The 57,671-nt window shown below is 40.6% G+C and carries 44 protein-coding genes (2 of these 44 running past the window's edge); 15 read left to right on the forward strand and 29 right to left on the reverse strand.

The features are described 5' to 3' along the window. Positions 1 to 370: the 3' portion of an SRPBCC family protein gene (locus L2567_RS07500; RefSeq protein ID WP_235297131.1), read on the forward strand. 68 nt of this gene lie to the left of the window's left edge; the window shows 370 of its 438 coding nt (coding positions 69–438); its start codon lies beyond the left edge, outside the window; it ends in the stop codon at positions 368 to 370. On the opposite strand, the gene L2567_RS07505 is transcribed toward L2567_RS07500, so the two are convergent. From L2567_RS07505 to L2567_RS07520, 4 genes are all read right to left on the reverse strand, one after another. Then, positions 345 to 1,277, reverse strand: a complete 933-nt coding sequence (locus tag L2567_RS07505) for a hypothetical protein (RefSeq protein WP_235297132.1) — start codon at positions 1,275 to 1,277, stop codon at positions 345 to 347. The genes L2567_RS07500 and L2567_RS07505 overlap by 26 nt on opposite strands. A gap of 171 nt (positions 1,278 to 1,448) precedes the next feature. Then, a complete protein-coding gene (locus tag L2567_RS07510) occupies positions 1,449 to 1,994 on the reverse strand; it encodes a hypothetical protein (RefSeq protein WP_235297133.1) in 546 nt (181 codons plus the stop codon). Between the two features lie 41 nt (positions 1,995 to 2,035). Further along, positions 2,036 to 3,589 (reverse strand): L-serine ammonia-lyase, iron-sulfur-dependent, subunit alpha, encoded by a 1,554-nt coding sequence (locus tag L2567_RS07515; protein ID WP_235297134.1) that lies wholly within the window; start codon positions 3,587 to 3,589, stop codon positions 2,036 to 2,038. 76 nt (positions 3,590 to 3,665) lie between these two features. After that, positions 3,666 to 6,941 (reverse strand): WD40/YVTN/BNR-like repeat-containing protein, encoded by a 3,276-nt coding sequence (locus tag L2567_RS07520; protein WP_235297135.1) that lies wholly within the window; start codon positions 6,939 to 6,941, stop codon positions 3,666 to 3,668. 109 nt (positions 6,942 to 7,050) lie between these two features. Here L2567_RS07520 and L2567_RS07525 point away from each other — a divergent pair, with 109 nt between their 5' ends. After that, complete coding sequence (locus L2567_RS07525) at positions 7,051 to 8,553, forward strand: S10 family peptidase (RefSeq protein WP_235297136.1); 1,503 nt, start codon at positions 7,051 to 7,053, stop codon at positions 8,551 to 8,553. A gap of 78 nt (positions 8,554 to 8,631) precedes the next feature. Continuing rightward, a complete protein-coding gene (locus L2567_RS07530) occupies positions 8,632 to 9,663 on the forward strand; it encodes an L-type lectin-domain containing protein (protein ID WP_235297137.1) in 1,032 nt (343 codons plus the stop codon). A 92-nt stretch (positions 9,664 to 9,755) separates the two neighbouring features. Here L2567_RS07530 and L2567_RS07535 read toward each other — a convergent pair whose 3' ends face one another. Together L2567_RS07535 and L2567_RS07540 are read right to left on the reverse strand one after the other, a co-directional pair. Next, a complete protein-coding gene (locus L2567_RS07535; protein WP_235297138.1) occupies positions 9,756 to 11,936 on the reverse strand; it encodes an alpha-galactosidase in 2,181 nt (726 codons plus the stop codon). 77 nt (positions 11,937 to 12,013) lie between these two features. Then, on the reverse strand, positions 12,014 to 13,690 hold the full coding sequence (locus L2567_RS07540) for a SulP family inorganic anion transporter (protein ID WP_235297139.1): 1,677 nt from the start codon (positions 13,688 to 13,690) through the stop codon (positions 12,014 to 12,016). Between the two features lie 305 nt (positions 13,691 to 13,995). Between L2567_RS07540 and L2567_RS07545 the strand changes: the two genes are divergently transcribed. Further along, positions 13,996 to 14,823: an energy transducer TonB gene (locus L2567_RS07545; protein ID WP_235297140.1), complete on the forward strand. Its 828-nt coding sequence runs from the start codon at positions 13,996 to 13,998 to the stop codon at positions 14,821 to 14,823. A 74-nt stretch (positions 14,824 to 14,897) separates the two neighbouring features. Here the strand turns inward: L2567_RS07545 and L2567_RS07550 are convergent, their stop codons facing one another. The 15 genes from L2567_RS07550 to L2567_RS07620 all read right to left on the reverse strand — a co-directional run bounded on the left by L2567_RS07550 (position 14,898) and on the right by L2567_RS07620 (position 35,473). Continuing rightward, complete coding sequence (locus tag L2567_RS07550; protein ID WP_235297141.1) at positions 14,898 to 15,350, reverse strand: hypothetical protein; 453 nt, start codon at positions 15,348 to 15,350, stop codon at positions 14,898 to 14,900. 60 nt (positions 15,351 to 15,410) lie between these two features. After that, on the reverse strand, positions 15,411 to 16,970 hold the full coding sequence (gene pckA / locus L2567_RS07555) for a phosphoenolpyruvate carboxykinase (ATP) (RefSeq protein ID WP_235297142.1): 1,560 nt from the start codon (positions 16,968 to 16,970) through the stop codon (positions 15,411 to 15,413). Between the two features lie 36 nt (positions 16,971 to 17,006). After that, entirely contained in the window at positions 17,007 to 18,179 is a 1,173-nt protein-coding gene (locus L2567_RS07560; protein WP_235297143.1) for an aminotransferase class V-fold PLP-dependent enzyme, read from the reverse strand. Between the two features lie 29 nt (positions 18,180 to 18,208). Beyond that, positions 18,209 to 19,327, reverse strand: a complete 1,119-nt coding sequence (locus L2567_RS07565) for a hypothetical protein (RefSeq protein ID WP_235297144.1) — start codon at positions 19,325 to 19,327, stop codon at positions 18,209 to 18,211. A gap of 63 nt (positions 19,328 to 19,390) precedes the next feature. Continuing rightward, on the reverse strand, positions 19,391 to 20,554 hold the full coding sequence (locus L2567_RS07570; RefSeq protein WP_235297145.1) for an HBL/NHE enterotoxin family protein: 1,164 nt from the start codon (positions 20,552 to 20,554) through the stop codon (positions 19,391 to 19,393). Positions 20,555 to 20,579: 25 nt separating this feature from the next. Next, the gene (locus L2567_RS07575) at positions 20,580 to 21,425 is read right to left on the reverse strand and encodes a hypothetical protein (protein WP_235297146.1); all 846 of its coding nucleotides are present in this window, start codon (positions 21,423 to 21,425) and stop codon (positions 20,580 to 20,582) included. Between the two features lie 7 nt (positions 21,426 to 21,432). Beyond that, the gene (locus L2567_RS07580) at positions 21,433 to 22,305 is read right to left on the reverse strand and encodes a patatin-like phospholipase family protein (RefSeq protein WP_235297147.1); all 873 of its coding nucleotides are present in this window, start codon (positions 22,303 to 22,305) and stop codon (positions 21,433 to 21,435) included. 101 nt (positions 22,306 to 22,406) lie between these two features. Further along, positions 22,407 to 25,706, reverse strand: a complete 3,300-nt coding sequence (locus L2567_RS07585) for a methylmalonyl-CoA mutase family protein (protein WP_235297148.1) — start codon at positions 25,704 to 25,706, stop codon at positions 22,407 to 22,409. Next, positions 25,703 to 28,090 (reverse strand): thiamine pyrophosphate-dependent enzyme, encoded by a 2,388-nt coding sequence (locus L2567_RS07590; protein WP_235297149.1) that lies wholly within the window; start codon positions 28,088 to 28,090, stop codon positions 25,703 to 25,705. Before L2567_RS07590 ends, L2567_RS07585 begins: the two co-directional genes overlap by 4 nt. A gap of 78 nt (positions 28,091 to 28,168) precedes the next feature. Then, on the reverse strand, positions 28,169 to 29,710 hold the full coding sequence (locus tag L2567_RS07595) for an acyl-CoA carboxylase subunit beta (RefSeq protein WP_235297150.1): 1,542 nt from the start codon (positions 29,708 to 29,710) through the stop codon (positions 28,169 to 28,171). 15 nt (positions 29,711 to 29,725) lie between these two features. After that, positions 29,726 to 31,867 (reverse strand): methylmalonyl-CoA mutase, encoded by a 2,142-nt coding sequence (gene scpA, locus L2567_RS07600; protein ID WP_235297151.1) that lies wholly within the window; start codon positions 31,865 to 31,867, stop codon positions 29,726 to 29,728. Continuing rightward, positions 31,868 to 32,755 carry a 3-hydroxyacyl-CoA dehydrogenase family protein gene (locus L2567_RS07605; RefSeq protein ID WP_235297152.1) on the reverse strand — a complete coding sequence of 296 codons (888 nt, stop codon included), beginning with the start codon at positions 32,753 to 32,755 and terminating at the stop codon, positions 31,868 to 31,870. It lies immediately after the preceding gene. A gap of 2 nt (positions 32,756 to 32,757) precedes the next feature. Further along, positions 32,758 to 34,224: an acetyl-CoA carboxylase biotin carboxylase subunit gene (accC, locus tag L2567_RS07610; RefSeq protein ID WP_235297153.1), complete on the reverse strand. Its 1,467-nt coding sequence runs from the start codon at positions 34,222 to 34,224 to the stop codon at positions 32,758 to 32,760. Next, the gene (locus L2567_RS07615; RefSeq protein WP_235297154.1) at positions 34,221 to 35,012 is read right to left on the reverse strand and encodes a methylmalonyl-CoA mutase family protein; all 792 of its coding nucleotides are present in this window, start codon (positions 35,010 to 35,012) and stop codon (positions 34,221 to 34,223) included. Before L2567_RS07615 ends, accC begins: the two co-directional genes overlap by 4 nt. Beyond that, positions 35,012 to 35,473 (reverse strand): acetyl-CoA carboxylase biotin carboxyl carrier protein subunit, encoded by a 462-nt coding sequence (locus L2567_RS07620; protein ID WP_235297155.1) that lies wholly within the window; start codon positions 35,471 to 35,473, stop codon positions 35,012 to 35,014. Before L2567_RS07620 ends, L2567_RS07615 begins: the two co-directional genes overlap by 1 nt. A 201-nt stretch (positions 35,474 to 35,674) precedes the next feature. On the opposite strand from L2567_RS07620, the gene L2567_RS07625 reads away from it, so the two are divergent. The 3 genes from L2567_RS07625 (at position 35,675) to argE (ending at position 39,249) form a co-directional block, all read left to right on the forward strand. Beyond that, the gene (locus L2567_RS07625) at positions 35,675 to 36,316 is read left to right on the forward strand and encodes a TetR/AcrR family transcriptional regulator (RefSeq protein ID WP_235297156.1); all 642 of its coding nucleotides are present in this window, start codon (positions 35,675 to 35,677) and stop codon (positions 36,314 to 36,316) included. A gap of 364 nt (positions 36,317 to 36,680) precedes the next feature. Continuing rightward, positions 36,681 to 38,063 carry a YfcC family protein gene (locus L2567_RS07630; protein WP_235297157.1) on the forward strand — a complete coding sequence of 461 codons (1,383 nt, stop codon included), beginning with the start codon at positions 36,681 to 36,683 and terminating at the stop codon, positions 38,061 to 38,063. Positions 38,064 to 38,082: 19 nt separating this feature from the next. Then, positions 38,083 to 39,249 (forward strand): acetylornithine deacetylase, encoded by a 1,167-nt coding sequence (argE, locus tag L2567_RS07635; RefSeq protein WP_235297158.1) that lies wholly within the window; start codon positions 38,083 to 38,085, stop codon positions 39,247 to 39,249. A 119-nt stretch (positions 39,250 to 39,368) separates the two neighbouring features. Here the strand turns inward: argE and L2567_RS07640 are convergent, their stop codons facing one another. From L2567_RS07640 to L2567_RS07650, 3 genes are all read right to left on the reverse strand, one after another. Then, positions 39,369 to 40,574 (reverse strand): PorV/PorQ family protein, encoded by a 1,206-nt coding sequence (locus L2567_RS07640; RefSeq protein ID WP_235297159.1) that lies wholly within the window; start codon positions 40,572 to 40,574, stop codon positions 39,369 to 39,371. Positions 40,575 to 40,637: 63 nt separating this feature from the next. Next, positions 40,638 to 41,576 carry a class I SAM-dependent methyltransferase gene (locus L2567_RS07645; RefSeq protein ID WP_235297160.1) on the reverse strand — a complete coding sequence of 313 codons (939 nt, stop codon included), beginning with the start codon at positions 41,574 to 41,576 and terminating at the stop codon, positions 40,638 to 40,640. A 47-nt stretch (positions 41,577 to 41,623) separates the two neighbouring features. Beyond that, entirely contained in the window at positions 41,624 to 43,522 is a 1,899-nt protein-coding gene (locus tag L2567_RS07650; protein ID WP_235297161.1) for a sialate O-acetylesterase, read from the reverse strand. A 112-nt stretch (positions 43,523 to 43,634) separates the two neighbouring features. Here L2567_RS07650 and L2567_RS07655 point away from each other — a divergent pair, with 112 nt between their 5' ends. The 3 genes from L2567_RS07655 (at position 43,635) to L2567_RS07665 (ending at position 46,961) form a co-directional block, all read left to right on the forward strand. Then, complete coding sequence (locus tag L2567_RS07655; RefSeq protein WP_235297162.1) at positions 43,635 to 44,477, forward strand: 1-acyl-sn-glycerol-3-phosphate acyltransferase; 843 nt, start codon at positions 43,635 to 43,637, stop codon at positions 44,475 to 44,477. After that, positions 44,474 to 45,514 carry a GNAT family N-acyltransferase gene (locus L2567_RS07660; RefSeq protein ID WP_235297163.1) on the forward strand — a complete coding sequence of 347 codons (1,041 nt, stop codon included), beginning with the start codon at positions 44,474 to 44,476 and terminating at the stop codon, positions 45,512 to 45,514. The genes L2567_RS07655 and L2567_RS07660 overlap by 4 nt, the downstream gene beginning before the upstream one ends. A gap of 409 nt (positions 45,515 to 45,923) precedes the next feature. Next, positions 45,924 to 46,961 (forward strand): bestrophin family protein, encoded by a 1,038-nt coding sequence (locus L2567_RS07665; RefSeq protein WP_235297164.1) that lies wholly within the window; start codon positions 45,924 to 45,926, stop codon positions 46,959 to 46,961. Between the two features lie 23 nt (positions 46,962 to 46,984). Here L2567_RS07665 and L2567_RS07670 read toward each other — a convergent pair whose 3' ends face one another. Further along, positions 46,985 to 47,320, reverse strand: a complete 336-nt coding sequence (locus L2567_RS07670; protein WP_235297165.1) for a DUF2752 domain-containing protein — start codon at positions 47,318 to 47,320, stop codon at positions 46,985 to 46,987. 50 nt (positions 47,321 to 47,370) lie between these two features. Here L2567_RS07670 and L2567_RS07675 point away from each other — a divergent pair, with 50 nt between their 5' ends. Further along, entirely contained in the window at positions 47,371 to 47,511 is a 141-nt protein-coding gene (locus L2567_RS07675; protein WP_235297166.1) for a hypothetical protein, read from the forward strand. 13 nt (positions 47,512 to 47,524) lie between these two features. Here L2567_RS07675 and L2567_RS07680 read toward each other — a convergent pair whose 3' ends face one another. Then, the gene (locus L2567_RS07680) at positions 47,525 to 47,968 is read right to left on the reverse strand and encodes a YqaE/Pmp3 family membrane protein (protein ID WP_235297167.1); all 444 of its coding nucleotides are present in this window, start codon (positions 47,966 to 47,968) and stop codon (positions 47,525 to 47,527) included. 300 nt (positions 47,969 to 48,268) lie between these two features. Here L2567_RS07680 and L2567_RS07685 point away from each other — a divergent pair, with 300 nt between their 5' ends. Then, positions 48,269 to 49,798 carry a SulP family inorganic anion transporter gene (locus L2567_RS07685; protein WP_235297168.1) on the forward strand — a complete coding sequence of 510 codons (1,530 nt, stop codon included), beginning with the start codon at positions 48,269 to 48,271 and terminating at the stop codon, positions 49,796 to 49,798. On the opposite strand, the gene L2567_RS07690 is transcribed toward L2567_RS07685, so the two are convergent. From L2567_RS07690 to L2567_RS07700, 3 genes are all read right to left on the reverse strand, one after another. Then, positions 49,795 to 50,994 carry a hypothetical protein gene (locus L2567_RS07690; RefSeq protein WP_235297169.1) on the reverse strand — a complete coding sequence of 400 codons (1,200 nt, stop codon included), beginning with the start codon at positions 50,992 to 50,994 and terminating at the stop codon, positions 49,795 to 49,797. The two genes, L2567_RS07685 and L2567_RS07690, sit on opposite strands and share 4 nt — an antisense overlap. Before the next feature lie 87 nt (positions 50,995 to 51,081). After that, positions 51,082 to 51,819, reverse strand: a complete 738-nt coding sequence (locus tag L2567_RS07695; protein WP_235297170.1) for a hypothetical protein — start codon at positions 51,817 to 51,819, stop codon at positions 51,082 to 51,084. 6 nt (positions 51,820 to 51,825) lie between these two features. Continuing rightward, positions 51,826 to 53,397 (reverse strand): M28 family peptidase, encoded by a 1,572-nt coding sequence (locus tag L2567_RS07700; protein WP_235297171.1) that lies wholly within the window; start codon positions 53,395 to 53,397, stop codon positions 51,826 to 51,828. Between the two features lie 81 nt (positions 53,398 to 53,478). Here L2567_RS07700 and L2567_RS07705 point away from each other — a divergent pair, with 81 nt between their 5' ends. The 3 genes from L2567_RS07705 to L2567_RS07715 form a co-directional block, all read left to right on the forward strand. Continuing rightward, positions 53,479 to 54,501, forward strand: coding sequence for a hypothetical protein (locus L2567_RS07705; protein WP_235297172.1), 1,023 nt, complete (start codon positions 53,479 to 53,481; stop codon positions 54,499 to 54,501). Positions 54,502 to 54,660: 159 nt separating this feature from the next. After that, entirely contained in the window at positions 54,661 to 57,546 is a 2,886-nt protein-coding gene (locus tag L2567_RS07710) for a PEP/pyruvate-binding domain-containing protein (RefSeq protein ID WP_235297173.1), read from the forward strand. Then, positions 57,547 to 57,671, forward strand: the start of a protein-coding gene (locus tag L2567_RS07715; RefSeq protein ID WP_235297174.1) for a serine hydrolase. Its footprint extends 1,168 nt past the window's final position; only the first 125 of its 1,293 coding nucleotides appear in the window; the start codon lies at positions 57,547 to 57,549; the stop codon falls past the right edge of the window.

A 57,671-nucleotide genomic window follows, 5' to 3' on the forward strand; every position in this document is an offset into this window, starting at 1 on the left:
TTCAATTGTAAAACCTGAAAACTTGATCAATTGGTGGCCTCAAAAATGCAATGGTGAGCCCAAACATGGAGCCATTTACCGCTTGTATTTTTCTTCACAGTACGATTGGCTCGCAGAAGTGGTCGGTTTTGAACTGAAAAAGTCTTTTTACCTTAAAATGATCAAAGCAGACACAGATTGGATGCCTACCACTTTTGGTTTTGATCTAAAGGAAGAAAATGGCAATACCTTGGTACAGTTTTTCCATAAGGGTTGGCCTAAGCTCAACCATCATTTTCGTAAAGCGAATTGGCATTGGGCTCTTTTGTTAAAAGCATTGAAGGACTATGTAGAGGAAGAAACCATCATTCCTTTTGAACACAGAGCCTAGCGAACCATTCAACAAGATTGCGTTCATCAACCAAATCCCATGAACTCTTTGTATTTCTGGGTAACTTTGACTGTACCAATATCGCTTTGTCACTGCCCAATAATCGCAATTGATTGATAAAATTTGCCATGTCATAAGCATTTCCTCCATGCTGTATACTGGTCCAATCCGTGTTTTCATCAACGTAGGCTCTGATATATAGGTCCAGAAAATAACCTGCATTTCCTCCGTTGCGAACGGTTCTGGAATAAGGAGAATAGCTCGCGTATCGAGCTTTACTATTTGAAGGGTTTCCATCTAAGTGATTAGACAAATATTGCATGGCACTAAAACTTCCTGCCCATTCATAGTCACCTAATTCTTGTGAAAATTCCTTTTCGCATTTACCATAAAATCGGCTAATATCCAGTGGAACATCAGAGATTGCTATCGCTTTGGGAATGATTGGCTCGAAGATTTTATTTTGCTTAAGGTAAATGGCTAATTTCATGGCACGGATCCCTGCGATAGAATGTCCTGCGAACAGCAAATTCTTTTTTGGAATACTAAAATTAGTACAAACCCGATCCAGATCTTGCGCCAGCATTTTAGTTTTGCTTTCTTCGAATAAAAATTCTAGTGGATTGTCTGTGGTCATAAATATCACCGCTATGCCATTACTCATAGCTGTTTTTAGCAATAAGTCCTGTTGAAGAGTATCCCTGTTTTCGTATAGGAAAACGATCATTCCATTTGTCTTTGCTCCTTTGGGAAGCCATAGTGTATAGCCTGAGGATATGGTTGGGATGTGCAGACCCGGATGAATGGAAATTTGCTTGGTAGATGATGGGTACCGTACATTAAATACTTTCTGTGCACTAAGCATCACGGAAAAAAGCAACAAAAGGACAACAACTTGAAATTTCATTACTTATCAGAAGGCAAAAAATGAGCCAGTAATTACATTGCCTTGATGCCTGGATATTATGATCTAAAGATGAAGTATTTATTAGTATTTGAGGAAGAACTCTTATTCAGTAGGACAAGCTATTGACTCAAAGACAGGATTTCCAGTGTCCTCAATTCTCATTCTCCAACATTAAACATTTGGGGAAGTCATTATTACACCTTCTGATGCATTATTAATGAATATATCACCATTTGAAACTTCTAGTTTGCTTCTTGGAATTTGAGTACCTATCCCTACTCTGCCTAAATGATCAATTTCAAAAAGGTATTTATTTAATTTAAGTGAAGACTCATAACTTCTAATTTGAAAGTAGTGTCTATAGGAAGCGAAGGAATATCCTCCGTTATTTATTCCATTACCATTGTCAATAAAGGAAGTAATGGTTACAATAGGTGAAATTCCGAAATCATTGGCTAGTTGTACATTACCCATTATAGAGAGTCCTGTCCGATTGTCTGCATTTGTACTTCCGTGTAAAGTGGGTTCGAAGTCATTATTGGTCTCCGTATTATTTCTAAACTTAATCCAAGAATTGTCTATATTTTCTAGTGAAAGCTTAAATAATTCTTCTCGCAAATCTACCTGTTGAGGTAGTACGAACTCTAACTCAGAATTTTGAGCACTTAAAGAATTAAAGATTAGAAATGAAAAAAGTAAAATCTGGAAATTATTCATTAGTTATGATTATGGTCCGAAGTTAAAAAACAAACTATACCCTAAATGGATAGTTTCTTTTTTATCGCTTGAGCCGCAGGTGTAATTGCTAGCCCTCCAAGCCCGGTGCACTTCACACATGTCGGCATATCCGCACTTACGCGCTGTATGGTTTCCAGAACTTGATCCAATGGAATCAGGTGTGCAAAGCCCGCAACAGCCATCGTCGCAGAAGATAAAGCATTCACCGCAGCGCTGGTATTTTTTCCCAGGCAAGGGGCTTCCACCCGATCAGCGATAGGATCACATACCAGGCCGATCATATTCTGAATAGCCATGGATGCTGCACCAAGTGCTTGCTTCGTCGTACCACCGAATAATTCAACGATAGCAGCCGCAGCCATTCCTGCTGAAGCTCCACACTCTACCTGGCACCCGTGCTCTTCAGCTGAAAATCCAGGACCCATGGCAAAGTATGCACCCACAAGGCCTGCAGCAAAGTATGACATTAGTTTTTCTTCTTCTGTAGCTTTCACATCTTCAGAGACAGCTTTAAGTGCTGCTCCTACCGTTGCGCATGATCCCGCAGTTGGGTTGGCCACTATGACCTCCAGAGCACTTTTCGACTCCATAATCGCTGCCACATTTTCAACGATTTTATTAATGATGGAACCTTGTAGTATTTTCTTAGAATTTTCAGCTCGCTTAATTAAGTGAGATTGCTGAGGTAAGATTCTATTATTGTAATCTGTTCCATTGAGTCCAATGGCAATGCTAGTCTCAATCAATTCTATTAAGTTGGACATTTTTAATATTAATTCATCTTCGGTTAGTCCACTGCGGTGTTGTTCATACATTAGGCCTAAAGCTCCGAGAGAAAGATTACTGTCTTCACTATACTGAATAAGGGAACTAATGGTGTCGAAGGGTAATGCTGTCTGATTACCTGAGACAATCGGCATGATAGGCTTAGCATAGCTGACCTTACGAACTGACTGATACTGCCTGATATGTTCAACTAGATTTTGAGCAATTTCACTTGAACTCTTACAAATGATTAAAAATTGACTTTCCTGCGAATGACATTGCCACGCTATTTCCTGTGGAAATACAGCACTCAAATCCTGTGAAATTGGGTCATCAGACCAAATAAATAGATGATAATAGTCTCCTTTTGTATGAATTCTGTAATCATCCACTTTTTGGATCTCAAAACTTCCTCCTCCTAAGGAGGCTGCCAGTATTTTTACTTGATCACCGGTATCATCTTTTAGAGTGACCAGCATGCTATTCGGGTGTGTATTGTCAAATTCGCTGATCGAATATTCAATTTTTACATCCTTCCGCTCAGCGATTTCCTCTGTGATTTTCATTTGGTCATCAGCCATGTCTATTTCTAACAAACCTCCATTCATTCCCAGGACCGTTCCTTGTTCCCTATAGTTCGTGGACCAGGCACCATTCTTATCGAATTCCACCAAAGCGTTGAGTAATGAACCGTTTAATAACTGTACAGCAAATTTACCCACCCGCCATGAGGCAGCAGTGTGCGAACTAGAAGGGCCGCGCATGATCGGTCCTATAACATCATTGAAAATACTGGGTAAAGATTTCATATTTAACACTTTTAAATGACGATGTGGGCTTTGAGCCAAAAAACTACCCTAAGATACGTATAAAACAGTAGTTGTTTCAATATCTTCTGCCTTTGGTAAATGGAGCACCAGCTTTATCTAATTGGTCCTCAAATTCAGATAAATCCTTTAGATAGTTCATGAGTTCGGTTAAAAAACTATTAAATTCCTGCTTCGCCATCTCTATATTTTGAATAAACACCTGCGTTGGCTCATGGGTGGTATCCCAATGCCCATATGCTACTTGTCCTACTCTGCTGCTTAAGGTGGGGGAAGTTGATTCGTTAAGCCCTCTTTTCACCGGATCTCCATACAATTTTATCCTGAGTTCAGCAAGTTGGTCACTGAGGAACTTCAAAGCTTTAAAATGCTCTTCTTTTGCTGCAGGCGTTTTTTTGATGGCTTCTCCTAAATATCGAAGACGCTCACCAGCATCCGACATCATTCCACCAGCATCAGTGATGGATGCACTGAATTCACTGGTCATCTTTTGAAATTCAGACACTTTCTTAAAATCGCTTTTTTCTTCTAGCGCCGGTATGGGTTTTACATTGAATTCCTGCGGCTCTCCTTGAGCAGTCAATGTACCATTGTTTAGAATATACAGCTGTGCAGTATATGAACCGGGTGCAGCTAGTGGACCTTGTGGAGTTCCGGCCCAGGGTGGCGTAAAGCCGGGCTTTGAAAGGTCAATGGCATTGGGAGCTGGAAGCCGCAGATCCCAATTTACCCTGTTTAATCCTTTAGAGATAGTCCCCTCAATCCATCTGACAGGTTGATCATTTTCATTGCTGATCAGCAAAAGAACTTGGGGTGAGCTTTCCAGCTTTTCTTCATTTAATTCTTCCCAGCCCGGAAAAGGTATGCTGGCCTTGTTTTTTGTCATCTCTTCCTCACGTTCTTTTCTCATATCAGATTTAGTCTGAGGAATCTCGCTTAAGAAGTAGGTCAGCGTAGCTCCAAAAGAGGGATTTTCAGCGACAAAACTTGTGGAACCTAATGTTGGCATTCCTTTGGCTTGCATTGGAACAGAGGGAATATACCACCATGCGTCGCGAATAGGAAATAAATGATTTGACTGCTCAGAAACCACTTCCTGCATTGATCGAAGAGGGGTGTAATCATCTAAAATGTAAAAGCCTCGTCCAAAAGTTGCTCCCACAATATCATGGTCTCTTTCGTGAATTTCCAAATCTCGAAATGGTATGGTCGGCACTCCACCTCCCAATTCAATCCAGTTCACTCCTTGATTATAGGAGAAGTACACCCCGTATTCAGTTCCTATGAAAAGCAGATCAGGGTCTTCATAATCTTGTTTGATGACCCATACAATGGTTTCTTTTGGTAGATCTCCCGTAATGGACTTCCAGCTATATCCTTTGTCGGAACTCATCAAAAGATAAGGCTGATAGTCACCTAATTTATGTGCGTCTATTGCAGCAAAAACCACAGACGCATCGTGCCTTGAAGCCTCAATATCATTTATAAATGATCGCTCCGGGATACCTTGAGGGAGCTTGCTTTGCCGCCAGTTCTGACCCCCATCTTCGGTCACATGAACCAACCCATCATCAGATCCGGTATAAATTAAGCCCTCTACGACAGGTGATTCATCTATCGAAGTCAGCGTTGCATACAGAGACATGGCTCCATTATCATATAGATCGTCAACACTCCATACCCGATCCATTAATTCAAGGGTATATCTATTGGTATTCGTAGTCAAATCTTCACTGATCACTTCCCATGAATTTCCTTGATCTTCACTCTTCCACAATCTTTGCGAGCCAAAATAAAGTCTGTCACTATTATGGGGACTCACTAAATTGGGACTATCCCAATTCCACCTTTCTGGCGGATCATTGGGACCAGGTTGTGGCTGAATGTTCAGCACCTCATGAGTTTTTTTATCATAGCGGTGCAATAGACCTCCTTGAATTTCCATGTAGGCGATATTGGGATCTGTAGGATCAAACTGTGAATCATATCCATCTGCTCCCAGCGGGACATACCAGTCCTGATTGCGAACACCTTCTGCATTGAGTGTACGAGATGGACCGATTAACGTACCCAAGTCCTGAGCACCACCCAGTATATTATAAAATGGGAGGTCGTTATCTATGTCCAATTTGTAAAACTGGGAAATGGGCATATTTGGAAAGTGGCGCCAGGTGAGTCCCTCGTCGAAGCTTTCATATAAACCCGCATCAGTTCCGGCTAGAAGGTGCTGATCATTTTTTGGATCTATCCAAAGTGCATGGTTATCGCTATGTTTTTCCCTGCCTGTACCCAAATAATCAAAAGATTTTCCACCGTCTCTGGAAACATGCAGAAACACATCCATTTGGTAGATCAAATCTGGATCAGTCGGGGAAATTTCTATTTCCTGATAGTAATGAGGTCCGGTCCCTCCAGAAATATAACTGCTGCCTTTTTGCCAGCTTGCCCCCTGATCATCAGAGCGGTATAAACCCTTTTCCTTGTCATTAGCTTCAATGGTAGCATAAACCAGATTGGGGTTTGCTGGCGTCACACCCAGTCCTATCTTTCCCATATTTCCCTGAGGTAGTCCTTTTGTCATAAGTGACCAGGTAGCACCGCCATTTGTGGTTTTATAGATTCCTGACTCAGGGCCTCCTGCCAGCAGTGACCAGGTATGTCTTCTTCTCTGATAGGCTGCAGCATATATCACATCAGGATTGCCCGGTGCGAATTCGATATCGGTCACCCCCGTATTTTCGTCTATTTCAAGCACCAATTCCCAGTTTTCACCCCCATTCGTACTTTTGAAAACACCTCTTTGACCACCAGCCGACCACAATGGTCCTTCTGCTGCGACATAGACCACTTCGCTGTTTCTTGGATCTATTAATATTTTTCCGATGTGTTCTGAAGATTCAAGACCCATATTTTTCCAGGACTTTCCACCATTCATTGTTTTATATACGCCATTTCCCCATCCTACATGTCGACCACTAACATTTTCTCCAGTTCCCACCCAAACAACATCCGGATGATGGGGGTCTATGGCTATATCACCTATGGAGTAAGACTTTTCGTGATCAAAAACCGGAGTCCATGTAATGCCACTGTTTGTTGTTTTCCAAAGATTACCAGACCCTGCTGATACATACCAGGTAGAAGAATGAGATGGACTGATCGCTATGTCGGAAATTCTTCCTCCCATTACCGCAGGTCCGACTTCTCTCCAATTTAGACTTTGTACAGCCTCTTTCATTTGGGTATTTAAATCTTCCTGTGCTTTAGTATGAATACACCAAAACATGACAAAAAATAGAATTCCTAATTCAATGTTGAAACTTCGCTTAAGCATTTGAATTGATTTTGTGGATCAATGGATAAATTTTAACTTGAGGCACTGAATATAATGTAATTCAGAATGTCCTAACCTTTTATAACTCATAATCTCAGAAAAAATTAAGATGAAAAGAAACGTACTCACTATTGTTATTTTGCTATTTACAGCTTTTGCATTTTGCCAGGATCAAACCAAGAAAGAGAAACTTCCTGAAGGGGAAATATTTGAGTCCACGCAAACAGTTACCATAGAGGGGCAGACCATTACCCTGGATACGGAGACTGGTACAGTCCAACTAAGAGATGAGAATGATCAACCCATCGCACTTTTTGGATTTACTTACTACAAAAGATCTAATACTCAAGGAAACAGGCCTATCGTATTCGCATTTAATGGAGGGCCACTTTCAGCCTCCTTCTGGTTACATCTGGGGGCACTGGGTCCGAAACGAATTGCCATAAATGATCCTACTTACACTAAACCAGCACCTTATGACCTGGTTAATAATGAAATCTCTATATTGGACAAAGCTGATCTGGTCATGATAGATCCGGTCGGAGTAGGATTTAGCAGGCCAATTGGAGAGGCCAAATGGGAGGATTTCTGGGGAGTAGATCAAGATATGAGAAGCATTGGATTGTTTATTGAGCAATTTTTAATTCGCGAAGGCAGGATGAATTCTGCTAAGTATTTATTGGGAGAGAGTTACGGCACTTTTAGAAATGCGGGATTGGTCAAACATCTTCAAGACAAGGGAATTGCCATGAACGGTGTTATCATGGTCTCGGCCGTATTCGAGATTCAGCATTTACTATTCGGTCCTGGCGATGATGTTGCTTATGTCATTCATTTTCCGACCTATGCAGCAACAGCTTGGTACCATGATAAGATAAATAATAAGAATGAAGACCTGGAAATGTTTTTGGAAGAGGTAAGAAATTTTACAGAGGATGAATATGCTCCTGCACTTCTAAAAGGTGATCAACTCGGTTCAGATGCAAAATTACATATCGCTCAAAAATTGGCTGACTATTCAGGTCTGAATCAGGATTTCTGGCTTAAAGCTGATCTAAGAGTGACCAATAGTGAATTTTTTCAGGAATTATTGCGAGAAGAAGGTATGACAGTAGGTCGTCTTGATTCCAGATTCATTGGAATCAATGAAGATTTATTGGCACAGACCGCATTCACAGATCCTCAAAGCGATGCCATTTCACCACCTTATATTGCAGCGTTCAAAGATTACCTGTACAATGACCTGAATGCACGAAAGGACTTGACTTATACCACCACTGCCGGATCAAGAGATAATTTCAAATGGGACTGGAAGCATGCTGGTAATATTTCGTGGAATATGCAAACAGCAACCAGTACACTACCGGACATGACTTCAGCCATGAAGCAAAACCCCAACCTGAAAATCTTGATTCTGAACGGCTATTATGACTTAGCAACTGTATTCTATGGTGTTGAACATTCCATAAATCATATGGGCCTTGAACCTGAATTAAAGGAAAATATCATTATGAAGTATTATAAAGCAGGACACATGATGTATACCCATGAGCCTTCGATGAGAAAGTGGAAAGAGGACATTGACGCCTTTATTGAGCAAACATCGGAATAGAAGTAATTGCACCAATTGAGGTTAAAGATGCATCCTATTTACTGTTGAGAATCAAGATTAATTTTATCTTCGCTGTACATGAAATTCGTATTTCTAACTTTCCTTATTGGTTTTACTTGCTCTGTTTTCTCACAAACAAAGACGTTTGACTTTGAGGACTTTTATTTATTAGGTGATGCTGTTGCTCACGAGCAAAGCAGTATTCGTTTGACAGATAATCTTCATAATCAGAAAGGTGCGATGTGGTATAAAGATGCCATTGACCTAAATAAACCCTTTCTTTTAGAATTTAAAGTGTTTTTTGGATGCTCAGATGGGGGAGCAGATGGTCTTGTTTTTGCACTACATCCTGAAATAGCTTTGGGTACCCATGACTTTGGAATAGGATTTAAGGGTTTGTCTCCCTCTTTTGGTGTAGAAATGGACACCTATCAGGATTATTATAGAGGAGATCCACATTTTGACCATGCTGCATTTATAGCTAATGGAAACACATCACATCACCTTGCATTGACTGAAGCTGTACCGCTTTATTCCTATAGAAAAAGCGTGGAGAATTGTCAATGGCACTATGTCACTTTTAAGTGGGAGCCTAAGACAAAAGTGTTCTCATTTTATGTCGATTTCGAACATCGTTTGAGTCGGGAAATTGATTTGGTCAACTTGATTTTCGAAGGTTCTTCAAACGTTTTCTGGGGTTTTACTTCTGCAACAGGAATGCACCGAAACCCTCATCATGTATTCGTCAATTTTATGCGATTCGAGGCGGAAGAAACTTTTGTAAAAAAGGATGCAGAGCTTTTGTTGGCGGGGGAATCCTATGAGTTGAAGAAAACGGAGTTTGCATTGGATTCTATGTCTTTTATGGGGGCGATCAGGCCTGAGCTCGAGAAGGTAGTTTTGTTACAAAAGTCTAATCCTGAGCAAACCATCATTATCGATGGATTTTCGGAAGCCGATAATAATGGAGAAAAGAGTCAAAAAAATGTAGAGTGGATACGCAATTACTTTATCAAAAGAGGTATTCCAGAACAGTTTGTAACTTTTTATGGCAGCGAGTCGGGAGAAAAAGAGAGAATTACCATTAGAATGAAGGTGATTAGGGCATAGATTTTCATTTAACCAAGAGAACTTTCATCATCGGGAATATTTGCATTATCGTTCCTGATTCTGGTACTTTGCATAGTTATCTGAAATTGTATTTATTTGAAAATATACCACGTATAATCATTCGCTTTTACTTCCACCTTGAGATCAATGGAGTAGTCTCTTTTCAATTGTTTTTTCATGGTATTTGATTCGGCATCTGTCACTTCCGCGGTGTGATCCAGTCCTGTGTAGTACAAGGGTACTTTAATCTTTTGTTGAATTGGATGGTCAAGAGGATTATATATCATTAACAATCCCTTTTCATCACCACCTGGATTTACATTCAGCCAGTAATCCAAACTCTTTCCATCAGCTCTTTTGAGATGGATGATGTCTCCTTCAAGTACTTCTCTATGTTTCTTAAACCAATCTATATTTTCTTTAACCATCTGCTTCGTTTCTTCGCTATCATATAATCGTGGTCCCCTGTAGCAGGCTTGAACACCGGCACCAAGATTGCTCATCATGATATTATTATAGTGAGTAAGATGGTTTTGTAGTGGCTCAATAGTTGCAGCTTCTCCGCCGCCATGATATTCAGTCAGTGGAACAAACATCCATCCCATCGAAGGAGTCTTTTGCCATGAGCCATCGTAGATATTCTGTCGGGTATGAATCAATTGTTGTTCTCTGGGTAAGCTCCAGTTAACCTCCCGGTAACCCATCCCACATTTGCTTCCTCCACTGAGGTAGTAGTAATCCGGAATATTGAGATAGATGCCCTGAGCCCTACACCAATGGTAGAAAGTAGCGATTTTTTCGTATTGATTCCATCTCGAATCCTGTAATCCGCTATGTCCGGGATGGTGGTTAGCGGCACATACATCTCCGGGATAAGAGCCATCATGTTCTAGTAATGTGAAGCCTGATTTTTCATAGAAATGATACAATTTTGAAAAGTATTCCTCCCCCCACTCACTTTCTAAACAAGGCGAATTACCAAAAGTAGGGAGCTCGTCATCAGGCATGACCACATCGTTTTCAGCATTGATGGATCTGGAAGCCAATAAAGAATAACCACCGATTTCAACGTTTTTGCTCCTGGCATATTCAGCATATGCTTTCATTTTGGATACGTACTCCTCACTGTTATCCTCTATGTTGAAGCCACTACCAAATGTTAAGATGACCATTTCAAAACCCACCTCTGACGCCTGATCTATGGCTTTCTTTACACTCTCCCAGTCAGCAAATCGAGCATGCATCATTAAGGGATTTTCAGTGATCCATGGCGCTATGTGTCGATACATTTTCTTAATGGATAGACCTTGTCTTTCTCTGTCGTAACTGTCGTAGGGTAGGAGATAGGTTCGAAAAGAGGTAAAGGTCTTTCCGGGATCAAGCGACCTGGCCGGACCTAATTCAGGTTCCACTCTGAGCAAACAAGGGGTCTGTCTCAGATAATTGACCTGAGTGGCATATTCAGGGTCAGGTAACCAGTGTACAGCATGGTGATTTGCATCATTGACATCAAAGCTGCTGAAGGCATAGTCTGTTTCTACATGAATATTGGGCTTTGGGACATTGTAATTTCGGGATTCTACTGAAGAACCATATTCTACTGCAGCCAGTATCTCACTTGTAAAATGATCAATGATCATTGCTCGATCGCCTACATTTTCTACAGTGATCCACTTAGATATAACAGGAATTTCGTCATACATTTCATAATGTACAGTTACAGAAAATTTATCTTCAGAACTATGGGATTCCGGCAAGTTATATAGCATCTGGAGATGTACACCTTTAGGTGGCCAGGCAAGATCAGATTGATGATGCCTGACTCTTTTCCATTTCATGGATGCTTTTGGCTCTTCAATTCTGAATTGAGTCAATGTCATGCTGGTCGAATCTTTTGACATTTCAGCCAGCCATTCAGGTTTAAGAAAAGCAAAATTAGGTTGACCAATCAACCCTCCTACCGTGTATTCTATATTATTGATTTTGACGATAGCTTCTGGTTTTACTCCTCTGATCAAGGATTCACCAGTGATCAAATTATCGAATGCCACTGTAGCGCCATTGGGTTTGGTCGTGAACACGCGCTGTATCAATCCATTGGACAGAATAATCTCATTTTCCTTTTGATCCTTATAAACACCAGCTACATAGCGACTACCGTCAAGGATCCAATCCTTTTCAGTATCGTAGTCGGGAAGAACAGGTAAATTGTTAGTCAGTAGCAGTTGCGTATTAGATTGACCCTTGGCTTGTGAAGAGGTTAGCCATACCATACTTATAACGAAGCAAGAAAACCAAAGCTTTTTTATCTGATTATGCGCCATAATCACTAAAATAGTATAAGTCGCGCTTATACTTTATGATTTGATGAGTTTTCCCCAAGTTTTCTTCTTACATAAACCAAACTCTCAGCTATATCCTCAAATATGGCTTCATGGGTGACCATGTCTGGAATAATATCTACAGCCTCCAACATGTCTCTGGGTTGTTCATCCAATCCTACGATAATCACTTTCACACCTTGCGCTGTCAGATCAAAAATGATTTCTTCAAGCGTGTAAAGACCGGACTGATCTATATGAGGAACCCGATCCATCCTGAAAATGACTGCTTTGACTTCATTTGGTAAAGCTTTGACCTGGTCTTTAAAATAAGAGGTAAAACCAAAGAATAATGGACCATATAAATGCTTTATAATGACTTTGTCCTTATAGTTATTAAAGAACTCAGTCTCATCTTCCCAAGGAATCGATCCATCGAAATCTGCAACCGCACCCACTTCCATACCACGTTGACTAATGTCACCTGCTCGCTTCATAAACAATAAGCATGCAAGGGCGACACCTATTCCAACTGCCTGAATCAAACTACCGAAGGTTGTAATTAAAAGTACAACAATCAGAACAGCAGAATCTGACTTTGGAACTTTACCGATGTGTTTTAAACCTTTAAAATCGATAATTTTAAAGCCAATCGGTATCAGTAGTCCTGCCAGGACACATAATGGAATGTGAGAAGCCAGCTGTCCGAGTCCTAAAAGAACGGCCAAAAGAAATAAACCGTGAATTGTTCCGGATAATCTGGTTCTACCTCCTGCATTGATATTAACCACAGTACCTTTTGTTGCTCCAGCACCCGGAATCCCACCTATTGATGCCGCAATCATGTTTCCGATTCCCTGACCGATTAATTCCCGATTACTATTATGACGCGTTTTCGTCATGTTGTCAGCAATAACAGCCGTTAATAAGGAATCTATGCTGCCTAAGACAGCTAGAACCACTGCATATTCCAGGATCAAACTGTAAGCGCTGGAATCAATTTGCAAGATACCGCCCAACTGAAATGATGGCAGACCAGAAGGAATCTCCCCAATTAGAGGGACGTCCATTTTAGCAAAATAAGCAATAAGGGTAGCTCCTATTAATGCGACCAGAGCGCTCGGAACTGCTTTCGTAATATATGGAAACAGATAATAGATGGCTACCGTAATTCCTCCCAGTAGTAAAGCCATGGGATTTGCCTCAGCAAATAATCGAGGTAGGTCCTGAATGACAGCTACAGTCGATTTGGCAGAACTGAGTCCTACAAAAGGAAATATTTGCAAGATGATGATGATCAATCCCACGCCACTCATAAAACCTGATATCACGGGATATGGGAAATACTTGACATAGTTAGCGATGTTCAAAAATCCAAAAACTACCTGCAGTAATCCTCCTAAAAAGAAGGTAGCTAAGATAATACTCATAGAATCCTCAAGGCTTCCATTGAGCTGAATGGCAGCAGCTATCAGTGCTGCAGATACCACGGTCATCGGTCCAGTAGGGCCACTGGCTTGAGTAGCAGTACCACCTAACAATGCAGCGAATATACCGATGGCAATGGCGCCATACAACCCAGCTGTCGCTCCCATTCCGGATTGAACACCAAATGCAAGTGCCAAAGGTAATGCCACTACTCCGGCTACCAATCCACCAGTAAAATCACCTTTGAAATTTTTGAAGTCGTAAAACTTTGTCGCCATAATTCGTTTTTGATTTGTTTTGATTTACCAAATTAAGGACAAACTCACACATCACATTGTTCGAGCCTCATGGTCTATGAATCAAAAATATAAGCAACAATAGCAAATAATTTTCTTCCTTCCAAAATGAAAAGTCGTTCTTACTCTCAATTTATGAGCAAACTTATAGCATATAGAATTTCTGAAAATTACCCTAAGGGTAGGGGTTCAAGTACTAACATGACAACTTTTTAATCAATGTTTACATTGATTTACATTTTTCTTTTGGAAACTGATAGCAATCGAGACTATCTTTAAAGAAAAAAATGAAGAAATTAATACTCATGTCGATCATTGTAATGTCGGCTGCATCCTTAATCGCCATTGGCTTTAATAATCAAAGTAATACTCAAGTAAAATGTAAATCTAAATCGGAAGCTTCTATTGAAAGCAATGTTGAAGCAGGTAACCTCATTTCAGGAACCCGGTTATTTGATGATCAGTTTTTAAGGGTCGTTAACTCTAAAGCCATTCCGCCTATTATCTATAATGTAGACACCAGGTACATTCATAAAATAACCAAATCAGATCTACGAGAAGCCAGAGAAGTCAAAGAGATTTTTCCGGAAAAAGTATTGGATCATATTGTGGAAATTAAAGACACCAAATTGGTGCTTTTGGATCAAGAAGAAAATCAGGAAATTAAGGGTAGCGGAGCCAAACTTACCAAACAGCAAATTGACCTGATGAGAACATTTGATTATTCTACAGATTTCTATTTAGAGGTTAACGCCATGAATTCTAGTGGTTACACCGATAGAATTGTTTATTATACCACTGTGATTCCCGAAAAGAAAGCAGAATATCAAGCAGGTTCTGATGAATTGCTGAAATATTTGAGAACGGAAAGCACTCAAGCCACCATTGGCATACATGAAGGCCAACTTAAGCCGGGGCAGATTGCATTTACAATTGATGTAGAAGGGAATGTAAGTGGAGTTAAATTGCAATCTTCTTCAGGACATGGACCGTTTGATAAAAGAATGCAGGAATTAATAGAGGAACTGCCCGATGGCTGGAATCCTGCGAAAAACGAAAAGGGTCTACCTGTGGAACAAAAACTAATTCTGTTTTTTGGCATTCAAGGTTGCTGAGGTGCCATTGACATTAAAGAAAAAGCCAGTGATCTTTACAGTTCACTGGCTTTACTATTCAATATTCTTAAATATCAGAAATAATATCTTATTCCTACTCCGCCTCCAATATCAACGGAGGTACTTTGCAGTAAATTTAGTCTTGGTGTAATCCTTCCATACACCTCAAACTTCTCAATGATCAAGCTCAAACCAGCTGTACCACTTATTCCTATGTCAACTTCATCATCTAGATCGTTCCCTCTGTCTCGCAGACCGACAAAAACTCCGGGTCCGTAGATAAAATGTAATCTTTCAGAATTTCCTATATGAGGTTGGAATAAAGCATGGCCGTTCACATAGAAAAAATCGTCCAGGTCCCAAGCTGCAATGAAATCGTACGATGGACCCGCTGCTTTGTAAAATTGCAATGACAAACCGGACGGTGAACCAGCCTGTATACCTATACCAACATCACCATTAGCTCTCTGTGCATTCATTCCTAAAGCAAATGCAAGAAAAAACACAATAACTAATAACTTTTTCATAATATTTAGTTTTGTAAACATTACTCCTTTAGCTATTTCTTTGTTCGAAAAAAAACTTTATCAGCTTGGTCCTGCTGAATGTATCTTTTTCGAGGCTTGATCTTTATATTTTTCAAAATTCTTTTGAAATCGTTCTGCCAAATTTTTAGCCTGCCGATCAAAATCTTCTTCATTCCGCCAGGTATCCCTTGGATTCAAAATGGCATTGGGAACATCAGGGCAAGATTTAGGAACGGCCAGATTGAAAATAGGCATGTCTCGATATTCCACTTGATTCAATCTGCCTGTCAAAGCGGCTTTGATCATAGCTCTGGTATAGGACAGCTCTATTCTTGAGCCTTCTCCATAAGGTCCACCAGTCCATCCGGTATTGACAAGCCAAACGTCTATTTTGCCATCTCCGGAATCTGTACCCTTGTCGATTTTGGATCCAAGCAAGTCTGCATATTTGGTGGGATGCAAAGGTAGAAAAGGTGCTCCGAAGCAAGCTGAAAAGGTTGCTTGCGGTTCTACAATGCCCTCTTCCGTTCCAGCTATCTTAGCAGTGTACCCACTGATGAAGTGATACATGGCTTGATCTTTTGTTAGCTTTGATATGGGAGGTAATACGCCGAATGCATCGCAAGTCAGGAAAAAGATGTTTTCCGGCAAATCCCCCCGAGAATTATACATGATGTTATCAATATGATAAATCGGATAGGAAACTCTCGTGTTTTGAGTGATTGATACATCTTCATAGTCGACCGTTCGACCGTCTTCTTTGAAGCCCACATTTTCAAGTAAAGCTCCAAACTTAATGGCATTCCAAATCTGAGGCTCCTTGGTAGCGGATAGATCAATGGTTTTCGCATAACATCCCCCTTCGAAATTGAAGACTGAGGAATTAGACCAACCGTGCTCGTCATCTCCGATTAGCCTACGGTCAGGATCATTAGAAAGGGTGGTTTTCCCCGTCCCAGATAAACCAAAAAACAATGCTGTGTCTCCTGTAGTGCCCACATTAGCTGAGCAATGCATGGGCAAAACATTATGTTCTACGGGAAGGATGAAATTAAGCGCAGAGAATATCCCTTTTTTAATCTCACCAGTATAGGCCGTGCCGCCAATTATGATGACCTTTTTCGAAAAATTGATGATGGAATAATTCTCCTGTCTGGTTCCATTCTTTTCCGGATCAGCGGTCACTCCTGGAAATGCATAGACATTCCAATCTGCCGTAAATCCCTGAAGATCTTTAGCACTGGGCCTCAGGAACATGTTGTACGCAAAAATGCTTTGCCATGGATATTCCGCATGTACCCTCACTTTCAATTTATAGTTTGGATTGGCACAAGCCAAAGCGTCTCTCGTATAGATGGCGTCTAACCCATCCATATATTTTACGGTTTTCGCAAAAAGCTCTTCAAAATGCTCTGGATCTATGGGAATATTAATGTTTCCCCAATCAACCATATCCCTGGTCATTTGATCTTTAACGATAAATCTGTCCTTAGGGGAGCGGCCTGTAAATTTCCCTGTATTCACTACCAAAGCTCCTGATGAGCTGAGTTTTCCCTGGTCTCTTTTGATGGTTTCTTCCACGAGCGCAGCAGGGAATAAGTTATTCTTAATCCTGGTCATAAGTTTCTCTTTTCTTTCGCCCGCAAAGGTATTTTTTTACCTTATATTCTGCAATTTATCCGCGACTCTTTCTATTTCTTCCAAAGTGTTGTAATAATGAAGGGAAAGTCGATTACTGGACGCTAAACCCTTGTTTTTCATATCAGTATATGAAGTGAATGGTTTGCAAAGCGAACTATTAATGCCATGTTTGCTGAGAAGTTCCTGGACTTTTTGTGGGCTTTGGTCCTTTAGGGTCAATGTAATGATACCACTTAATTCTTTACCGTTTCCATCATGTAATTGGACACCCTTAATTCTGCTCCATCTTTCCCTTGCGTAGCTTGCTAATTCATCAATTCGCGTCCATATATGTTCAATAGTCAATTCATTAGCATAATGTATTGCTGCTTTCAATCCCATCATAAAACCAACAGGTTTTTCAAAACATTCGAACATCTTCGATGTATAGTTTAAGTCGTAATTATCTCGTCCGTTCCATTCAGCACCCATGGCTTCAAGCATATAGGGGTCCAGCTTTTCATAAATTGAACGGCGTGCATACAGAAATCCTAAGCCACGCGGACCTCTCAAATATTTCCTACTGGTTCCATTTAGGAAATCACATTGAATTTCATCGACAAAGGTAGGGTAGTGGCCTATCGATTGGCAGGTATCAACCATATATATAATATTGTTCTGCTTTGCTATTTTACCGATTTCTTTAACCGGCGCTATGGCTCCTGAGCTGGTGGGCATGTGCGTGATTGCAATAAGTTTAGTTTTCTTATTGATCGCTTTTTTCAGTGCCTCAACGTCTACCGGACCTTCTTCATCAGTAGGAATGAGGGTCAGTTTTATCCCTTTGTCTTTTTTTAGTTTTAGATAATTAAGATAATTACTGGAGTATTCGATTTCACTGGTAATAATCTCATCTTCTGCTTTAAATGGGATAGCGTAAAGCGCTTTAGAAAAAGCAGTTGACGCATTATCTGTGATGGCGATCTCATCTTTAGAACAATGAATCAATTTCGCAATCTCAGCGTATAAGCCCATGATCTCGCTTTCATATTTACTTTCCATTTCATAACCACCTGTCATTTCTTCTTCATCCAGCCACTTTTTGATGGCATTGTTGACAAATTTAGTCGGCAGTGAGGCTCCGGCATTATTGAAATGAATGACTTCACCAGCTCCTGGAGTGTCCTTTCTTACTTGCTTAATATTCATAGCAAGCAAAATAAATAAATATTATTGAATCATGATTTTTGGATCCGATTCAATGCACTACTCCTGATGGTTTCGACGTGATATTCAACTTTTGATAAGACCTTCATATCTTCCTCAATTTTTTGCCAGTTTTGGATGGCATCTGCAATTAAAGCTTTTAAATCGGCGACATTGTTAAAGTGATCAAGTATTCCTTCAAGCTCTTCCTTTAAGGTATTCAGTTTCACGATTCTAGCATCCCAAAAGTCTAATGTCTGCTGAGATTCTTGCACTATTTTATCGGAAGCCGTAACTATTTTCTTAAACTGATTTTCTACATGATTTAAAATACCAATTGTTGTAGTTTCTATGCCTATTTCAGCAGTTACGTTAGTCATTTCCTGTTGTAAATCATCAATGGTTATTTTGAGGTTCGGTTCATTATTTTCTGAGACAAAAGAAGTAAAGACCGCGCCACCGACTCCTACTATTCCACCTATAATGATTCCTGCAGGGCCTGTGAAGGCGATAGCAAGGGCAATCCCTACTCCAGCGAGAAAAACAGGGAGTATGGCATTTCCGAACTTATCAAGCGTCACCAATTGATTTCTGGCATCAATATTTTGTTGTAGGTTTTGATTAACGGCATCTAATTTATCAACTTGAGCCTGATCATAATCTACTGCATTTTTGATCTCTGAAATGAGCGCTGATATTTTCTCGGCATCAGGTTGGATGGTGTTTTTATAATTGGTGATATTTTGATGAATATCTTCGAATACCTGATAGATTTTTTGTTCTTCAATTAAAAGTTGTGACACTGCTGCCTTGATCGAATTAATTACATCTTGATTTCCAGGACTTTTTGCAAGAAGGTCTATTTCATCTGACAACGCTGATAATTGTTTTTGTACCAGACCATTGATATCTACAATTGATTTAGGAGCTTGGGTGATATCAGGGATGACCTCACTGATCCAGATGTTGGTATCTAACTTTGCTTCAGCAAACTCATTTACGAAGTCGCCATAATGTAAGGGTGGCATCCCCAGATCAGGCATTTCCATGATGTTAATGGTATGGGCATATCTAAAAACATCATTGGATGCATTGATGTAGTCGATATATTTTTGGGTTACGGATGAGCTGTTGATTTGAAGTGCTTTCATTTTGAAGGATTATGAGGATGAATAGCTTCCGGAATCAATAAGTTTCCGGAAGCTGTTAGGTAATTAAGAAGCTTTCGATACGGTAACATTTCCATTGTCAGGTGTTGGATTTGTCTCACCGTACGTATGCCAATTTCCGTCTTTATCTTGCCACTTATAAGTGATGCCCGCTAGTGCATCCGCAAATGCTACGACCTGATTCCAGTTGTCTTCAGCAGTTTTAAAATCGTTAAGGGCTTTTTGATAGTCGGGCTTTGCAACATCTGAAGTGACGGTCGTAAGCTCATCACTTACCAGCTTGATGGTGTTCTCTAAATTTTCCCACATGGCTTTGATAGATGTCAGGGCTTTTGCTGCTGCTTGATTGGCACTATACAGGGCATTAAATTGTGAGCTAATGGCCTTTAAGACAATGATATCCTGATTCAGCCCGGAAATCTGTTTTTGATCTGAGGAAATTTCCTTGGTCATGGCTTTGATTCGTTCTTTTTCTATTACCGTGCCGGCAATACTCGCTGCTTCACCAGCTACAGCACCCACAATAATGGCTACTCCTAACGCCTGTCCCCCTGGTATAAAAGCGATAACGGCACCAACCAGTCCAACAAAAAGCGATAATCCCATACCTATTTCCGAAACCGTTAATAGTGTTTGTGCGGTTTGAATTGATTGCTGCAGACTCTCAATATCTTCATTCAATTTAGTAATTTTAGTCTGATCATCACCTGCATCTGCAAGTGCATCTGCGGCAATAGCGGCCAAGGTTTTCGCATCTGCTGCAATATTGGTCGCAAAATCAGTTAATGAGCTTTCAATACTGTCGATGCTGGACTTTTGTGCTTGTATGACGGATACAATTGATGCCAGCGCCTTTTTTAGGCCATCCAAAGATTTTTGATCGGTGGGGTCTGAAATGAGGTTGTTAAGATAAGCTTCGATGAAAGTTTCTTCCATGCTAAACAGGTTGGCAGCCTGTGTTTTGATGGTGTTTGGTAGCTGGATCATAGAAACAAATATGTTCTGAGACCAATTCAATGCGTGTTGCTTTGCCGGGGCAAATTCTTCTGTAAATTTTCCATAATTATCAGGTGGATAGTTTAAAACAGGTAATTGTTGATTGGTGATCGCATAAGCATAGTTGTTGACCAATCCTACGGCATTTGCATAATCCGCCAATTGTTGCTTACTAGGTTGAAACGCTACGAGTTTTGCTGTTTTTGTTGACATCTTTGTTTATTTGTGGTTATAAAATTTATTTAATGGTTTGATCGATTTCTTGGTATTCTTCTTTGATCTGCTCCCATGTGGATTTACTCTGATCTAAATCCGCTTTCATCACATCAGCAGGTTGGGTTGAAATCGTTTTAAGCAATGCCATTGACCCTATTAGATTACCTGCTATTGTTCTCCAATAATTGCCGAGAAAAGTGGAGGATTGAACTGCCTGGTCGATTAAGGCCTTACCTTTATACATCAATTTTGCCTGAGACTGTAAAGTGGCAAGTTTTTGTTGCTCACTTCGGATTAAGTCTTTGGCGTCCTTGATTTTCTTCTTGTCTTTACTACTCGCATGTTCGAGGGCGTTTAATTTAGATTGATCCGAAGCAATACTTCCATTTTCTGTGTTGATCTCCCCTTCGATAGTTTGGTATGCTTGAGCAATAGACTGGCTATCCTGGGCTAAATTGTTTTGATATTGGATTAAATTTTTACCCAAACCAGAAGTAATGTTTTGTAAATCGGTGAGAACTGTCAATAAATTGGTGGCATACTGGCCAATTGAACTCAATACTTTTTTGTCATCACTGCCGTCCAGTTGCGAATTCAAGGTCAACAGCATATTAAGGTCACTATCTATGGTGCTGCTTTTTGAAAGTACAGTCGCCGGCATGTTTAAATAGGTCGGGAAAATGGTATTATACCACTGAGCGTCATTGGTTTTTGCTGTGCTTAAAACTTTGTCGACACTTGAATTACCTGTATTAGAGAAAGAAGTAATCCATTGCGAATAGCTCTTAATATTTTCGACGGCGGCAATAAACTGTTGGGAACTGCTCGAGTCTTTGACGAGCAAGTCAATAAAATTTGAGGTCATCATTTTTAAACTAGGTATTGGACTTTATGTACTTGTTCACAGCACCTAAGCCCGAGTTGTATAATTGTGTTTTTTGTGCGTCAGTGATCCCAAAGTCGGTAGCGGAAATCCCAAAATCATCGATAATCACTGTCCGGGCTACATCGGCTACATTCTTGTTGAAGTCGATTTTCTGAGCCAGAAGTACGGTATCAAATAGGTTTCTAACATACTTGAGCAATTCATCGTACTTTAAGTTACTTGCTATGGGATTGCCGGAAGTGTTCTCTAGAAAAAAACCAAGTGTTTCATTGTTATATCCATTGGCATCAAAAGCATTAATAGGATAATTATAGATGGTACCTCCATCGACAAAAAGATGTGCATCTGGATTTTTGTCAGGAAATTGCCATGCCCTAAAAAATAGAGGTATGGACATAGACGCCCTTGCTGCTTGCGAAACAACCACTGTCGGTGTGGCCTCGAAAGAGAATTCCTTTACAGCTTTTTCGTTAAGATCACATGCAAAAATCTTCAGATCCCTGCACCCCTTTGTGTTCAGATCTGCAAATGTAGCATCCGATTTTCCAATTTTTTGCTTGACGGCATTTTCCATCCAATTTAAAAAAGCCTGTCCTTTATACAATCCATATTTGAGTGGCACCTCGAGAGGATTCCAGCCATCCTCGAAACTTTTGAAATTGGTGCTATTGACGAGATTTTTAATTTCACTGGCCGAATAACGCAAGGCCAACAATGTAGCTGTTATGGCACCAGCTGAAGTACCTGCTACGGCTACAATTTTATCCAGGAGGCCTCCGGCCTCCAAACCTTCTATTGCTCCGGCATATGCAATACCTTTGACTCCACCGCCTTCAAATACTAAATTTTTCTTATCGATCATGATTTCTGAGGTTATTTATAACTCAAAGATCATGGAAAGTCATCTTTCATAAAAGGGTAAAACTACCCGAATTGCATACCGTTATAATTGCGTGTATGAGGCTACATATTTCTACGATATCGGCCTCCGACCTGATACAATGCATTGGTCAACTGTCCCAGTGTGCAAACTTTCGAAGCTTCCATCAGCTCCTCGAAAATATTGCCACCTTCTAGAGCCACTTCTTTAACACGTTTTAAAGCAATATCTGCTCTGTCAGCATTGGCTGCTTTAACAGCTTCCAGATTTTCTACCTGGCGATCTTTTTCATCAGTTGTTGCTCTGATGACCTCACGCGGCAGGATCGTTTTTGATCCATCCTTTCCCAGAAATGTATTGACGCCAATAATTGGATACTCTCCTGTGTGTTTCAGCATTTCATAATGCATGCTTTCCTCCTGGATCTTACCGCGCTGATACATGGTTTCCATAGCCCCCAGAACTCCTCCGCGTTCAGTAATGCGATCGAATTCCATTAATACTGCTTCTTCTACCAGATCTGTTAACTCTTCGATAATGAAAGAACCCTGGAGTGGATTCTCATTCTTAGCCAGTCCTAATTCCTTATTAATGATCATCTGAATGGCCACTGCACGTCTCACGGATTCTTCTGTCGGCGTAGTTATGGCCTCATCATAAGCATTGGTATGTAAAGAATTACAGTTGTCGTAAATCGCATACAAGGCCTGTAACGTGGTTCTTATATCGTTAAACGCGATTTCCTGTGCATGTAATGATCGACCAGAGGTCTGGATGTGATACTTTAATTTTTGAGACCTTTGATTCGCTCCATATTTGTCCCGCATGGCTTTTGACCATATCCTTCGGGCTACTCGTCCTATCACGGCGTATTCTGGATCAATTCCATTGCTAAAGAAGAAAGACAAATTGGGTGCAAATTCATCGATTTTCATCCCTCTAGCCAAATAGTACTCCACAAAAGTAAATCCATTTGAAAGGGTAAATGCCAGTTGGCTGATGGGATTAGCACCTGCCTCTGCTATGTGGTATCCGGAGATTGATACGCTGTAAAAATTTCGCACTTTATGATTGATGAAATGCTGCTGCATGTCACCCATCAATTTCAATGAAAATTCGGTGGAAAAGATACAGGTATTCTGAGCCTGATCTTCTTTTAAAATATCTGCCTGCACAGTCCCTCGGACAGCATTTAAGGCTTTTGATTTGAGCTGGGTGTAAGTCTCTGTATCAAGAATTTCATCACCGGTGATGCCCAAAAGCTTTAATCCTAGTCCGTCGTTTCCTTCTGGTACCTTTCCGTGATATTTTGGCCTTTCCAGACCTCGCTCATCATACTTTATTTTCAAAGCATGTTCAATTTCATTTTCCCGACCAGATTCCAAAAGGTACTTTTCACATTGTTGGTCAATAGCGGCATTCATAAAGAAGGCACATATAATGGCAGCTGGACCATTGATGGTCATCGAAACTGAAGTCCGTGGATCGCATAGATCAAATCCTGAGTAAAGCTTCTTCGCGTCGTTCAGGGAGCTGACACTGACACCAGAGTTGCCTACCTTTCCATAAATATCGGGTCTCAGATCTGGATCTTCTCCATATAGTGTGACAGAGTCAAAAGCAGTGGAAAGTCGCTTGGTTTCGCTATCCAGAGAGAGGTAATGAAACCTTTTGTTGGTTCTTTCCGGTCCTCCTTCACCCGCAAACATCCTGGTGGGGTCTTCCCCCTCTCTCTTAAAAGGGTAGACGCCAGCTGTGAAAGGAAACTCACCCGGCACATTTTCTTGAAGATTCCATTTAAGAATATCACCCCAATCATGATAGGTCGGTAGGGCAATCTTAGGAATTTGATTTTTCGACAAAGACGTTGTGTAGTTCTCAACCTTAATTTCTTTTTGTCGAACTTTAAAGGTGAAATATTCTTGACGATATTTTGATTTTTTATCCTCCCAATTTTCAAGGATTCGCAAATGATCAGGCTTTAGCAACGCTTTCTTTTCATCTTTGACTTTTTCAAGCGCAGCTTCTGGCTCAGAATTCAACATTTCCATCACCCTTTTTACATCTTGTAAATCTCGCGCGATGGTCGATTGTTCCTCAACATCCTGATCATATCTTCTAATGGTTTCTGCAATTTCGCTTAGATAACGTACTCTCGATCCCGGAATAATTACTTGTTTTTGGGATTCTTCTAGATCAATGTCTGCTGATGGGCGGTCTTCAAAGAGAATTTGCATCAATTTATGAAAAAGACGATTGGTGCCGGGGTCATTGAACTGAGAGGCGATGGTTCCCACTACAGGCATGGTGTCCGGATCCTCTTCCCACAAGTCGTTGTTTCTTTGATACTGTTTCTTGACATCTCTAAGTGCATCCAACGATCCTCGTTTGTCAAACTTGTTCAGCACGATTAAGTCTGCGAAATCCAACATGTCAATTTTCTCTAATTGAGACGCAGCCCCAAATTCTGGTGTCATGACATAAACGGAGTAATCTGCATAGTCTACCACTTCACTGTCCGATTGACCAATACCTGAAGTCTCCAAAATAATCAGATCAAAATCAGCATGCTTCAGAATGGAAATGGCACTTTCTATATTTTTTGAGAGCGCTAGATTGTATTGGCGTGTAGCCAATGAACGCATGTACACATTAGGATGATCAATGGCATTCATTCTGATCCTGTCGCCTAAAAGCGCGCCTCCTGTTTTTCGCTTGGAAGGATCTACACTGAGTATGGCCAATTTCTTTTCAGGAAATTCCCTTGTAAATCTCAAGACCAGTTCATCCACCAAACTTGATTTCCCAGCCCCTCCGGTTCCGGTAATGCCTAAAACTGGAACGGTGCGCTCATCCATAGATTTTAACCATGCTTTTACTTGATCAGGATCGGTTTCAGAGATGGTAATCAGTCGCGCAATCAATGCGCTGTCTTCAGAAGTAATCTTCTGGGGCAACTTTTGCGGCTGGGATTTTTCGTAATGACATTGACCCAGAAGATCATCAATCATGCCCTGAAGACCCATCTCTCGACCATCATCCGGAGAATAAATCCGAGCGATACCATAATCGTGTAATTCCTGTATTTCGTCAGGCAAGATGGTTCCTCCACCGCCTCCGAAAATCTTGATCTGGTCAGCTCCCCTTTGTTTTAATAAATCGAACGCATACTTGAAATACTCCATATGTCCTCCTTGATAAGAGGTAAGTGCAATGGCGTGAACATCCTCCTGTATGGCGGCTTCTACAATTTCCTGAACCGACCTGTTGTGTCCCAGATGAATGACCTCTGCCCCAGATTTTTGCAAAATCCTCCGCATGATATTAATGGCCACATCGTGTCCGTCAAAAAGCGAACCTGCTGTCAATATCCTAATCTTCATATATGCTCTTTCTCGTTAACCAGATTGTAAATGGCTCTAAAAATTTCTTGCTGATTGGGTTTGGATGCATAGTCACCGTCGTTGCCATATGCTGGACGGTGAGCTTTTGCAGTCAATGTGGTAGGAGGCGCATCCAGATAGAAATACCCTTTCTGAGTTTCCAATACTTCTTTCATCATAAAAGCCGTTGCTCCTCCAGGGACGTCTTCATCTATAAAAATAATACGGTTGGTTTTCTGAAGTGAAGCAACGATGCGATGTTCCAGATCAAAGGGTAGAAGTGTTTGAACGTCAATCAATTCAGGCTGAATGCCTATTTTATTAAGTTCTAAACAAGCCTGGTGCGCAATATGCAGTGTGGAACCATAAGTGACCACAGTCACATCCTCTCCAGGCATGATGATTTCTGGAATACCCAGCGGTAATGAAAATTCTGTCAGGTTAGAGGGCATTCTCTCCTTTTTACGATAACCATTGAGACACTCTATGATGATAGCTGGGTCATTAGACTGAAGCAAAGTATTATACATTCCCACCGCCTGTGTCATATTTCTCGGTACCAGAATATGTATGCCTCTCATACTACTCAATAGCATACCCATCGGAGAGCCAGAATGCCAGATCCCCTCTAGACGGTGTCCTCTGGTTCTGATAATGGCAGGTGCGATTTGTCGACCATTGGAACGATAATGCAAGGTGGCCAGATCATCGGTCAATGCAGAAAATGCGTAAGCCAAATAATCCAGGTATTGAATTTCAGCGATGGGTCTGAGACCTCTCATAGCCATTCCTATCCCTTGACCTACAATGGTCCATTCTCTGATGCCCGTATCAAAAACACGATCTTCACCATATTTTTCCTGAAGACCAGCAAATGCCTGATTGACGTCCCCAATTTTACCAACATCTTCTCCGAATGCATAGACCCTGGGATCTTTTCTTAAAAGTTGATCAAAATACTTATTGAGAACCTTAAATCCATTGACCATGGGTGCATCCTCTTCGTACTCCACCGGAGTAGATGAGGCATACAATGCACTCTTATCACCTTTCTGATATAGATGGGTGTTATAATTTTGTTTCAATATGTTTTTCTGCTCTTCAATCCAGTTGACTAGTTCTGTCACCTTGATATCTTTGACCAAAAATTTGAAACTTACGCGCTGAGCGATGGCCAGGATTTCGGATCGATCTACTACCGGAGCACTTTTTAATTCATGAAGTGCTTTAGAAAGGAACTCGTAGTGATGGTACTTATCCCTTAAATCAGCTATGATTTGAAGAAGTTGGTCATTCGCTTTTTTTAATGGGTCAGTCAATAAGCTCCATGCTTGATTTCTACCTTCTTTTACCTCATCAATACTTTCACTTTCAATATCATTCAATAAGGTTTCCTCTATTTGATATTGGTCCATGAGCCATTGCTTCATTTTTTTCAGACCATCAAATGCCTCTTCCCATTCTAATCTTTCGGGTGATTTGTATCTTTGATGTGAACCTGAAGTGGAGTGGCCTTGAGGTTGTGTACATTCCTGTACATGAAAAATGGCAGGAACAGAAGTATTTCTAATTTTGTTGATTCCGTCTTTGAAGGTTTGGTTTAATTGCTCGTAATCCCACGCTTTCACTCTGTAGATGTCCAGACCGTTTTCACCTTCCTGCTTTCGGAAGCCTTCCAAAACCCTGGATATGTCTCCTTTTGTGGTTTGATATTCAGACGGGACAGAAATACCATAACCATCGTCAAGAATGATAAAGGCCAATGGTATCTGCATAACTCCCGCAGCATTGATCGCTTCAAAAAAGACACCTTCACTTGTGGTCGCATCGCCCACCACACAAAAAGTGACCTCATTTCCATCCTGACTGAAATTGGTCTGACCATTCAAATATTCATTATTTTTATAGGACTTGGATGCCAGAGCCAATCCTAAAGCCCGAGGCACATTACTTGCAAGAGACGCCAATGGGGAAGTCACATTGTATCGTGATGTTTGATCCAACCATTGACCATCCTGGTCAACAAAAGAGGTTGAAAAGTGGTTATTCATTTGCCTCCCGCCCGAAAATTCATCGTTAACAGCATCTCCATAAAGGGCACTAAAATATTTGGTAGGATTCAGTAAATCTTTAGCCATCATAGCAGTCTGATCCCTGTAATAGCCTGCCCAATAGTCTCCTTTTTTAAAGGTTTTAGCAGCGGCAATCAAGGGCAGTTCCTTACCTGCACCACCAATCCCAAACTTTGCCTTACCAGTTAGGACCTCCTTTCTCATCAGCAAACTCATTTCACGGCTTAGACATGCCAATCTGAAGTCCGCTAAGGCTTCTTCCAATGGTATTGATTTTGGTTCATTTTTAATGGCTTTAACTTTAGTTTTCATTCCTCTTTTTTTCATGATTAACAGTTCTGACTCAGCATCACTTTTTATTTTAGCCGAGTGATCCACTTGCTTGTGTGCTTAAAGTGGTATGTTCCCATGCTTACGCTTTGGTCTGTTTACCACCTTATTTTGTACAGCACTAAAGGCTTTAATCAGTTTTCGCCTGGTTACTCCGGGCTCAATTATCTCATCTATAAATCCCCTGTCCGAAGCAGAGTAGGGATTGGCAAATAACTGAGCGTATTCCGCCTCTTTTTCTTTCAACTTAGCCTCTTTGTCTTCAGCTTGAGCAATTTCTTTTTTAAAAATGATTTCACTCGCACCCTTAGCACCCATTACTGCAATTTCAGCAGTGGGCCATGCAAAATTAAAGTCAGCTCCGATATGTTTTGAATTCATAACATCATATGCGCCGCCATAGGCCTTCCTGGTGATCAGTGATATCCGTGGCACAGTGGCTTCGCTGAATGCATAAAGTAGTTTCGCGCCATTTAAAATAATGGCTTTCCATTCCTGATCTGTTCCCGGAAGAAATCCAGGAACATCTACCAAGACTAACAGTGGTACGTTAAAGCAATCGCAGGTTCTTACAAATCTGGCGGCTTTTTTCGAACATTCAACGTCTAATACACCGGCCAGACTGAAAGGTTGATTGGCCACGATACCTATACTTTTACCACCTAGTCTTGCATATCCAACTACAATATTATCCGCATAGTTCTCATGAATCTCCATAAAACTTCCTTCATCCACGATGCCATGGATGACTTCTTTCATATCGTAGGGTTTATTAGAAGAGTCGGGTAAAATGTCTTCCAATTGTTCCCGGTACTCTTCTCCTATGTCATAATCGTAGTTTTGGGGCCTTTCTTCGCAGTTCTGTGGCAAATAGGAAAGCAGTCGCTTTATTTTCAGAATACAATCCAGATCGTTTTGCGCAGTCAGGTGAGTAACTCCTGACTTGGTAGAATGTGCACTGGCGCCACCCAGATCTTCAGCACTTACTTCTTCATTGGTTACCGTTTTCACCACATTTGGTCCAGTTACGAACATATAACTGGAACCTTCCACCATAATGGTAAAATCTGTCATCGCCGGAGAATATACTGCTCCACCAGCGCAAGGACCCATAATGGCTGATATCTGAGGGATGACACCGGATGCCTGAACATTTCTAAAGAAAATGTCAGCATAACCTCCCAATGATCGCACTCCCTCCTGTATTCGCGCACCACCTGAGTCATTCAGGCCGATGACCGGAGCTCCAGTATTCATGGCAAGGTCCATAATCTTACAAATCTTCTCAGCATGTGTTTCTGAGAGCGAGCCACCAAAAACAGTGAAATCCTGCGCGAATACGTAAACCAATCTATTATCTACCGCACCGTAACCTGTAACTACACCATCACCGTAAAACTTTTGATTTTCCATCCCGAAGTCCGTGGTCCGATGAGTCACCAGGCCCCCTATTTCCTCGAAAGTACCTTCATCTAAAAGCAATTCAATCCTTTCCCTTGCGGTCAACTTCCCCTTTTCATGTTGCTTTGCAATGCGCTTTTCACCCCCACCGAGCCGCGAAAGGGCCAGTTTCTCCTCAAGTATTTTCTTTTGTTCTTTCATCTTCCTATTTATAAATCAATCCTCGGCGTTTACCGAATCATCATCAAATTCCCTTAATAAAACTTCAAGTATTTTTATGGCAGCTTTTGCAATCACCGTTCCCGGACCGAAGACCCCTAAAACGCCCAAATCAAATAAGAAAGGATAATCCTTTGGCGGAATCACCCCACCCACAATGACATAAATATCCCCTCTTCCATATTGCTCTAATTCCTCCATGACTTCCGGAACAAGTGACTTGTGACCGGCGGCTAGTGAAGATATGCCCAGCAGATGAACATCATTTTCCACTGCTTGCCGGGCAGCTTCCGCAGGGGTCTGAAAGAGTGGACCAATATCAACGTCAAATCCGATATCGGCGAAGCTAGTTGCTATTACTTTCGCTCCTCTATCATGGCCATCCTGGCCAAGTTTTGCAATCAGAATGCGCGGTCGGCGACCGTCGAGTTCAGCAAATTGGTCTGCCAACTCCTGCGCTTTCAAAAAGTATTCATCCGTCTTCATTGTATTGGAATAAACTCCTGAGATGATTTTAGTGCGGGCTTGATATCTTCCAAACTCCTTTTCCATGGCGAGAGAGATTTCGCCTAAAGTAGCCCTATGCCGGGCAGCTTCTACGGCCGCCTCTAACAAATTGCCCTCGGCTCCTCCCGCAATTTTTCGAAGATGACTCAAAGCGTGTTCTACATCTGCCTCGTTCCTTGAAGCTTTTACTGCATTGATTCTGCTGATCTGAAGAGCCCTCACAGCTTTATTGTCAACTTCCAAGGTGTTGATATCTTCTTGCTGATCATTGACCATAAAATTAAGCCCTATAATCTTATCTAACCCTCCATCAATTCTTGCTTGTTTTTGAGCTGCTGCATCTTCGATACGCATTTTGGGAACGCCTTTCTCAATGGCTTTTGTCATGCCACCCAATTCTTCAATTTGCTCCAGATGCTTTCTTGCTTTTTTGATCAATTCCCAGGTTAAATACTCCACATAATAGGATCCACCATAAGGGTCTACCACTGAGGTTATATCCGTTTTAGACTGCAAAATCTTTTGTGTTTCGCGTGCAATCTTTGCAGAGTAAACAGACGGAAGTGCTATGGCTTCATCTAAGGAATTGGTGTGAAGAGATTGAGTCCCTCCCATGACCGCTGAAAGTGCTTCGATGGTGGTGCGACCAATGTTATTATATGGATCCTGAGCTGTGAGACTCCATCCCGAAGTCTGACAATGTGTGCGCAAGGCTTGCGATTTCGGATTTTTTGGTTGATAGCGACCTACGATCTCCGACCAAAGATACCGCGCAGCCCTCATTTTAGCTGCTTCCATGAAATGGTGCATGCCTATACCCCAAAAGAAAGAGAGTCGCGGTGCAAAATCGTCAATGGAAAGACCAGCTCCAATGCCGGTCTTTATGTATTCTAATCCATCTGCCAGCGTGTAGGCAAGCTCAATGTCAGCGGGAGCGCCTGCTTCATGCATGTGGTAACCACTGATGCTGATGCTGTTAAAAAGCGGCATGTGTTCAGCGGTATATTTAAAAATATCTCCCACTATTTTCATCGACTGCTTTGGAGGATAGATATAAGTATTCCTGACCATAAATTCCTTAAGAATATCATTTTGAATGGTCCCTTTCAACGCATTTGTTGACACCCCCTGTTCTTCCGCTGCAACGATATAAAAAGCCATCACTGGTATAACCGCTCCGTTCATGGTCATCGAAACCGACATTTGATCCAATGGTATTTGGTCAAATAACAGCTTCATGTCTTCTACGGTATCAATAGCAACTCCTGCCATGCCTACATCGCCACTCACCCTTTCATGATCTGAATCGTAACCTCTGTGCGTGGCCAGATCAAATGCTACGGAAAGACCTTTTTGGCCTTGCGCAAGATTTTCCCGATAAAACTTATTCGATTCTTCTGCTGTCGAAAATCCGGCATATTGTCTAATGGTCCATGGTCTGCCAGTATACATGGTAGCATAAGGTCCCTGAAGATAAGGAGGTTTTCCTGGTTTATGGTTTTCAAGTTCTTCAGGTCTGCTGTTGACGTCATTTTTTAATGCAATGTCTTCAGCACTATCCCAGCTCTGTCCCTTTTCTACTTTGTGAAGCAGTGATGGATCGAATGATATGGGTTTAAAATTCCTGGACATTTACTTGAATGATTTTGAAACCATAAGATCTTTTCCACCATGACTGTAATCGTAAAATCCTTCACCTGACTTTCTACCTAGTTTACCAGCTGTCACCATATTGATCAACAAAGGACAAGGTGCATACTTTGTATTTCCAAAACCTTCATAAAGTACATTTAAGATGGCAAGACATACATCCAGTCCTATAAAATCTGCTAGCTGCAAAGGCCCCATTGGATGGGCCATACCCAACTTCATTATGGTGTCTATAGCTTCCACTTCTGCAACGCCTTCATATAAGGAATAAACAGCTTCATTAATCATTGGCATTAAAATTCTATTGGCAATAAAACCAGGATAGTCATTGACCTGCACCGGTACTTTACCAAGTTGTTTTGATAGGTCAACCACCTGATCAGTAGTGGCTTTGGAGGTAGAATAGCCATTGATAATTTCAACCAACTTCATGACAGGCACAGGATTCATAAAATGCATGCCGATTACCTTTTCAGGCTTGCTGGTCACAGCGCCTATTTTAGTAATAGAAATTGAAGAGGTATTGCTGGCCAGGATACAATCATCACTGGTATTTTCGTCAAGCTGTTTGAATATCTTCAGTTTTAGGTCAATGTTTTCAGTGGCTGCCTCAACCACCATATCTGAATCTTGCACTGCTTTTATAAGATCAGTATGTGTACTGATGTGTGCCAATGTTACCTTCTTATCTTGCTCGGACATTTTTTCTTTGGCGATCATCCGATCTAAGTTTCTATCGATCGTTTTAAGCGCTTTATCCAATGCTTTCTCAGAAACATCGATCAATTTCACATCAAATCCATTCATGGCGAAAACGTGAGCAATACCATTGCCCATCGTTCCAGCTCCTATAACACTTATATTTTTCATGTTTAATCTTTTCTTGTAGCCCAAGCCTTGCCATTGTCCGGCAAAACTTTAAGCTTCGCTTTTTGATCTAAATAATACTTCAAAGCCATTAAGGCTGCGGCTTGTTCTTCAGTTGGATCATTCAGGCTATCCGGTGTAAAGTATTGTTTTACAAAGTGAGTGTCGAAATTGCCACTTGTGAAGGATTCATGATTGAGCACGAATTGACCAAAATCCAAAGTGGTTTCAATTCCATCAATTTTGTAATTCTCGATGGCCTGAATCAATTTTTGGATGGCCTGATTGCGATCGGGAGCATATGCAATGAGTTTGGCAATCATAGGATCATAGTAAATCGGAATTTCATCACCTTTTTCATAGGCATCATCAACACGAATTCCCTCACCGACAGGGGGGCGATATTCCTCGAGTGTGCCAATATCCGGGAGAAAGTCCCGGGCCGGATCTTCTGCATATACCCTTAGTTCAATCGCATGCCCATCGATCTTAAGGTCTTCCTGACTGAAACTCAGTTTTTCACCTCTAGCTACTCGAATCTGCTGCTCTACCAAATCGATTCCTGTAATTAACTCGGTGACCGGATGTTCAACCTGTAGCCGGGTGTTCATTTCAAGGAAGTAAAATCGATGATTTTCGTCTAGGAGAAACTCTACTGTTCCTGCGCCTGTATACTGGCAAGATCGAGCAACTCTAACGGCTGCTTCTCCCATTTTTTCTCTTAACTCTGGGGTCAATACTGAAGAAGGCGCCTCCTCGATTACTTTTTGGTGCCTGCGTTGAATACTACATTCTCTTTCGAAAAGATGAACGATATGGTCATGCTCATCAGCCAGGACTTGTATTTCAATATGGCGGGGGGAGGCTACGTATTTTTCAATAAACACCGCTCCATCGCCAAAGGCCGACTTGGCCTCACTGACTGCTCTGTCCATTTGACTTTCAAATTCCTGCTCATTTTCTACAATCCGCATCCCTTTACCGCCACCACCTGCAGAGGCTTTGATCAAAATTGGAAACCCAATTTCATTTGCAATTTTCTTGGCCTCCTTCACATCCGTAATGGCTTGGTCAGTTCCCGGCACCATGGGGATGTCATAATCCTTTACAGTAGCCTTTGCATCAAGTTTGCTTCCCATGATTTTGATGGCATGAGGTTTAGGGCCAATGAACTTGATGCCGGCATCAGTGACTTTCTTTGCAAATTCGGCGTTCTCGCTTAAAAAACCGTAACCTGGATGAATGCCGTCCACTTCTAATGCTTGGGCTACATCAATAATACGGTCCATATTCAGATATGAAGCTGAAGATGGTGGTGGTCCTATGAGCACAGATTGATCTGCGAAGCGTGCATGCCGGGCATTGATATCAGCCTCAGAATAAATGGCAACTGTTTTAATTCCCATTTTCTTCGCAGTCCGCATGACTCGCAAAGCAATTTCCCCTCTGTTAGCTACAAGTATCTTCTTCATATGATAAATTTATTCCAAATGTCCTCAGCAATTGTACACGTTTCTTCCTCAATGAAATAGCTCCCTCTCATGGGATCATCAATCAAGTCCATTTTAGCTTCATAAGCAGCCAGGTGATGTAAATTCCTGGTGATTCTTCTGGTAAAAACTTCGTCGCGTTGTTTTTTATCTGAAATCGACAGCTGGATGGCATCTGCGCTACCTATCACTGAAGACATCAACTGAATGCTGGCATAAACCAGGTCCTCTTCAACTGAAGTGTGTTCTGGATACTTATCCATGCAAGCTACTAGTCGAATTCTCGTTTTTGAACCTTGATTAGATTCAATCAAGTGTCTGATTAATAATTTCAAAACCCTGAGGTGAATGATGTTTTGAAGATATTGATTGCTAAGGATATAGCGAATAGACAATGTTGAATCGAGATGGTTTTGAATCTTCTTGAGCAGTTGAATACATTGGTCTTCAAAATCAATATGGCTCACTTTACCTACTTCATAGGTCAATCGGGCTTCATTGTTTTTTAGAGCTTCTTTGTACTTGAGAGGCACTGTGGCATTGATATTGGGATCTAAAATCGATGATATGTTTTCAGCAGGGCCATCAAGATAAAGTTCAATAATGGAAGTATCGATTTTTTCGAACAGCGAACTTCTGTTAGATGGACTTAAAGGACTTGTGAGTTTCAAACTTAAAGCATTGGCACCCTTCTGCAACGCCTCAAGCATTTTAGGCTGACTGGGTTCGTCAAAATGCTCGACAATTTGCCAGGTATTTGCTCCTATCATCACACTTCAGTATTGATGCGTATAAGTAATTGAGCCTTTTCAATTTTCTGTCCTGTCTCAACTTCAATGCTTGTTACTACACCATTTCCTGAAGCCTTGATGATATTCTCCATTTTCATGGCTTCCAACACAATGAGCGGGGTATCCTCTACGACTTTCTGGCCTTCCTTAACCAATACGTCGATAACCAGGCCTGGCATAGGAGAAAACACATCTCCCGCATCTTTCTTGCCCAGCACATTTAGACCCATTTCATCAATAAGCTGGTCTAATCTGGTCTGAATTTTAATTTGATAAGTGTGACCGTTGATGGCGACTTCGAAAAGTTTGGGGTCTAATGTTTCTGAGATGACTCCTTTGTAATTCTTTTGATCATGTCTGAGATGGATGGTATATGGGGTTTCATACTGAAAGTGCCCTTCCATGGGGTGGTCTACGTTTATGGTTTTAATTTCAGACATAATTTAATAAGTTCTTAATAAATTATAGAGTTCGACAAATATACGAATTTAACTGTTTTGGTAGGGTATTTGTTGAATAAAGGCTTATGTAATTGTATGTAATGCTGCAAATCCGTTGAAAATTAGGGTGAGTATTGAAAAAATAAATATCTTTAGGAGATAAAAGTAATTTAATTGAGAGATCGGCCAATTAATAAAATGATGGAGAAAAGGGCTCCCGGAAGGCCTACTGATCGACAGAGTGCAGATCTGGAAATGATTAAGCGGTCAGTGATCAAAGAGTTTGCCCGTCAAGGTTATGGTGGTGTTTCTTTGAATGCACTGGGAAGAAAAGTGGGAGTGGCAGACTCGCTGTTACATTATCATTTTGGATCTAAACTTGATTTGTGGAAGAGCTGTCTTGAGTTGGTAGGATCTGAGATCACTGAGACCTTTGCCAACTTGCAACGTTTGAGTTCTGATCTGAATGGAGTTGAAAGGATAAAATTGTACAATAAACAGTTGGTTTACATCTCTGCCGAGTTTCCCGAATTTCAGCAGATTGTTGTTCAGGAGGTATTTTCTGAGTCCGAGCGCTCAGAATGGTTGATCACAGAGCTATTGCGTCCGATTTATCGTTTTTTTGAAGAGATTCTTCAAGAGGAGCAGGACAAAGGAACGATCAAGTGCATCCCATCCGCCAATTTGACCAGTTTTATTATAGGTTCGATCACCACCTTGTTTTCAAGATCTTATCAAATGAAGAAGTTGTATGGTGTAGATGCTTTTTCTGCCGATGAAGTGGAGCGGCACGCTGACATCATGAATGATTTGATACTGGAGGCGCTGATTGTGCGAGATTGATGTAAGGGAATGGACGGGTGAAAGCTTGTAAATGAATTTGCAAGTCCAATAGCAGTATCAAACAAGAGAAATTCTGCTATCTGATAGCTTGCACATAAGAATCAAAAGTCAGATCATAAGTGGTCAGCAAATCAAACAAAGAACTAATTAGAAACTAAAACGCTATCTGATATTTTTCTAGCTCAATCCATTTAAAGGCCGATATTCAAAGCTTGCAAATGAATTTGCAAGTCCAATAACAGAACCAAATTCCCGTAGCTGGCAGAAATTGCAAGTCCAATAGCAGAACCAAATTCCCATAGCTGGTAGAAATTGCAACTCTCAATGCATTTGAATAAGATATAGGTTTTTACTTTATTTGACGATGAAAAGTGGCCAACTTAAAATCCCTCATGCCGTAACCCTTCTGTTCGTCATCATCGTTTTTGTCTCAATCTTAACGTACATTCTGCCTGCTGGTGCTTACGAGCGAACGGAAATTGATGGACGCATGCGTGTTGTTCCAGGCTCTTATCAGGAACTACCAAACTCTCCAGTAAGCATCTTAGATATGTTTAAGGCAATTCCACTTGGATTTGAAGCGGCAGTGAGCATCATATTTATCGTTCTTGCAGGTGGAATCATGTTTGGAATCATGGATCGCACCAAAGCGGTCGAAAATAGCGTGGGAACACTCGTCAAAACGCTTGGTCTCAAGCGCAAATACCTCATCGTCATCATCATGACCTTTGTATTCGGAATGCTCGGAGTAGCAGTAGGATATGAAAACAATATAGCCATGGTGCCCATAGCAGCAGTTCTAAGCCTGGCTATAGGGGGCGATCTCATCCTGGCTGCAGGAATATCCGTTGGAGCAATGACCGTAGGTTTTGGACTTTCACCGATCAATCCATATACCGTTGGAACGGGGCATAAGATTGCTGAACTACAAATGTTCAGTGGTGCAGGTCTTCGTAGTGCACTATGCTTTTTCGCCTTGGCGTTAATGTCCTTTTATAACGTCAGATACTTCAAAAGAATAACCAATGATCCGGAAAAAAGCCTTGGCAAAGATCTTGATGTAGAAGGAATCTCACTCGAAAAAGAAATCTCAGATTATCATATGACTGTCCAGAACTGGTTGGTTTTGGGTGTATTCTTGCTAGGATTAGTGGTAATCATTTACGGTGTTTTTGTCCATCATTGGTACATCAATGAACTTTCAGCCATATTTCTTATGATTGCTTTAGCAAGCGGATTAATCGTCAGAATGAATCCGACAGAATTTAGCAAAACTGTTTTAAAGTCTGTTGCCATTGCAGCTCCGGGAGCTTTCATGGTTGGATTTGCAACTACCATTAAGGTCATTATGGAAATGGGTCAAATCGGCGATACGATATCCTATCGACTTTCTGAAATGTTGGTTGGGCTCTCTACATATGCTTCGGCCATCGCTATGTCTTTGTCTCAATGCGTCATTAATTTTTTCATTCCTTCGGGGAGCGGTCAAGCTTTGGCCACATTGCCAGTGATGATACCATTAGGTGAGGTGCTTGGACTTACTCCACAGACCGCTATCCTTGCATTTCAAATTGGAGATGGTGTGACCAATCTGCTAAATCCAACACTTGGTGGTCTCATAGCAATGTTAGCCATGTGTCGCGTCCCTTTAGATCGCTGGCTTCGCTTTATTTTTCCTATGGCCACCTTAATTTTAATTTCTTCCTGGATTTTTCTTTCTATTGCGGTAAGGATAGGTTATCATTAGGTTTATGTCAATGTATTAAATGAATATCAAGATGAGTGTCGAAGAGATTTTAGCAAAGCTGGTTTCCTTTCCAGTCCTGGGGGGGCAGTCCAACACCTCCATAATCACCTGGATAAAAGAATATGTAGAGTCATTTGGTATACCAACCGTATTGGTTCCCCATGCTATTGAAGAGAAAGCATCATTGCATTGTCGGATTGGTCCAGCAGTGAATGAAGGTGTCATATTGTCCGGCCATACCGATGTGGTACCCGTTGCTGGACAGGATTGGAGTACCAATCCTTGGGAATTGACTGATAAAGGAGATGGCAAACTATACGGAAGAGGCTCTTGTGATATGAAGGGATTTATTGCTTGTGTTTTGGCAGTGCTTCCTGAGATGATAAAGGCGGATCTGCAGCGTCCCATCTATTTTGCTTTTTCATATGATGAAGAAATTGGATGTCTGGCAGCTCCGGAATTGATAGAAGCCATCACTGATCATTACGATGAAAAACCAAAATTTGCCATTATTGGAGAACCCTCGCTCATGCAACCTATGATCGGCCAAAAAGGAATCGTAATCTATGAAACTGTGGTCAACGGCTCAGCAGGGCATAGCAGTAGAATTAGACAGGAAGTAAGTGCCATACATGAAAGTGCTCGTTTGATTTTATGGCTGGAGTCCAAAATGAATGGTTTGGTCGAAGCCGGACATGTGGACGAAAGATTCACCCCTCCCCACACTTCCATTCATTGCGGTATAGTCCAAGGGGGTATTGCTCCCAATGTCATTGCTGACAAAGCGGTTTTTAATTGGGATGTTCGTGTGATACCTAAAGACATTGCCAAAAACATACTTACTGATTTCGAGCAACACTGTCGTCAAAGGGAAAATGAATTGAGAGCTGTTTTCCCAGCATTCAAAATTGAGACCCGGGAGATTCATCCTGATGTGCCGGCTTTGGATACTGCTGAAACAGACGAGATTGTTGGTTTTGTGCAGGAGTTAGGTCAAAATCCTACATGGTCTACTGTATCCTATGCGGCTGAAGCTGGTCAATTTGCTGCTGGAGGCTATCAAGCCATCATCTGTGGTCCCGGTTCAATAGAGCAAGCACACCGAGCTGATGAATTCATTGCGAAAAGTGAATTAGAAAGAGGAGTGAAGATGATCAGACAATTGGTACAGAAACTGAGCACGTAAATCTAAGATAGCGTACTTTTTTCGATCAGTGAAAGCTTCTATGACGCTTTGTGGCTTGAAAAATCAAGATACAGGCTTGTGGGTGTTTATTGGGCTAAAATGATAGAACAAGATGTTAACTACTTCACTGGTGAATAGCTTATGGACATCTGCACTAGTTTTTGATGGGTTAGCTCTCCAGCAACAGGTTGACCAATAGAGATATCGGCCTTTAAAGATCGATAATTGTATCCTGCTCCAAAAGTAAGATTGCGATTTCCTCCAATGGCCCTCTGTTCCAAGTAAAAACCACTTCTCAAAAATAATCGATCCTCAAAATCGTACTCTAATCCAAAAGAAAAGTATACCTCATTCCACTCCTCCTGAAAACCTCCATCTGCATCGTAAAACGATCTCCATGCCGCTTTTAGTACGGTGTATGGTAATCTCTCATTACAAAGAAAATCATCGCAAGCTTCATCCGGCAAAGGGACCAGCAACTTATTCGCATCGGTGAAGATTGACAGCTTATTTTGATCATCGAGCGCTAATGACCAGCCCAGACCAATTCCGAGATTTGCAGGAAGGTACATCCTTGCTAATCCGTTATTATAGGCCATTGGAAAACCAATGTTGGTTAAGGCCAATCCTGCTGAAATTGTGGATTCACGCTTATTCAAATTGAATTTTTTATTAAAGGTAAAGGATAAGTCACCGGCAAAAGATTGTCCGGGAATTGCCAAACTTGATCCAGCTTTATCTTGAGCATAAGCAATATTAGAATAGATGTATTTCAAGTTTAGCGCACTAGAAAAGTGGTTTCCTAACTTTCTGGAATAAGCGATAGAGAGCAAGCTTTCAGATGCTTTGTCATATCCTGAAAATGCTGTAAGACTGGTTGGAAGTGAATGGTTAAATGAATTGACGGCACGCTTAAAATTAATGCCTAACGCATTAGCATCGCCAAATTTTTGAAATACCGACAAGGAGGCGAGCCTCAAATTATTACCTGTCTGGCCTCCCAAACGAAATGCAGAATTGGCAGTAATTCCAGAAGAAGCCTCATAAAAGCTGATTTTGGAAGCATTGAAAAACATAGCATTTCTACTTCTTATTGATGCAATTCCTGCCCCGCCTAAACCTCCTGCATTTGCATCGACCGGAATTCTTAAGAATGGTGCAGAAATAATGAGCGGATTACCTATGCAAGGATCACCAAAACCTTGAGTCAAACATCCTTCATCGACATGGTATATTTGCCCAAAGGAATGGTTTGCCATTGGCATAAAAAAAATAAAAAATGCTAAAATGATTTGAAGCCTTTCCTGGTAGTAAATCTGTTTCATAGCTCTGTCTTGAACGCGAGATTTAAGTTAATATTATAGATGGTGGAGTTGCCGAAAGCACAATTACTTTTCGATTTGCTCCTTGTGAAAAACAATTTTGTAATAACCGACATATCTCTTTTCTAAGAAATAAGGTCCCATCAATCCTGCACTTAATTGCTGAATAAATGCTAGTGGTATCCAATTCATTCTGGTAAAGAGCTTCAGAAAAAAGTTCCACCGCAAAGTTAGTTTAGCACTTTTCTGAAAGGACAAAAAATTAGGCATGACATGGTTAGAATACTCTGCTGACTCTTCTAATTTTAGCGGAGCGATATTTTCTACCATCGTGGCGTCTTTATAGTTTTTAAAGTCAGGTAGGGAAAATCCCCAGCAAAACATCTGATAGGCCTTCTCTTCTATTTTATTTAGAGCGGCAGTTCTGGTAGGAGTCTTAAATCCATCAAAAATGACGATTCGACCATTTTCTGTCAGAAGTTCGGCAGCAGATTGAATCACATCATTGAAATCTCTGGAATAACAAAGTGTTTCCACTGCAAAAATCAGATCATATCTTCCTTCAAAGTGCTCCAGAAAATTGAAATCTCCAGCTTGAAAGCTAGCGTTATTGATATTTTTCGCTTTGCTCCGGGCGAAGGTTAGATTCGTATCATTTATGTCAATGGCCATAAATTCTACAGTAGGAAATTGATTAGCAAGATGGATGGTATTGAAACCCATACCGCAGCCCAACTCTAAAACATGGGTGTATCCATTCTTCTTTATCATTTGACCTACCGCGTTTGCCTGATATTTCAACTTGGATTTGTGCGTAGCTTCTTCAGAAAATGCAATAGGTAAGTGCATAGCACCGTCAGGAGAATGAAATTTCTTGTAAAAAAAAGCAGATTTCGTATAGTAGTCGTCAAGCACATCATTGGAAAATGATTTATCGAAATGTTCTTCACTACCGACTACACCAGCAATTTTAGCGTTGTAGAAAGCCAGGTCATCTTTTGTCATTCTCGTCTATGGTTTCGCCGATTTTGAACAGAAAAACTTCAAAGATATTATTTCTGGTCATCTGTCCTAAAAGGGGTAACGGGTAAACCATCCAAACTAAATAAATTAGCGTCAAAAGGATTAATCTCCCAGGCATAACGGACCGAAACGGGATTCGTCACCTTTTCACTCCAAACCATAACCTTTCCATTTTCCAATTTTGCTTTAGCCCAAACGTATTGACCATCCTCTCCGGCAATACTAAAACCTTTTACATAGCCATAACGGTCCTTGACCATGAGTCCATCTCCAACTTGTTGGAATTCAATAAGCATATGATTGCCTACTACCTGATGATCTGCATACATCGGACTTCCCGGAACCACATCTTCATCGTATACCTGATTTCGTGCTGGCAACGCTAATCTGTAACCAACGTCTTTTTTATTTCTGGGATGAATATCATTGGCCTCTCCTATATCTATAATGACTGCTTGACCGGTATTGGGCAGTTCGAGCACCTCTGTCATGGATTCGCGAATGACCGCCCATGCGTCCGTACCAGGTTCTTTCATGGGTTGTCTGAAATTGGCCAATTGAACGTAGTAGAAAGGAAGTTCCGGATTGTTCCATTCCGTCCTCCATTGACCTATCAATGACTTAAGGAGATACCTGTAATCATATGCACTTTCAAGGTTGCCAGCATTGGATTCACCTTGATACCAAATGATACCTTTAATCGGAAAATCAATGATAGGGTGAATCATTGCGTTGTAGATCAAATTAGGTATTTGATTGCTTAAATTATTGACCTGCAACGCGCCTACCCTCATTTCCCAATCAAAGTCGGTTAAAGCTTTGTCTCCAATTCCTGTCGCAAATTTTGAGGTGTACATTCCACCTCCTCCACCAGTATCGTGAATTCTTATAAGTAATTCATTCTTGCCATCCCTCAGTTTATCTTCTGAAACGCGATAGATTCTGTGAACGTTGTAACCATTCGTTTGACCTACTAATTGGCCATTTACCCACGTCATGTCACTGTCATCGATTGTTCCGAGATGCAGATCAATATCCTCATCGGCTTCAAAATAGGTTCTGTAGTAAATTACACCGTCCAGGCCATCATAGCCTTGATTTTCCCACAGTTCTGAAGGATCAATCTTCTTCCATTTTTCAGCTTCCTTATTATTCACCCACTTAGGCATTTGATCATCCATGCCTTGATCATTTTCGTCTACTCCTGGAAATTTATCTTGCAGCGCTTTTTTACGGCCTTCCAGGTCAATGTTATTTTTTTTCTGATACGACTTTAAAGAATATTCAGGATGCTTTTTACTCAGGACTTGATTATTCATCCAGGGCTCGATCCGGCTACCGCCCCATGAAGAATTCAATAATCCAATGGGCACATCATTATGAGCTCTAATGCTTTGAGCGAAATAGTAGCCTACCGCTGTAAATTGACCTGCTGTTTCCGGACTCAAAACCTGCCATTCACCACCAGGTAGTTCCTGAGCGGGTTTCAGCTCGTTGGCATGTGGTACTTTAAAATGTCGAATTTTGCCATCCTTTGCTCGGCTGATTTCCTCCTCAGCATTTTCAGTATTTTGCAGAACCCACTCCATATTGGACTGTCCTGAACAAAGCCATACATCACCAAAGTATATATCTTTGTAAGTCAGGCCATTATCAGCGCTTTTTATTTCTATGGTATGAGGTCCTCCAGCGGGAGTAGGAGGTATGTCAATGGTCCACCTGCCTTGTTGATCAGCTGTTCCCGGATATTCTTTCCGGTTAAATATTACTTTTACTTTCTCTCCTGGTGCTCCCCAACCTGTGATCGGTATGACCGCATTTCTTTGAAGAACAGCATGGCTACTAAAGGTTTTCTTAGTTCTGAACTGAGCATCAACTACATTATAAAAACCAATCAAAAGTAAAAACAGAATAATAGGTTTAAGCATTATCTTTACGTTTAGTGCAAGCCAATTTAATCAAAAACTAGAGAAAACTCTTGCTTCATTTTTGACTTTACGTCAAAATTTGTTTCTTACGATTCACAAAACGGAACTGGTATTGATAAAGAAATATTCCTTTGATATATTTAAGCCAAAGTGGCCAAAGTGGAAAGTTAAGGTGGCTGATTTTTTCCTTAATGCTTTGCCACTGGGTGTTGCTGCGGCCAATAAGATGATTCGAAAATACGGACACTTGAAGAATCATCAATTTATCGATCGAGTGATAGAGGATCGTGGGCACAAGCTGGATATTGTGGGTCTTGAACACATACCATTGGAGGGCCCCGTGACATTAGTGTCTAATCATCCGGGTGGAGCAGATGTAGTCGCAACGATTTCAGCAATAGGTAAAAGACGACCTGATTTCGTCATACTGGCCAATGAACTGATATGTGTAGAACCTGTGGTCGATATCGTTCTACCAGTCAATACGATGGCAAAAGACAACAAGGTCAATTTTGATGCGGTACACCAGGCGTATCGAGATGGTAAGGTGGTTGTTTTTTATGCTGCAGGGAAGAACTCCAGATACAATGATGAAGGTTTACTTCGCGACCGTAAATGGAGACCAACATTTCTTGATTTTGCCATTCAATACCGTACTCCGATTACTATCTTGCGAATTGGTGGATCAAATGCTAAGATCTTTTATAAGGTATCGAGGTTGAGGGAGAAATATGAAAGATTTAAGAAAGTGCCTTTGGAAAACATCTTTCAATTGAGAGAATTGGTTAATCCGAAAGATGAAGCGATCCAACTTACTTTTTCGGAAAGTATTCCAGCTGAAGAGGTTGCTACCAGGTTACAAAGTGGAGAACTATCTGACAAGCGGGCTTTGGCAGATGCACTGTATCAATTTTTATACGCAATGTCAGAGGAAAACTTAAAATTTCAAGGATGAAGAAAGTACTAGCAGCACAGGCGCTTGAAGTGGATCCGATGGATTATTTTGATGAAAAGAAAAAAGTATTTAGCAACATACCGGTCTTTCCTCAGATCAGTGAGGAAGAAATTCAAGAGGCGATTGATCAGTCTATAGACCCGGATGCATTTGCTGGGGAAATTGCTCGAATTTTAGACTATTCAAAAAAGACCAACAGTTTTGTAAATGATACTGACTTCATCATTTGTTTGGTGAATTGGCACAAATGCCCCGAATTGAGTCAGTTGCTTAGCATTATGCGAGAATGGGCTTTTAGGAATGAAGGTGGAGGAGTAGGTGAAAACGACTATGACCAGTTTGATTTGTTGGATAAAATGGAGCAACTAATCATATTAGATACTCAGGCAGACTCAATCATCGGGACGATTATTGGTGGATATCGTTACATGGTTCATGACGCGGATTCTTATTCCACGGGGCCAATGGGAGAATATTTTTACTTTTCTGATCAATGGAGATCTGAGAAGTGGATTGAGCTTGGTCGTTCATTTATTAATCCCTGGTATCAAAAGCGACATCAGCGATTGTCTTTTGATCTGGTTCTCCATGGATTGGGTTTCATTTATGCCAATAATATGGATGCCCGGGGATATTTTGGAAAAATCACATTGTATAATGTATATGAGCGGCAAGGTGCAGACCGGTTCTTTCTGGCGGTAGGTGAGCAGTATATGAGGCAGAGTGAGGACATGTATGTCAAACCAGAGGAAAGGATACCGGAGGGTACTTTGACGCGGGAACAAATGGAGATGCTTGACCGTGATGTATTCAAGGGTTTGTTTTATTTATTGAGGAAGGATTATCAAATCAACTTGGTACCCATTATGGCGGTTTACAATCGTATGACTCCTTTAAATAAGATGTACTACTTTGGAGCATTCAAGCATTACTCATTCGGTGAATCGATCGAGATGGGCATCGCCATTGCCTTTGAAGATATTTATGAGGGTATCATCGAAAAATTTGCCAGACCGTATATGAAAATTGATGAATAAAGCGATTTCTATGGGACTTGCAAATTCATTTGCAAGCTTTAATTTCAGGTAATAAACTTTTTGCGATTAGAAAGCTATCAGATAGCATTTCCAGATCCGCTGTAGTGTTTTCGTGATTAACTGCCAATTTAGATCTTGATTTGTAAAATCTTATGTGCAAGCTATCAGATAGCAGATCTTCTCTTGTTTGATACTGCTTTGGGACTTGCAAATTCTGCCAGCTATGGGAATTAGGTACTGTCATAGGACTTGCAAATTCATTTGCAAGCTTTACTTCGAGCAAAGTTTCTCGGAATAATTTCATTAATACTCAATGGTCACGAAACAAAACTGTGCTTTCACCATTTCGTTTCGTGTATTTGTCTTTAGCGATTCCTATATTAGCCCATCATCACTATAACCCATACCTATGTACGTACAGAAGAATTTAAGTTTTAAAGGAATCATCAATTTTAGTGGAGGCCACCTGATCTGGATAACACTTTGGACCTTAACAGTTGTTTTGTTACATGAATTTACCTCCAGCGCATGGATGTCTATCCCCTGGCTGCCCATTTCCATTATCGGAACAGCAGTTGCTTTTTATGTTGGTTTCAAAAACAACCAGGCCTATGGCCGACTTTGGGAAGCCAGGAAAATTTGGGGAGCCATAGTGAATAGCAGCAGGGCGTGGGGTAGTGCAGTTAAGGCATTTGTCAATGATACGTTTTTAGATGATAAGGGAGAACAAGAAAATCTGTACAAAATTCACAAGAAATTGATATACAGGCACATTGCCTGGTTGTACGCGCTTCGCAATCAATTATTGATCCCGACAAGCTGGGAACATATCAATCAACATCCCATGATTGCCCGGGTCAACAGGCGACGTCAAAAAAATTATGGAGTGGGTCTCATCGACGATGGAGAAATAGAAGATGTCTTAAGTGAGTTTCTTGAACCAGAAGAACAGCAAGAATTGATCAATTTTAAGAATACGGCAACACAGATTATTGACCAGCAAGCACAGAATCTGGCTTCTTTGAGAAAGCAAAACTTCATTGATGATTTCCGACATATGGAACTTCAGAAAATATTATATGACTTTTACATCCACCAAGGCAAAGCAGAGCGCATTAAAAAGTTTCCACTGCCCCGACAATATGGAGGTGCAAGTTTTATTTTTACGGGTATTTTTATCTTTCTACTTCCATTTGGTATGGTCTCTGAATTTCACAAACTAGGAGAATGGGGAGTGTGGATTTCCATTCCTTTTACAGTGCTAATTTGTTGGGTGTATATTATGATGGAACTCATTGGTGACTATTCTGAAAATCCATTTGAGGGACTAGGAAATGACATTCCTATGATGTCTTTATGCAGGGTGATCGAAATTGACTTGAAAGAAATGCTTCGTGAAACAGATATTCCTCCGAATATCGAAGCGAAGAATGGAGTATTAATGTAACCACACACGTAGAAGTAGATGTCTTACGCAGCTATCGTTTGACTTTTCTTTAGTCTCAAATATGCTTTGTAAACCCAATAGCACCACAGAACAATTAAAGCGGGATAAATAACCAAACCTAGCACATTGTAATAGACCGCATCATCAAATTCAAAGTGGTGCATGTGCATCACAGATCTGGTGATACCACAGCCAAAGCATTCAATACTAAAAAATAATCTGGATGGGCAAAGTACTAAACCATCTCCATCAAAAAAGCTACTTGGCAATATCCACAAAAGGATGGGAAAAATGATGAGCAGCAAAAGCCATATCTGCTGACCTCGATAGGAATAAAAAGCCTTGAAAATTTTTCTCATCGGTAAATTAGTTTCAAAGATTTCAGGTTAAAGTACCCTTCTAAAAGTAAGTGAAAAAGGGCAGAAACATTACGTTTATTGTAACTGAAGTTCATACAGATATGATCAAAATCTCTAAAATAAAAAATGCTCTAGACAGCAAGGCATCATCGATTGTCAATGCCTTGCTTTCCGGAGCATATGTAGATTAATAATAAATACTAATTATGGATAGTACTCTTTCATTTTAATCAATGCGTGGATTACACCTGGTATCCAACAAAGAGCAGTTAATATTAAATTAACCCACCAATTGTTGCCTTCCCAATCATCCATCAGACCCATTGCAATAAACCCAAGACCAAGAATGGCTAAAACAATATAAAGACCTTTTTCAATGTCTTCAGCTCCGTTTTTCTTGGCTTTTATGAATTTTTGCGCAGCTTTTAGTTGAATGGTTTTTTTAAATCCAAGCCTTTCGCCTGTCATTTCTTTGTAGGCCTTTGGAGTTAAGGCTAAAAATTGGTCCACAGCAAGCTTTGTCATCTCGGGCGTCAGTGCCTGAACTTTAGGTTCGTCTCCAAATTGCTGTGCCCAATTAATACTGTGAACAGCTTTTGCCGAAAAACCCATGATCAGAAACAGACTAAATAGTAATACTTTCTTCATAGATATAATTTTTATCCCAATATAAGCGAAGAAAATTTAAAGTGAAAGATTATAAACGCTAAAAAAATTCAAACCCAATAAAATTATGTATAAAACAGCCCAATGGACCAAACATGGGGATTGGTAATTTATCCGCGTAGATTAATTCTGACTACGTACGACTCACTGAATTTTGTGTTGTCAGCGCAATGGCATATATACCAGCTATGGTTTATAATTTACTGATCGATCATGTGTTAGGGTGAATAAAATTGATACTTTTGTGCGCTTTTGGTGGATCACCAAGCATAAAATAGTGAGATGAAGAAATATTTTAACCTGTTTGATCTTTCCCAGAAAGTCAATTATAGAATCGAAATACTTTCGGGTTTAACCGTTGCGATGGCACTTATTCCTGAGGCGGTGGCATTTGCCTTGATCGCAGGTCTTAGCCCGTTGACTGGTTTATACGCCGCATTCGTAATGGGAATTGTCACTTCTATACTTGGTGGAAGACCAGGAATGATATCCGGAGCAACGGGAGCAGTAGCCGTTGTGATTGCATCCTTGGCTATTGATTATGGTGTGGAGTATGTTTTTGCCGCAGTAGTACTAGCTGGTATTTTCCAGGTTGTTGCTGGTTTTCTAAGATTGGGAAAACTGATGCGTCTGGTACCTCATCCTGTTATATTTGGATTTGTGAATGGACTTGCCATCATTATCTTTATGTCTCAGATCGCGCAATTCAAAGATGCGGATGGTTATTGGTTGCAAGGCCAACAAATGTATTGGTTCTTGGGTTTAACCATTTTGACCATGGTCATTATTTGGGGGCTTCCTAAAATAAGCAAGGCCATTCCAGCATCTTTGGTTGCCATTCTCGCCATTTTTGGAATTGTGGTTGGTTTCGGTATTGAAACCAAGACGGTGGGTGATATTGCTTCTATCAGTGGTGGTTTTCCTCCCTTTCATTTGCCCAATGTTCCATTGACTTTAGAGACATTGAAAATCATCATACCATATGCCGGAATTGTAGCAGGTGTCGGACTGATAGAAAGCCTTTTGACTTTGAACATTATTGATGAAATCACCGAAACCAGGGGTAGGGGAAATAAGGAAGCTGTGGCCCAGGGAACGGCAAATATTTTATCGGGCGTGTTTTCCGGGATGGGTGGTTGTGCCATGATAGGTCAGTCATTGATCAACATTTCCTCTGGTGCCCGGGCTCGTCTATCCGGTATTGTTGCTGCGGTCATGCTGCTGATTTTTATTATGTTTGGAGCTGGTTTAATAGAAAGGATGCCAATGGCTGCCTTAACAGGACTAATGATTATGGTTGCCATCGGAACATTTGAATGGGCCAGCTTTAGAACGGTCAACAAGATGCCCAAGTCAGATATTTTTGTAATGGTTTTAGTAACTCTTGTCACTGCAGTGTTGCACAACCTTGCTTTAGCCGTATTGATCGGTGTTATCATAGCAGCTCTGGTATTTGCATGGGATAATGCCAAAAGAATACGTGCCAGGAAGCACATCGATGCAGATGGCGTTAAACATTATGAAATATATGGCCCTTTATTCTTTGGATCAGTCACCGTTTTCAATGAAAAGTTTGACGTCCTCAATGATCCAGATGAAGTTATCATTGACTTTAAAGAGAGCAGAGTAGTGGATATGTCAGCCATTGAGGCTCTCAATAAAATAACCGAGCGTTATCAGAAAGTAGGAAAAAAAGTGCACTTGAAGCATCTAAGTAAAGATTGCAGGCTTTTACTTCAAAATGCCGAGGATATTATAGATGTCAATGTCATAGAAGATCCTAAGTATAAATTGGTGGTGGACAAAGTTTAAATGATAAGCAATATATCTTTTAAGGATTGAATTATAGATTGAATCACATGCACCAGAAAACCTCTATCATGATCTCTCTGTGTATCAAATTCTACTTTTTCTGATCCGTCATTCTTAATGGCAACATTAGAGATAAAGTCCACAATCTGTCCTTTAGGCATATCAACTTTTAGGTCTGAGTAGTCTAGACTTACGGTTCCATTGGCATGATTATCAAAAAAAGATCCCTCCATTTCCATTTTATTTACATGTCCGGATTCAATAGATATGCCTCGTGCGGCATTTGTAAGATCATTAAGTTTTACAAAATCAAGGTTTTGCAACTGGCCATAAAAGTCATACTTGTATTCAGGATGTTGCAGAAAATTACGCATGACCACCTTGAGAGGAGCTCCTTCCATTGTACAATTCAAATCTAAAATCATCTCTTCTGCTAAGCTATCTGTCCTAATATTCTCTGCCTTAAATTGGACATTACTAAAGTCTATATTACCTTTTTGCGATCGTCCCTTGTTGATGACAGCGTAGTGAATACTTCCGTTCTCTATTTCGAATCGCTTAATATTAAATTCGACACCCAGATCCTTCAGCAGTTGTCCGGGAAGCTTCTTCTTATTTCCATCAGCGGGTACATTTAGATTTTCATCCACGTCTACTTTAAAATCTTTGGCAATGATCTCATCGAAAGTGTTGCCTTCCGATTGAAAGCCACTTCCATATATATGAGGTACATCGATGACTATTCTGGGTGTTCTGAATTTCACTTTGCGATGAAATTCCTGATCAGCGTATGGGGTTCCGAGTTGAACACTTCGAGCATAAAAATTGCCTCTTTCTTTGCTGAGGCTGTCAATACTTATCGTATATAGGCCATCTGACAAATTGGTATGAAATCCTGTAGCAGTAAAGCATACATCATCGAGGTCTATTTCCGGATCGAAGAATAGACTTATCCAGTTGAGCTCGTCCAATTTAGCAGAAGCGATGGAGCCATCATTTAGAAAGCCCTGGACAGAATCCACACTGATGCTCCGCTTCCATAGACTGGTTTCTAAATTGGTAAATTCTAAGCCAAATTCCTCGGTCAATTTTTGTGCAACCGTCTTTTTAATGTAGAAATTGGCATAAAAAAAGCCTCCTATTAAAATTGCTATAACAGCAACTGTTGCTATAATCAGTTTTAGTGTGATGTTCATAGCTTACTTAAGCTAACATACATCTATTATGTTCGTTGCTTAAGGATGTAGAAACAGACTTTCAGATAGGTGTGATATATGGAGGAACTACTCTTCCAGAACTTTCTCTTTGACCAACTTAATCTCTTTTATGGTATCTCTAAGGCTCCTTTTCTCATAGGTATCCATATCCTTAATCTCTGACATCATTTCCATTATTAGAGTATTGGCTTCTTCATGTCTATCGGTCTCAATCAAAAACTTGGCATATTCCAGTCGATGATAGTAATTGGTATTATGTAAGTTCATTTCTTCAAAAACCCTTTCAGCACTGAAATCATCATTTAACTCAAAGTAAGCCCAGGCGTAGTAGGTTTTCTCTTTAGACTTATCAAAAAAAGAAAAGCTTTCAAGCTTTTTTCCTAGAGCGATGGTGTTCACATAATCATTATTGAAATAATAGGCAGCAAGTAACTTTTCATTCAATTCCTCATCGTCTTCTGTAAACCTATTAAAACAAGATTCATATATTTTGATGGCTTCCTTAAAATTTCCTTTTTCAACATGCGCATCTGCCAACAAGATTTTATTGGTGACGGTGTCCGCGACTTCGACCTGTTGCTCAAGCTGCGTAATTTTACCAGAAGAGAAAGATGGTCTGACTTCGTGGTCACTGATCGCAAAACTCCTTTGTGGATCCATTCCTCTGGTCAAAAAGTAAATTAAACCGCCAATAAAGGGGAAAAGCAATATAATAATGTACCAATATGCTTTGTCTCTGTTTTTATAAATATGATAAAAACAAAATGCCTGAAAAGCAATGACCAATAAAAAAGCTATTGACATATGTGTTTAATTCGTACCTGATTTTAAATCTTCGTCTAATGGTTTTCGAGGCAGCTTTTCATCTCTTTGACTGGTATTCCAAACAAAGCCCGCGATGATAGTAGCAGCCTGGCTCAAATCATCCCCTGATAAATGATCCAGGTTGTCCATATTGCTATGATGCGTTCTATTAAAATATGCCATTGGATCCTGTATGAACTGAAATCCGGGAATACCCACTGCATCAAATGGTAAATGGTCAGTTCCTCCGGTGTTTCGTAAGGTTACTGTTCCGGTCTCCATACCTTCAAATTGACCAAACCATTCTCTAAAAATAGGAACGACCGCTTCATTGCCTTGAGTATAGATACCGCGTATTTTTCCTGTTCCATTATCGAGGTTATAATAAGCGGACACTGTTTTTTGATCCGGTTTTAAGGATTGAGGAGTATATGAATTGGGAGGGAATTCAGCAAAATGTTTGCCTACATATGCTCTTGACCCAAAGAGTCCTTGTTCTTCACCTGTCCATAAAGCTAAACGTAATGTTCTTCGTGGCTGTACTCCTGTTTCTTTAATGGTTTCCAATAGAATTCTGGCGACTTCCATCATCACTGAGGAACCAGCACCATTATCCGTCGCGCCTGTGCCCGTGTGCCATGAGTCAAAGTGAGCACCAAACATCACCACTTCATCCTTAAGGTCTGTTCCCGGAATTTCAGCAATGATATTATGTTCCATTTCATCTGGATTGGTATAAATAGCTTCTAATTCTATACTTAAGGAAACAGGTATACCTTTGTTCAGCATTCTAAATATTCTATTGTAGTGCTCTACTGAAAGGGTAACTTGAGGTACCACATCACGTCCTACTTGCTGTCTTCTACCTTCTGAAGTCCTGGCACCGGAGACAAATACTGTTCCCAGGTCCCCCTTGTATGATCGGTCAAGAACTGCGATGGGCTTTTCAGCTTCGATCAAAGTCCACATTGCATTATTGAAATTAAACCCACCGGCATTCCTGCTACGACGAGGTCTTGGTGTAGGTTTGCCAGCATTAGCCATATTGAGTAAATCATCACTTTCGTACCGATTGGCTGGTGGATCAAACCACTCCTCAACGTCTCTGATGGTATCTACCATTACAAACTTGCCTCCCAGTTTACCCTTATACTCATCCAGCTCTTCTTGTGTGGAAGCGTCAATATATATTACCTCACCTTCTCCTTTCACTGAAGGTGACCAGGCTTTAGGGTATGCCAGTACTGGAAAGTAATTAGGAGATTTCGCATGCATTTCAAAATGTTGAAGCTCCCATCCTCTGCCGAAGGGTCCCCATTCTTCCAGGTGAACATTAGACATGCCCCATTCTTTTAATTCTTCAACTGCCCACTCTGTAGCCTTATCCAACATTGGTGAACCTGTAAGTCTGGGTCCATATATATCACATACATAGGAAGCAATTTCCATTACCTGCGATTCTTCGAGGCCAATTTCTTTGATGGTTTGAAGCACAGTTTGATCTTCTTCTGTCTCATCTTGAGCGATCGAAATGTTAGAGAAGAGTAATAGCAAAAGAAGTAGCGACGAATATTTCATTTTCAAAAATTTGAAATTAACAAAGTCTGAAATTAAGAATATTATGGCTTATATTCACTTTCACAAAAGCAATTATTTAAAATGGGTAGGCTGACTACATTTTCTAAATTATTAATTACACTGATTATCCTTGCCTTGCTATTTTTTGGCTATCGCTATATAGCAGAATCTTTTAATTTGCCTCAGATCGGACCTGCTGATGATGATACACGTGAAGTGGTGATTGGAAAGGATGAAGCAGGGGAAGAAATTACCATCGAAATTCCGCCCAAGTCGGAGACAGTAGAAAAAACTGCTGGAAATTGGGATTATATTCCAGAGAGTCCCATCGGTGGCAAACTAAAGGGGGTTGTAGAATTAGGTGCATCCGGTTTCAATTCCTTTATCATCAGAACGGATCAAGACAAGAACTGGAAACTGGAAAGAGCAGAGTGGTCGAACAGTTTAGTTTACGAAGGCATGGCTTCGGGTACAGATGTTACGCAAGGCTTAAAACAATACATTGCAAAGTTTTTAGATTATGGGGTTGCTGGAAATGAAATTCACTTTGTGGTCTCATCTGGTGCCTTAAAGAATGACAAAACAAAGACCATCACAAGCGCCTTAAAAAATTTAGGATTTGTAGTGAATGAAGTTACACCTGAGCAGGAAGGAGGGTATGCCTTGAAGTCAGTGCTGCCTAAAGTTTACGAAAACAATGCTTTCGTCGTGGATATTGGTTCAGGAAATACCAAAGTTTCCTGGATGGTTGGAGGGAAAGTACAGGCTAAAGAAACTTATGGATCGAAATACTTTCAAAATGGAGTGAGTGATGCAAAAGTATATGCGGATGCCAAGAGAGTAGGTGAGCTGATTCCGGAAAACAGAACAGGAACTTGCTTTATTATAGGTGGTGTGCCTTTCAATTTAGCCAAAGAGGGTAGGGCAGGCAAGGAAAGATACACCGTCCTTGGTGATCCGGGATCTTACGAGTCAGACGAAGCTAAGACAAAAGCGGGTTTAAATATTTACCAGGGTATCAAAGATGGTACTGGATGTGATCAGTATGTTTTCGATTGGGAAGCCAATTTTACCATTGGATTTCTATTGACTTTACCTTATTGATTTCCTTTTACTTCCAGTTCTTTAGGAGTATTTTATGCCAATGTCTATGATGTAGTAATTCATGAGACTAAAACATGGATTTTCTCTAACTTTTAATGTCGCTATATATTCGAACTAATTGAGTGGAGACTTCGTTTGAGGGATATACTTAATCGTCATATGTACATTAGATTGTTTTTCATTTTATTAGCAGTTGTGATATCGACTCCATTCTTTGGTCAAAAGGTGTCAAACGCTAGAATTTCACAATTAATAAGTGAATTTAAAGAAGATCCAAGAGGTCCCTATAAGGATATCAAATGGTTTTGTGAAGATGGTACTGTTCGAGAAGCACGAGACCCTTGTCCAGACGATATGGAAGGACATCAACATGCAAGATACAAAGACATAGTTGTTAGACTTCAGAATGACAATGATCTCTACTTTGCCACCATTTTGACAGGATCAGAAAAGTCTGATTTTTGGGCATGGGAAGATAATTACGATCCTTTAAAGCAGTACATGTTGAATAAATATTTGGAGGATGTTGATAATGGTTGGATAAAAAGGCAAGCTCAGTTTTACAGAGGTGCCATCCAAAGTGAAGACGAACTTGAATGGGCAAGAGAATTCTTCCAGTGGGTACTGTCCTCGGACACCAGGTTAAAAGATAATTATCTGCTAATCCGACAGGCGGCCAAGATGATCCCTCACCAGACTGAAACCAAAACAGGAAGCAAAGTGAGGGTATTATCAAAGGTCATTGCTGATGATTACCAACGCTTTATGCCTTTAAGAACTAAAATTCATAATAATCCCGAACCTTCCGATATTGCCTCTGTCAAGAAATTTAGAGATGAAAACAAGGTCCCAGAAAGTCAAAAACAGAATGTAGAAGACTTGATTGCAGAAATGGAGATTATGTTTAGGCCAGTGAAAACAGAAGATTTAGTAGGCTTTACCTCTGAACTTCCAGAGAGTGATTTGAAAAATAGTGTTCAACAGTTCATTTATGATTTCTCCGAAGGCGACCAATCTACGAGAATAACCCGTGCTTCTGAATTGTTATGGAAAATCAGAAGAGAGATCAATACACTTCGCAGAGGGAGCGATCGACTATCAGCACTTGACATATCGATTACGCTTGAAAGAATGATTCAGAATGATCTACAGCGCAAGGATATCGAAACAATTGGGGACTTAACAGATTATCTATGTTATCTCAATATGGCTATTGCAGGTTGCGGTTATATAGAAGCATGGGAATATGAGAAATCTGATGCTTACAGTAACCCTAGTGGCGCTGCTATTTATTTGTCAGAATTAGATAGATTAGTCGATCATCATTCTAAAATTGCTGAATGGGCATCTAATAATATGACTGTGCTTTTTGTAGAAACGGTAAAACGATACAATGAGTTTGAGCCTCTCGCCTCATCATTTACAGATGACCAAATTAGATCCACCCTGCTTCTACCATATGGACAAATGCTTTCTGAGCTGGCGGATCAAAAAAACGAGTATGAAAAAATCAAAAATGGAGTATTTGACATCAGTGGTCAGGAGAGAATTAGAGGATTAAATCCCGGATATGCCAGAGGTGTATTGGAAGTAGTCGAAGAGATGGAAGAAAACATGATCATTGACAAGAATAAAATCTACATTTTTAATCACCCTCCTTCTGATATAGGACCGGTTACAGGAATTATGACTGTCAATGAAGGAAATGCCGTAAGTCATGTTCAACTGTTAGCCAGAAATCTGGGTATTCCCAATGCGGTTATATCTGAAGACAATCTCAAAGCGCTCAAGAAGTTTGATGGAGAAGAAATTTTTTACGCTGTGAGTTTGTCCGGCAATGTGATCATGAAAAAGACGAGTAAAATGAATGATCAGGAGAAAGGTCTCTTCAGCTCCGAAGAAAGAAATATTAATACCATCACCGTTGACACAGACAGAATTGATCTCGAAAGAGATTCAGTGATTAACATGCGAAATCTAAGCGGAAAGGACTCTGGTATTTCGTGTGGTCCCAAAGCAGCAAATCTGGCTCAACTTAAAAGGATATTCCCTAATAATGTGGTCGAAGGTATTGTTATTCCATTTGGCGTTTACAAAGACCATATGGATCAAGAGATGGATACCAGAAATATGACCTATTGGGAATTTATCAACCAGATATTTAAAGACAAAGCTTACATGCTGTCGCAAGGAGTTGATGAAAAAGAAGTAGAATGTATTGTAGAAGGCGAATTGGGGATTTTAAGAGAGAACATCTATAATATCAATTTAAAAGAAGATTTTATTCGTGATTTTAAGCGTGAGTTTACCGCTGCATTTGATCAGCCTGTAGGAAATGTTCCTGTTTTCTTAAGAAGTGATACCAACATGGAAGACCTGAAAGACTTTACGGGAGCCGGTTTGAATCTGACTAAATTCAATATTCTCGATCCCGAAGCCATCTACCAGGGTATAAGGGAAGTTTGGGCCTCACCATTTACTGAGCGGTCTTACAAATGGCGGCAGAGCTTTCTTAATAATCCGGAAAATGTATATCCTTCTATACTGGTCATACCAAGTGTAAATGTGGATTATTCCGGAGTGATCATCACAAAAGACATCAAAAAAGGTGGTGAAGATGATATGACCATAGCTTTCAGTCGGGGTGTGGGTGGAGCTGTAGATGGGCAAAGAGCAGAAACATACATCATAAAAGACAACAAGTACTACGAAATGTTATCCCCTTCTCGTGAAACAAAATATAGAACCATACCGCCATCAGGTGGCAGCACAATTGAAACTTCTACTTTCTCAGACCCCATATTGTCCTATAAAAATATCGAAAAATTAATGGATCTGGTAGCAGAGGTTAAGCAGGAAATACCCAAGCAAACTGAAATGAAAGGTCCATATGATATTGAGTTAGGTTTTAAAGATGACAAGATTTGGCTTTTTCAGATCAGACCTTTCGTAGAAAACAAAAGTGCAAATTCAAGTGAATATTTGCAATCTATTTCAACTACAACGGACGGCAAGAAAGTTGTACAACTTTCACAACCTATATAAATGAAACTCAGGACAGCAATCATATTCAGCTTTATCGTATTGTTCCTAATTCAGGACGTTTATGCCTATCCTATCGATGGGTATTGGTATACAGGAATCAGAAGACTATTGGATGAACAAAACAT

The organism is Portibacter marinus (assembly GCF_021533195.1).
In the GTDB taxonomy this organism is placed as follows: domain Bacteria; phylum Bacteroidota; class Bacteroidia; order Chitinophagales; family Saprospiraceae; genus Portibacter; species Portibacter marinus.

What these genes read in the sequence shown, in the direction of transcription:
- L2567_RS07670 (WP_235297165.1), bottom strand. Translation starts at nt 47,320, where the DNA reads ATGAGAAAAATTTTCAAGGCTTTTTATTCCTATCGAGGTCAGCAGATA.
- L2567_RS07525 (WP_235297136.1), top strand. Translation starts at nt 7,051, where the DNA reads ATGAAAAGAAACGTACTCACTATTGTTATTTTGCTATTTACAGCTTTT.
- L2567_RS07580 (WP_235297147.1), bottom strand. Translation starts at nt 22,305, where the DNA reads ATGATCGATAAGAAAAATTTAGTATTTGAAGGCGGTGGAGTCAAAGGT.
- L2567_RS07505 (WP_235297132.1), bottom strand. Translation starts at nt 1,277, where the DNA reads ATGAAATTTCAAGTTGTTGTCCTTTTGTTGCTTTTTTCCGTGATGCTT.
- L2567_RS07570 (WP_235297145.1), bottom strand. Translation starts at nt 20,554, where the DNA reads ATGTCAACAAAAACAGCAAAACTCGTAGCGTTTCAACCTAGTAAGCAA.
- L2567_RS07550 (WP_235297141.1), bottom strand. Translation starts at nt 15,350, where the DNA reads ATGAAAAAGTTATTAGTTATTGTGTTTTTTCTTGCATTTGCTTTAGGA.
- L2567_RS07615 (WP_235297154.1), bottom strand. Translation starts at nt 35,012, where the DNA reads ATGATAGGAGCAAATACCTGGCAAATTGTCGAGCATTTTGACGAACCC.
- L2567_RS07680 (WP_235297167.1), bottom strand. Translation starts at nt 47,968, where the DNA reads ATGAAGAAAGTATTACTATTTAGTCTGTTTCTGATCATGGGTTTTTCG.
- L2567_RS07640 (WP_235297159.1), bottom strand. Translation starts at nt 40,574, where the DNA reads ATGAAACAGATTTACTACCAGGAAAGGCTTCAAATCATTTTAGCATTT.
- L2567_RS07540 (WP_235297139.1), bottom strand. Translation starts at nt 13,690, where the DNA reads ATGGCGACAAAGTTTTACGACTTCAAAAATTTCAAAGGTGATTTTACT.
- L2567_RS07710 (WP_235297173.1), top strand. Translation starts at nt 54,661, where the DNA reads ATGTACATTAGATTGTTTTTCATTTTATTAGCAGTTGTGATATCGACT.
- L2567_RS07620 (WP_235297155.1), bottom strand. Translation starts at nt 35,473, where the DNA reads ATGTCTGAAATTAAAACCATAAACGTAGACCACCCCATGGAAGGGCAC.
- L2567_RS07545 (WP_235297140.1), top strand. Translation starts at nt 13,996, where the DNA reads ATGAAGAAATTAATACTCATGTCGATCATTGTAATGTCGGCTGCATCC.
- L2567_RS07685 (WP_235297168.1), top strand. Translation starts at nt 48,269, where the DNA reads ATGAAGAAATATTTTAACCTGTTTGATCTTTCCCAGAAAGTCAATTAT.
- L2567_RS07535 (WP_235297138.1), bottom strand. Translation starts at nt 11,936, where the DNA reads ATGGTATGGCTAACCTCTTCACAAGCCAAGGGTCAATCTAATACGCAA.
- accC (WP_235297153.1), bottom strand. Translation starts at nt 34,224, where the DNA reads ATGAAGAAGATACTTGTAGCTAACAGAGGGGAAATTGCTTTGCGAGTC.
- L2567_RS07515 (WP_235297134.1), bottom strand. Translation starts at nt 3,589, where the DNA reads ATGAAATCTTTACCCAGTATTTTCAATGATGTTATAGGACCGATCATG.
- L2567_RS07565 (WP_235297144.1), bottom strand. Translation starts at nt 19,327, where the DNA reads ATGAAAGCACTTCAAATCAACAGCTCATCCGTAACCCAAAAATATATC.
- L2567_RS07690 (WP_235297169.1), bottom strand. Translation starts at nt 50,994, where the DNA reads ATGAACATCACACTAAAACTGATTATAGCAACAGTTGCTGTTATAGCA.
- pckA (WP_235297142.1), bottom strand. Translation starts at nt 16,970, where the DNA reads ATGACCAGGATTAAGAATAACTTATTCCCTGCTGCGCTCGTGGAAGAA.
- L2567_RS07575 (WP_235297146.1), bottom strand. Translation starts at nt 21,425, where the DNA reads ATGATGACCTCAAATTTTATTGACTTGCTCGTCAAAGACTCGAGCAGT.
- L2567_RS07645 (WP_235297160.1), bottom strand. Translation starts at nt 41,576, where the DNA reads ATGACAAAAGATGACCTGGCTTTCTACAACGCTAAAATTGCTGGTGTA.
- scpA (WP_235297151.1), bottom strand. Translation starts at nt 31,867, where the DNA reads ATGTCCAGGAATTTTAAACCCATATCATTCGATCCATCACTGCTTCAC.
- L2567_RS07560 (WP_235297143.1), bottom strand. Translation starts at nt 18,179, where the DNA reads ATGAATATTAAGCAAGTAAGAAAGGACACTCCAGGAGCTGGTGAAGTC.
- L2567_RS07705 (WP_235297172.1), top strand. Translation starts at nt 53,479, where the DNA reads ATGGGTAGGCTGACTACATTTTCTAAATTATTAATTACACTGATTATC.
- L2567_RS07510 (WP_235297133.1), bottom strand. Translation starts at nt 1,994, where the DNA reads ATGAATAATTTCCAGATTTTACTTTTTTCATTTCTAATCTTTAATTCT.
- L2567_RS07590 (WP_235297149.1), bottom strand. Translation starts at nt 28,090, where the DNA reads ATGAAAACTAAAGTTAAAGCCATTAAAAATGAACCAAAATCAATACCA.
- L2567_RS07700 (WP_235297171.1), bottom strand. Translation starts at nt 53,397, where the DNA reads ATGAAATATTCGTCGCTACTTCTTTTGCTATTACTCTTCTCTAACATT.
- L2567_RS07650 (WP_235297161.1), bottom strand. Translation starts at nt 43,522, where the DNA reads ATGCTTAAACCTATTATTCTGTTTTTACTTTTGATTGGTTTTTATAAT.
- L2567_RS07530 (WP_235297137.1), top strand. Translation starts at nt 8,632, where the DNA reads ATGAAATTCGTATTTCTAACTTTCCTTATTGGTTTTACTTGCTCTGTT.
- L2567_RS07595 (WP_235297150.1), bottom strand. Translation starts at nt 29,710, where the DNA reads ATGAAAGAACAAAAGAAAATACTTGAGGAGAAACTGGCCCTTTCGCGG.
- L2567_RS07630 (WP_235297157.1), top strand. Translation starts at nt 36,681, where the DNA reads ATGAAAAGTGGCCAACTTAAAATCCCTCATGCCGTAACCCTTCTGTTC.
- L2567_RS07625 (WP_235297156.1), top strand. Translation starts at nt 35,675, where the DNA reads ATGGAGAAAAGGGCTCCCGGAAGGCCTACTGATCGACAGAGTGCAGAT.
- L2567_RS07520 (WP_235297135.1), bottom strand. Translation starts at nt 6,941, where the DNA reads ATGCTTAAGCGAAGTTTCAACATTGAATTAGGAATTCTATTTTTTGTC.
- L2567_RS07695 (WP_235297170.1), bottom strand. Translation starts at nt 51,819, where the DNA reads ATGTCAATAGCTTTTTTATTGGTCATTGCTTTTCAGGCATTTTGTTTT.
- L2567_RS07605 (WP_235297152.1), bottom strand. Translation starts at nt 32,755, where the DNA reads ATGAAAAATATAAGTGTTATAGGAGCTGGAACGATGGGCAATGGTATT.
- L2567_RS07665 (WP_235297164.1), top strand. Translation starts at nt 45,924, where the DNA reads ATGTACGTACAGAAGAATTTAAGTTTTAAAGGAATCATCAATTTTAGT.
- argE (WP_235297158.1), top strand. Translation starts at nt 38,083, where the DNA reads ATGAATATCAAGATGAGTGTCGAAGAGATTTTAGCAAAGCTGGTTTCC.
- L2567_RS07660 (WP_235297163.1), top strand. Translation starts at nt 44,474, where the DNA reads ATGAAGAAAGTACTAGCAGCACAGGCGCTTGAAGTGGATCCGATGGAT.
- L2567_RS07585 (WP_235297148.1), bottom strand. Translation starts at nt 25,706, where the DNA reads ATGAAGATTAGGATATTGACAGCAGGTTCGCTTTTTGACGGACACGAT.